Below are 57,671 nucleotides of genomic sequence, written 5' to 3'. Positions count from 1 at the left end.
TAAACAGTCTAGTGCTAGATATGTACCTCAGTCGAATGGAGAAGAGGTTGCTGGTGCAGATGTTGGACCTGTTTGCAGATGTAAGGCATCGATATCATCAGCATGGCATGGTTGAGGAAGCCCTCTATGAAGCGGCTGAAGTAGGTACAGGAGAAGCGGCTGAACAGGTCAGACTAATCTACGAAGCTCTAACTTCTCCAGATCCGAATGAAGCACTTGAGCGTTATTATGAAGTAGCTCCCAACCGTTTTCTCAAAGGATTCGCAGGCGTTTCCTATATGGTCATGGAGTTCGGAGATAAGGACAGGGCACAAGGTTCTATCTATCTTAAAGGACTGGGTAACCTGACTCAGGAGATTCATTTGGAGATTTTGCGGCGTGATAAATTAGATTATCTGCTCAAAGGACTCAACATCATCGCGCTCGCCCCTGTATTGTTCACCGCTCCAATCGAACGGTGGGCCAGAGTCAGTTTCCCGACAATGGATGAATTTTATCGCAGCAAAATGGGTTTTGTTACCAAAATATCGATCTATGTCATCATCATTCTTGCCTATTTGCTTCTGCAAAGGCTCCAGCAATACGATGAGACCCGTTACCGTTCAGGGCATAAGCATTCATGGTTGGATCAGTTTCTGTACAAGCAAACTTTCATACGGAAATTGGCGATGTTGTTTGCAGCGAAACCTGGTAGTGCACAGTACAGCCAAACGATACGCCTGATGAGGGAGAGTAGTTCGGAGTTAAAATATGAATGGCTCGCCATTCGTCGAGTGATGTTATTCGCAGGTTGTTTGGTCCTTACGATGGGCTGCATCTTGCTGTTGCACCAGGTTGAACGTAATCACATCTTGTATGATCCGATAAGGGATGACCGAATGTTTGGCGCAATGGCTGAAGCGGATCTCAGGAAGGCTGAGGAAAAAACAGCGTTGGATCAATCCGTGCTGGAAAGTGTAGAAATGAACCGCGGGGCTACATACGAAGACATCTCCAAAGCGTTACAGCAGTTATCTCCCGTTCAGTTGGATCACGATACACAGACTGAGACGATCACGCGGATTATGCAGAAGCTTGAGGTGTATAACAAGCAATATGTAAGCTGGTGGGAAATGATTATAGCGATTGTCATGGGTGTAGCAGGTTATTACATGCCCGTCTGGTTGATGTTATTCCAGCGGAAAATGCGGCGTATGGATATGCGACATGAAATCTATCAATTCCAGACGGTGATTTCCATTTTGCGTGAGATGGACCGGATGTCCGTCGAAGAGATATTGGAGTGGCTTAATCGATTTGCCGTCATTTTCAAGCGTCCGCTGCAAAAATGTTTGTTACATTATGAACATGGGCCAGAGCACGCACTTGAACAATTAAAGGAAGAGGCGGGCTTACCCGAGTTCCAGCGACTGGTTGATAAATTGCAGCTTGCCCTTGGCAAAATCTCAATCCGTGAAGCCTTTGATGATCTTGAGAGCATGATGGCCTTCTATTTTGAACAGCGCAAGCAGGAGTACAGCAAAATGATTGATGTCAAAGCATCATGGGGGAGAACCATCGGATTTACACCTATGTATGCCCTTATCTTCTTGTATCTGGTCATTCCATTGGTCGGTATGAGCTTCTTGCAAATGAACATCTATTATGAACAAATTCAGAAACTGTAACACAGTCCCTCTGTGTGGAGTCTGAAATATATTAATAACTTATAACTTGGGAGGATTTAACATGAACAATGCATCAAGCGCTTTAAAGGTGGCAGCAGGGATATTTTTGACGATCGCTTTGATCACAATTGTAGTTCTGTTGTTTATTTCGGCTCAGGAGGCAACCAAGACGGCCCAGAACAATTTTGCTGATATTCAAACCGAGTTGTCCCAGGCAGCATTTACGGTATATGACGGAACAACCATCAGTGGATCACAGGTAACCAATGCGCTGCGTAAATACGCGGACAAGGATCAGTTCGGTATTCAAGTTATTACGGGTAAAAATAAAGCAGGTCAATGGTATGGCAATCAATTGAACATTTCACAGGATCTCAATAATGCGGATTACGGTTCGGTTATTGCACCTGACGATAAAGTGGGGATTATTAACCAGACCATGAGTGAAAAAGATAATCAATATGTCAATCCAAGTGGTAAATTCAAAGCGATTATCGTGAAAGACCGATCTAATGTGGTAAGAGGGCTGATCTTCCAGCAATCCTGACAGGAGTTGGTTTAAGATGTCCCAAAATACCCAGCATCTCATGTTGTTTTGTACGGCGGTTGTCTTGTTTGTGACAGCCTGCCTGTACGGGCAACAGAATGTTACGATTTTATCAGTGGCCTTAAAGGATAGAGTACAGACAACAGCAGGTATGGAAGGTCGGCTTATTACAACACTGCGTACAACCAATCCAGATCAGTATAGTGGTGCGGAAGTGCTGCACACCGTGAGGCAGATGACGGGCACAGGCATCCCTGTGGAAGTAGAAGGAAATACGTATTTGATTGATCCGCTTGTCAATAAAGCAGCTACTATTCCTGTCCAACTCAATGCTACCTACAGACCTGAGTTTATACGAAGTGAAACTGGAGAACTGCTCAAAATTGTTTTTTGGAAGGAGGCGAGTATGAATTGATTAATGCCGCATCCAAGCTGCTTGCTGTGTTACTCGCAGTCCTTCTGCTCTATGTGTATCCAGCTGCTGAAACTGCTGATCGGCAGGATGATATAGCACGTATGACGGCTGTTCAGAATGTAACACGTCTTGTTGATGCTGTCCGAACGAAAGGGTACATTTCACCTCGAATGTTGGCTGAGTTTGAGGAGCAATTGGCTCAGACGGGCAATGTGTATGAGGTGTCGATGGAACATTTGCATAAAAAATATGTACCTCATTATACGGACCCTATGGACAATAACAGTTTTACCGGGACCTACGAGATTGTACAGGATGGATATTATTTCGCTCAGATTCGAGAGCGACTATTCCCGTCCTCAGTTGTGTTACCGGCTGATCATCCCGGCCGAAGATATACGTTGACGACAGGGGACTTTTTCACCGTGACGCTCCAAAATACAAATCGTACACCTTCCATGCTCATTCGTGAATGGCTAAGTGGTACAGCTCAGGCTTCGGCGATATTTGTCACATATGGAGGTATGGTCCTCAATGAAGATTACTGAGCTATCTATTGTATTCGTGCTGATCTTTTTTCCGCTCTTCTGGATCATCTCGCTCCATACCCAGGATGCTGAAGAGGCCCAATATCTAGGTCATCGATACAGAGCTGCACTTCAAACCGCAGTCATGGATGCAGGTGCAGTGATGCATCAGAATGAGAAGCAAAATGATGAAGCGGGTTATGATTCAACCAAGTTTGTTAAAGCGGACAAAGAGCTTGCCTTGTTAACATTTACTCAGACGTTGGCTTTAAATATGGGGATTCAGGATGATCCCGCAGCCATTCGAAGTATGTTTAATTACATTCCTGCGTTAGTTATCCTGGATTACGACGGCTATTATATGTTTTCCACAGAAATAGAGATGACAGGTAACCGCGAACATTCTTTTCGGCAAGTATGGAGTCCCAAGAAACCTTATACATATTCCGATTCAAACGGTAGTAGTATTAACTTTACATTGGACGATTACGTGTATGCTTACGATGCAAACGCAGGAAAATGGATAGAGGGATTTCAAAAAGAACTGGCTTCTAGCACTCAGATTCCTTTGCTTCAGGATGCCGACGTATTTGAGCAGGTTAGACGAACCAGAATTGTAACCACTGTGCAGGATGATCTGGCTGATGTGATTAACCGTCATAATGAGTTTGCCAGAAAGAACGGTATTTCCTATACGTTTACGATGCCCCTGATTTCACAGGAGGATTGGTATAACTCCATTAATGATACAGGAATTATGGCTTTTATCCAGGGAATAGCCGTGGGGGATCAGAAGATCAACAATTATGCGATTGGTGGAGGCAGACTTGTGAAGAAAACGGCCATCGTAGGTGGGGTAGATCCTTTAACGGCTATCAAGTATTACTACCCCTCCACATGTGGTAATGGTTACCGTGCCGAAGAGGTGTTCACAGATGCAAGACAAGCAGCTGCACAAGGCTATTTCGAATATAACTGCTCTAATCGTTAGAGGAGCCTGCATGACAAAATCATGGAAGAGGTTCCTGAACTGTTTACATTACTTTCAGAAAAGACAGGACCTGTGCTAGAATAGGGTTTCGGAACAATAAAAAAAGTAATGTCTAATAGATAGGAGCAACCTCATCTTATGAGTTTATTGTCAGTAGAGAACGTGAGTCACAATTTTGGAGATCGCACATTATTTAAAAATGTATCGTTTCGCTTACTCGCCGGAGAGCGCGTAGGACTTGTTGGTGCCAATGGTGTGGGTAAATCCACACTAATGAACATCCTTACAGGTAAATTGCTTAAAGACAGTGGAAAAGTGGAATGGACACCTAAGGTCCGTTATGGATATTTGGATCAGCACACGAAGCTTACGCCGGGCAAAACCATTCGTGACGTGCTTAAGGATGCATTCCTTCCGTTGCTTGAATTGGAAAAAGAAATGATGAATATTACAGACCAGATGGCGGATGCAGATCCAGATAAGCTGGAACAGTTGCTGGAAGAGATGGGCGATATTCAGGAACAACTGGAGCAGGGCGACTTCTATCTGATTGACGTAAAAGTGGAAGAGATGGCCAATGGTCTTGGTTTGTCCGCAATTGGTCTTGATCGTGATGTCGCAGCTCTAAGTGGGGGGCAACGTACCAAGGTGCTTCTTGCCAAGCTTCTGCTTGAGAAACCTACAGCTCTTTTGCTGGATGAGCCGACCAACTATCTGGATGTAGAGCACATTGAATGGCTGTCACGTTACCTGAAGGACTACCCGCATGCGTTTCTTCTAATCTCCCATGATACGGAATTCATGAATGAAGTCGTGAATGTCATTTATCATTTGGAATTTGCCAAATTAACGCGATATGCAGCGAACTATAACAAGTTCCTGGAGATGGCGGATATGAATAAAGCCCAGCATATTGATGCGTATGAGAAGCAGCAAGAGTACATCAAGAAGCAGGAAGATTTCATTCAGCGTAACAAAGCACGTGCTTCAACCTCAGGTCGAGCGAAGAGCCGGGAGAAGCAACTGGACAGGATTGAACGTATTGATCGTCCAGATGAGGCGGCCAAACCAACGTTCAAATTCAAGGATGCCCGCGCGAGTAGCAAAACGGTCTTTGAGGGTATTGATTTTGAAATTGGATACACGTATCCTTTGCTGCCTAAAATGACGATGACGATTGAACGTGGTGAAAAAATTGCCATTGTAGGCTGTAATGGTGTGGGTAAATCGACGCTGCTGAAAACCATCTTGGGCAAGATATCTCCACTCAGTGGAAAGACCTTTTTGGGAGATTATCTCGAAACGGCCTATTTTGAGCAGGAAGTTCGTGCTGGGAACATCACGCCGATTGAGGATGTCTGGAATGAGTTCTCACATTTGACACAGAATGAAGTCCGGGGGCATCTCGCTCGCTGTGGATTAAAAAATGAGCATATTACCCGTCCGCTTAACATGCTGAGTGGTGGAGAACAAGCCAAGGTTCGTTTGTGCAAGCTCTTGATGCGTGAGAGCAACTGGATTCTGTTCGATGAGCCAACGAACCATCTGGATGTCACAGCAAAAGCTGAGTTGCAGCGTGCCTTGCAAGAATTCAAGGGAACGGTGTTGTTGGTATCTCATGAACCTGATTTCTACGAGGGTTGGGTCACCAAAACATGGAATGTCGAAGAATGGTCTGAGAAAAACTAGACGATTCAGGGAACGTTTAATAGAATTGAACGGTGACAAAAAAAACCGTCTATGGTAACATAAGCTACAACTTCATATGAACACTAGGGGGGCCGCACGATGCGGCTGAGATGGAAGAATGCGATTCCGGACCCTTTGCACCTGATCTGGATCATACCAGCGTAGGGAAGTGGCGCGCGCGTTTCAGTAAATGACCTGAGCAAACGGAAATTCGAATGAATTTCAACTGTCGGCTTAGCGAGTTGAAACATGCAGTTCCTTGTATAAGTTATGGTTTGAGTTCCATAGCTGTTTTGTACGAAATGAACTGTATGCATCATTCAGTCATCTGCTCCAATTATTAATACGCAGCCACTCCCCTACGGGAGTGGCTTTTTTGTATTTTTATAGCATTCACGCATGGAAGGAGATGAACAGTACGGCAATTTCTCATGAACATGTACACGGATCATTTGAACTGCATGTTGTATCTACGGGGGGAGAAGATCAAGCCTCTTTTGTGAAATCAGCAAAGGACGTGTGGCCGTGGGTCGACTATATTCACATACGAGAGAAAGAACTCACATGGCAACAAAAGATCGGTTGGGCTGAAAGTTTGCGTGGCATTGGAGTTCCATCTTGCTGCATCGTTATCAATGGATCAGAACTGCCCTCACAGAATGAAACCTATGGCGGTGTGCACTGGGGGCAAGAGGCTATGCGTATGTACAACACTGCTGTCATAAGCAATGTGCAACGACTTCGTCTGGGTGTATCTGTTCATTCAATCGATGAGGCAAAAATCGCTGAAGAACGGGGAGCCGATTACCTTTTCTTCGGGCATGTCTATGCAACCAACAGTAAGCCTGATCTTGACCCAAGAGGATTGCACGCTCTTGCTGAAGTGTGCTCTGGTGTCTCCGTTCCTGTTATTGCGATTGGGGGCATTGAACCGGCGAACATTCGAGCAATCCGCTCAACGGGAGCACAAGGGGTTGCCGTGATCTCGTACATATGGGGTAACGATTCACCGGATCGAGCTGCTGCATCATTAAGACAGGCAATTGTTGATACAGAAAGTCTGAGCCGCTGAATCAAGGAGATGAGATGATGAAAGAGATCGTATCGGGTCAGAACAGAAATCATTTCAGTCATCAACTGAAATCTGAACCGGAATCAAGAAACAAAAGTGTTACGGATAGACCGGATAAGATTCATGCCGAAACTATTATTGTAGGTGGAGGCGTCGTTGGTTGTGCCATTGCATATGAGCTTGCCTCCCGTGGACAGGAGGTACTGCTGGTAGAGCGTTCAGCAATCGCGGGAGGAACTTCGTGCGCCGCGGCTGGAATGCTGGCGGCAGACAGTGAGGATTTTGCTCATCCTTTGATGGCTAAGCTTGCCAGGCAGAGCAGACAGTTACTTCATGAGCAACAGGTGCTAATGGCTATCCTTAGCGGGTTAGAGGTTGGTCTGCAACGCCAGGGATTCCTGACCCCTTTTCGTTCATACAGTGAATTAAGCAGCTATAAGAACAATCGAAATTCTGCTTTGTCTGCTGATGAGGTGTGGTGGGATCGTTACACTGTGCAACAGGAGGCATCATGGCTTAACAGAGATACGTATGGAGCCTACTACAGGCCTTACGAGAGTGAGATTCTTCCTGTCAATCTAACAAAGGCATACGCTGCATCCGCTCAAGCAATGGGAGCACGGGTAATGGAAGGGATACAGGATATACGCGTGCAAGCAAACGAACATGGTGTACAGGGGATCAGCACATCGATCGGTGAGATGACATGCAAACATGTCATTATAGCGGCTGGATTACAGAGTGAAGAATTAATGAGACATGTGAATCTGAGCTTGCCTGTGTGGTCGGTAAAAGGAGAAATAGCTGCTGTTCAGTTCTCAGCTGAACATGCAGGGTACAGACCTGATAGAACGGTGTATGCCGAAGATATCTATATTGTTCCGAAAGCCAATGGAGAAGTGTGGCTTGGGGCAACCAGTCTGCCCGGCAGAACGGATCTGAACGTTTCAGTCCAGAGTGTACAGAAGCTGCTAGCAGCAGCTACCTATTGGGTACCTGGAATGAAAGAAGCTCGATTTTTGAGAGCATGGGCAGGCGTAAGACCAGCCACTCCGGATGGACTGCCTTATATAGGTGCTTGCGAGAGTGTTCCCGGGTTGTTCGCCGCCTTTGGGCATTACCGCAATGGTATTTTGCTCAGTGCTATAACAGGCAGACTAATGGCTGAATTGCTTGAGGGCAGAAGCTCAGAAGAACTCGGGATCGAGGAGCTGAGTCCTGAGCGATTGAACAGAAAGGGAGTGGTGCAGTGAACATCATAGTAAACGGTCAACGGATGGAGATTGAAGACGGATTGAATCGTGTGGACAAACTGCTTAAATCTTTTGATCTGCAAGTCAAAACTGTAGTTGTTGAGCTGAACAGGCATATTTTAACACGTGAGTATCATGAAACGACGGCATTAAGAGAAGGCGATCGAATCGAGATTGTACATTTTGTAGGAGGCGGTTGATAATGTTGAATATTGGTAAATATACGTTTGAGTCCAGATTGTTGCTCGGAACAGGCAAGTTTTCTGATCTTGAAGTGCAAAGCCAGGCTGTGGAAGCATCTGAAACGGAGGTTCTAACCTTTGCTGTTCGTCGTCTGAATCTGGAGGAGCGTAACCAGAAACATTTCCTGGATACGTTGGATCTCGATAAATACACTCTTCTGCCAAATACAGCTGGAGCTGCCACTGCGGAAGAGGCGGTGCGCATTGCTGAGCTTGCACGGGCTTCTGGACTTTGTGATATGATAAAAGTCGAAGTTATCGGAGATGGAATGACGTTGCTCCCGGATCCGATTGAAACGTACAAGGCTTGCGAAATTTTGCTTGAAAAGGGCTTCACTGTACTGCCTTATATTTCGGATGATGTCATTCTGGCCAAAAGGCTGCAATTGCTTGGCGTACATGCTGTAATGCCAGGCGCTTCTCCCATCGGAGCTGGTAGAGGCATCATTAATCCCTATAACCTTGAGATCATCATTGAGCAGGCCGTTGTACCTGTAATTGTGGATGCAGGGTTGCGCTCCCCCAAAGATGCTGCTTATGCCATGGAACTTGGTGCCGATGGCGTATTATTGAATACAGCCGTATCTGGATCAGGAGATCCGGTGAGCATGGCTAAAGCGATGCGAATGGGGGTAGAGGCAGGTAGACTGGCATATGAGGCAGGCATGATTCCCGTGAAGCGTTATGCAGCAGCCAGCAGTCCGGTGGAAGGAATGGTTCATACATGACAGATCAATTAACATCTTCCGAGCAGGCGGATCGGTATTCCAGACAGGAACGTTATGCGCCGCTGGGCAAGGAAGGTCAGGCGAAATTAAAGGGCAGCAGAGTGTTAATCGTAGGCGCTGGTGCACTCGGAACAGGAATTGCTGAAACGTTAGTTCGTTCAGGAGTCGGGCACATAACCATCGTGGATCGTGATTATGTGGAGTGGAGTAACCTGCAGCGGCAGCAATTATATGTAGAACAGGACGCGATTGAACGGATGCCGAAGGCGATGGCAGCGAAAAAACGTCTATCTGCCATTAATTCCACCGTTCATGTGGAAGGCAAAGTGTTGGATGTCAGAGTAGATGAGTTGGAAGAACTCGTCCAACATGCAGACTTGATTATGGATGCAACGGATAATTTTGATACCAGACTACTTATGAATGATATGGCACAGAAATACCGTATTCCCTGGATATATGGTGGATGCGTGGGCAGTTACGGCATTACCTATACGTTTATGCCTGGAGATACGCCATGTTTGAACTGTATGCTGGGAGAAGTCCCTCTTGGGGGAGATACCTGTGATACGTCTGGCATTATTCCTCAAGCGGTACAGATGGTAACGGCGAATCAGACATCAGAGGCGATGAAGTTGCTTAGCGGCAATACGGGTGCACTGAGACGCAAGTTGTTGTCATTTGACGTGTGGAGGAACGAATACATATCCATTAATGTGGATGGTGCGAAAAAGCAAGACTGCCCTTCCTGCAGCGATACGGCTACGTATCCATATCTTTCTGCGTCCAATCTGGAGAAAACAGATGTGTTGTGTGGCAGGGATACCGTTCAGATCCGGCCTGCACGGCGCATGAATCTGGATCTTCAACATACGGCGGATCGCCTGGACAGACTTCAAGAAGGAAAAGTGGAATCCAATCCTTTTCTGGTTTCTTTTACAACAGGAGCTCATAGAATGGTCATTTTCCAGGATGGACGTGTTCTTGTTCACGGAACAAAAGATACAGCCGAAGCACGTACACTCGTTCACCGCTACTTTGGCTGAAGCAAAAATGAAGCAAAGTCTGTTCCCTTAAGGGAATGGGCTTTTTCATTTTACGGCATGATAACTGTAACAACCTTTGCTGCGAGCAGAAGGATAGAGACAGGCCGGGTGAAAACAGTGAAAACAGCCATATTGCTGATGGGAGCAGGAGAGCAGCTTGACCTTATTCAAGACGTATTATGTTCCGAAGGATATGAGGTGCAACGAAAGGAATGGTCTGAACTTAACCAAACCGTTGAGCCTTCATTGTTACATATCAATCTGATCATCCTGGTAGATAGTGAAAAGGGTCAGGGCTATCGGAAACAGAAGAAAGAAGAGCTGAAACAGTGGATGGATAAAGGTCAGGTTATACCTCTACTGGTTATCACTTCTAATGCATCTCCTCAGTTCATCGTGGAATGGCTGGATTTTGGAGCTAACGACGTGATGGAGGAACCTGTTCACTTAAACGTTATGCTGGCCCGAATACGGAATTTATTGCGAGTTTTTGCGAATGTAAAGCAAGAAGGTGAAGAAGTAATTGTAGTTCATGATCTTAAAGTGAATTTGCGCTCAAGAAGGGTAAATCGTGCCGGAGAGTACTTAACATTAACGCCAAAAGAGTATGAATTGCTCGAATTCTTGGCGTTGCATGTAAATGAAGCATGTACCCGAAGTGATATCTTGCGGGAAGTATGGGGTTATGAGTATGCAATGGATACTAACGTAGTGGATGTATACATCAAACATTTGAGAGTTAAAGTGGACAAGGGAAGGAGTGTGAAACTGATTCATACCGTGCGTGGGATTGGTTACATGCTTCACGACAAAAATTAGATTATACAGTGAATTCCATGAATCACCAGTTTAGATTGTGGCAAAAAGAGGGTAAAAATAAAAGACCGGATAGTAATCTCCGGTCCTTACTGATTAGCAATGATAAGTTCTAAAGTACACGACGAGCTTTAACATACGTTCTCTTCCAAGTACCAGAGTCCAGATCCGAGAGGGTTACGCCTGGAGATCCATACGTATGCAGAATTTTGCCATTTCCAGCATATACACCTACGTGAGTGACATTGGAACCAGTAGAACGGCTGCCACTGGAGAAGAACACCAGATCTCCGACACGCAGATTAGCTTTAGACACAGCCTTACCTTCTTTGGATTGTTTCACGGAAGTGCGCGGCAAATCTACACCATACTTTTTGAAAATATATTTCATAAAAGAAGAGCAGTCAAATACCTTGGTTGTTTTAGTTGAAGCACCAAATTTATATGGAGTTCCAGTAAATTTTTTGCCATAGTTAACAATTTGTTGACCTGTGGATACAGAAGCAGTTGCTGCTTGTGCAACAGGTGCATTAGTCATTAGTACAGCTCCAAAACCTAGTGTAGCGCACAACCCGACGGTTACGGCCTTTTGGACAAAGATGTTTGTTTTCATGTTAGTTAGTACCTCCAAAATTCGTTTTCGTTAAGTTGCTAGAGCGAGTATAACAGCTTTGTAACAGCCTAGAAATTGGATAGGGATGTGTAATCCCTTGTGCCACAGTGGTTTGGGTATGTTTATTAAAATACAATTAAAAATGTCAAAAAATTAATCATTGACGAATGATACATATTGATGAAATAGAAAAGACCCTTGAATATCAAGGGTCTTTATTACGTGTGGACCTATTATTTTCATTGAATCACTGGTTACAAAAACGTAATAAATAACGATGAAGCATGCTAATAGATTCAATCTTTGCTCTGAATAATCAGTAGTAAGCCACTATCGATGGTGACTGTACCTGAAGTACCTAATAGTTTGTTGCTAACACCTAAGGATTGTCCCATGCGAATGGTGGCTTGATCCAGTGGATACATAAAACCTTCCAGAGTTATTCCTGTAACTTCATGAGTCAAGGGGAGCAGAGAAACATATTTATAGTCACGGTGCTCAACCACAGCTTTGGATGTTGTCAATGTCATGTAGTTGTGTTTGTCCTGTATCACACAGGAGATGTGATGCTGCATCGCGCGAACCATAATATGTACATTGGCGAGTGTGTGATCCATACGTGTACCTGTAGCACCTAACATTAAGATGTTAGAAGGTTCGTGATCTAGCGCTGTCTCAAAAGCCATTTCTGTATCCGTAAGATCCTTATGAACAGGGTCGCATGTAATGAACTGAATGCTATTGTTGCTTACAATTATACGTTCCTCTTCGGTAATAGAGTCGAAGTCACCCACTGCAATGTGAGGCTGAATGCCGTGTTCAATCAAAAATAATGCACCGCGATCGGCCGCGATAATCATGTCATCTTCTCGTATTTCCTGAAGTAATTCCACAGATAAGTTACCGCCTGTAAAAATAACAATTCGTTTCATCGTCATTTCATTTCATCCTTCCTAATTCTTTCACCAAACCAGTATAATCCACAAAATGTGGTTGCACAATTTCAGTGCTCGCGGATACAATGGGTAGAGCGACACGGAGATGACTTGAAAAGTGAGGTTTGAACAGGTTGGACTTACACATTTTTGAAGTATTCAGTATTATAGGTACCATCGCATTTGCAATGTCTGGTGCTTTCGTGGCAATGGAAGAGGAATATGATATTTTGGGCGTACTGGTGCTCGGGCTTGTGACTGCATTCGGAGGCGGTATTATCCGGAATGTACTTATAGGTATACCTGTAACGACACTATGGAGTCAGGGATCACTTATTATGTTAGCCTTGGTATCTGTAGCAATTGCATTTATACTGCCTCTCAAGTGGATTGGTCACTGGAAGCGAACTGAGGCATTGTTTGATGCAATCGGACTCGCAGCATTTGCAATTCAAGGCGCATTGTACGCGGCGAACATGGGACACCCCATTAGTGCGGTTATTGTTGCAGCAGTAATGACTGGTATTGGTGGAGGCGTTATTCGAGATGTGCTCGCAGGACGTAAACCGCTTGTATTGCGTGATGAAATTTATGCTGTATGGGCAATGACAGCCGGTTTCGTTATAGGTATGGGCTGGTTAACAACGAATGTAGGGCTATTACTGTGTTTCGCAGCCGTTGTGTTCTTCCGGATGTGTTCTGTACATTATAAATGGAAGTTGCCGCGTCGTTCGTTGGTGCCATCGGGTACAGGGGACGTCAGCAGCCAGCCCGAGAGCGTTGTAACACAGCCAGCACCACCGGTACTTCATGGTACGCTAAGCAAGGGGGAATAAATAATATGATTAACGTTTTGTTTGTATGTCTAGGCAATATATGTCGCTCACCAATGGCTGAAGCCGTCCTGCGGCACAAAGTTCTGGAGAAGGGGCTTGAACACCAGATTCGTGTGGACTCAGCGGGTACAGGTGACTGGCACGTTGGTAAACCACCACACGAAGGGACTCGGAAATTGCTGGATACGTACCAGATTTCTTATGCCAACATGGCAGCGAGACAATTCGCCAGCGAAGACTTTACTCAGTTTGATTACATTGTGTGCATGGATAATTCCAATGCAGATAATGTGCGCAACGTTCCAGGCGGAGCTGAGGCGGAAATCATCAAGTTTATGGACATGCTTCCGGAGGAAAAGCTCAGAGAAGTACCTGATCCGTATCACACAGGCAATTTCGAAGAGGTGTACGAACTGGTTAATGCAGGCTGTGATGTTCTATTGAGAAAGATTGAAGAGGAACATTCATTAGATTAGCAAATAAACATGATCTCATATCTACTTGTAATCGGACAAAGAAGCAGGAGTAGGGTACTCAAGCAAGCAGGATATCCTGCTTCTTTTTCAGATCACAATTGTAAGCGGTAACATTATGGAAGAAAACAATAGCGGCCTTTCAGCCGCCTGTTGATTTGGTCCTTTTATCTTTCCTGGAGAAAATAAAGTAATGCTTCTGGCAATTCCTTCTGCCAAAAGCCCCATTGGTGTTTTCCGTCTTTCTCCTGATAGGAGACGAGGGCACCTCGTTTTTCCAGCAATTCTCGAGTATCCCGGTTTAATTGAACAAAATCATACGTACCCGTGTCTGCCTCGAAATCAGTCTCTTGCAAACCAACGATCATCCAGATCGAGAGCCAAGACAGATCTTCAGCCGCGGCATAGATTTCCTGTGAAGCAGAATAAAAGGCACCAGACATACTAATGACACGTGTGAACAGATCCGGATATAACAGAGCAAGATGAAGCGAAACACTGCCACCGAGCGAGTCTCCGGCAAGAATGCGTTCCTGCGGAGAAGGGCGTACAGGATATTTCTCTTCTATATAGGGAATAATCTCTTCAGCGAAGCAAGCGGTATATGCCTTGAACCGATCTCCAAATGGGGCATATTCCTGCGTTCTCACAGACACATCCACCTGAACCCCTACAATAATGAAAGGTTCGGCTCCTTCGTCCAGAATAATTTGGTTAGCTGTTGTAGCAATTCGTCCGAAATTAAAAAATTCTTCGCCATCCTGACAATAAACGACAGGGTAGCTAAGTAATTCGTTATAGCCCGGAGGAAGATAAATACGGAGCGTTCGCTTCTCTCCGAGATAACGACTTTCAATCTCTTCCTTGACAATCGTGCGTTTCAAATAGCGGGAATCCGTCATAAAACGTCACCTTTCTCGGTTAATTTTTTGCATTCGACCGCGCAATACGGTAAGATTACCCTTGTGCGGGGTTAGGTCAAACACGCAAACATGTATTATGCTGTTATACCAATATTAAACCCCTGTTATACATACAATCCGGCAGGAAACATAAAAAAATTACGGATTTCTTTGACGTATGGAGTGAAACAGGTGTATAATAATATTATAACAGCGGAACTTGATATTCAAATTTTTTGTTGAGGTGAAGAAAAAAATGAGCAAGGTTCCTTATGAAGTGTATACAGAGGATGTAGAAGCTCTGTCCGTGCTGTCTCCTGACGGCGAAATTGTTAACAAAGACATGATGCCTACACTTTCCGATGATCAATTAAAAGAAATTATGTATCGCATGGTATTTACCCGTACTTGGGATGACCGTGCAGTAAACCTGGGCCGTCAAGGTCGTCTTGGTTTCTATGCTCCAGTATCTGGTCAAGAAGCTACAATGGTTGGTAGTGAATTTGCAATTGAAAAAGAAGACTTTGTATGTCCTGGCTATCGTGACATTCCGCAACTCGTATGGCATGGACTTCCTCTTTATCAAGCATTCTTGTATTCCCGTGGACACCAACATGGTGGACAAATTCCAGATGGCGTTAATGTATTGATGCCACAAATCATCATTGGTGCACAAATTCTGCATGCAATGGGTATCGCTATGGGTTACAAATTGAAGAAACAAAAACAAGTTGTTATCACGTACACAGGTGATGGCGGTTCTTCTGAAGGTGACTTCTATGAAGGTCTGAACTACGCTGGCGTATACAAACTGCCTGTTATCTTCTTCGTGCAAAACAATGGTTATGCCATCACTACTCCTTTTGCTAAACAAACTGCAGCTCTTTCCATCGCTCACAAAGCGGTAGCAGCAGGTATCAAAGGTGTTAAAGTTGACGGTATGGACATCTTCGCTGTTATCAAAGCTGTTCAGGAAGCTGCTGAGCGTGGGCGTAACGGAGAAGGCGCAACATTGATCGAAGCGGTAACTTATCGTTTCCGTCCTCACTCCCTTTCGGATGATGCTTCCAAGTATCGTACAAAAGAAGAAGAGGCAGAATGGTCTGCTAAAGATCCTATCGCACGCTTTGCTAAATATCTGGAGAAAAAAGGTCTTTGGACTGAAGAAGATACTGCACGTGTGAAAGAAGAAGCAAAAGCTAAAGTAAATGAAGAGATCAAAAAAGCGGAAAAAACCGAGAAAATGACGATTTCAGGCTTGATCGACAGCATGTTCGAACAAACGCCTAAGCACTTGGAAGAGCAAAAAGCTGATTTCCAATAAGTTTTTTCCGATAAAGCATAAACATCCGCGACTTGAATGTCCCGGTATACATGTACGAATTCAAATGTGAACTGTCAATGTTTAAGGAGGAAATGAAGCAAATGGCACAAATGAACATGAAAGAAGCAATCCGTGATGCGCTTCGCGTGGAGTTGAAACGTGATCCTAACGTTCTGCTTTTCGGTGAAGACGTAGGTAATGTAGGCGGCGTTTTCCGTGTAACGGAAGGTCTGCAAAAAGAGTTTGGCGAAGAGCGTGTATTTGATACACCACTGGCTGAGTCCGCTATTGGTGGTCTGGCTGTAGGTCTGGGTGTACAAGGCTTCCGTCCGGTTGCTGAGATCCAATTCGTTGGTTTTATCTTCGAAGCCCTTGACCAAATGGTAGTGCAAGCTGCTCGTATGCGTTTCCGCTCCGGTGGAAAATACAATTCTCCAATCGTATTCCGTACACCATTCGGTGGCGGCGTAAAAGCGGCAGAATTGCATACAGATTCCCTGGAAGGTCTGCTTACGCAAACACCAGGTATCAAAGTAGTTATACCTTCCAACCCTTACGATGCAAAAGGTCTGATGATCGCTTCTATTCGCGATAATGACCCTGTATTCTTCATGGAGCACTTGAACCTGTACCATGCTTTCCGTGCAGAAGTGCCTGAAGAAGATTACGTTGTTGAGTTGGGTAAAGCGAACGTTGTTCGTGAAGGTTCCGATGTAACAATCATTACTTACGGTATGATGGTTCACACTTCTGTGAAAGCAGCAGATGAACTCGAAAAACAAGGAATCAAAGTTGAAGTTATCGACCTTCGTACGGTTAGTCCGATCGACATCGATACCATCGTTGCTTCTATTAAGAAAACAAACCGTGCGATTGTTGTACAGGAAGCTCAAAAGAGCGCAGGTGTTGCTGCTGAAGTCATTGCACAAATCAATGAAAAAGCAATCCTGCACTTGGAAGCACCGGTTCTGCGTGTAGCTGGTCCGGATACTGTATATCCTTTTGCACAAATCGAAGATTCTTGGCTGCCTAACCCGGCACGTATCGTTGCTGCGGTTAATAAAGTCGTAAATTTCTAATTTAATCATCTGACATGCCGCAAGGCGCAGTATGGTGATTCACACCGCAGCGCAAGCTGCACTGTAAACAGCCATTAGCCCCTTGAGTAACAGTTATTTGCATTAGCAGTAACAGTTGTTTCTTGGAGTTAAGGGTTGTTTTCAGGATTGAGCACATAATCAAGGAGGTTTTTCAGTTGGCTAAATTTGAATATAAATTCCCTGAATTGGGCGAAGGCCTACACGAAGGCGAAATCATCAAGATGCACATCAAAGTCGGTGACAAAGTAACTGACGACGACATCATCATGGAAGTACAGAACGACAAAGCGGTGGTTGAAGTACCTTGTCCGGTTAACGGAACAGTTACAGAAGTATTCGCTAAAGACGGTCAAATCTGCCACGTTGGCGAAGTTGTAGCCATCATTGATGCAGAAGGCGAACTTCCTGAGCAAGACGACGCTCCTGCTGGCGATCAAGGCGAGCAAGAGAAAGATGCAGCTCAAGGCGGAGCCGACACAAGCGGTTCTTCTGCAGCAGCTTCCAGCTCGGATGCAGCTAAAGAGGGCGGCAATAACAGCGTTCCGGCAGTACCTGCCAAAGACGTTCTGGCAACACCAAGCGTGCGCAAATTTGCTCGCGAACAAGGCGTAGACATCGCTCAGGTTAACGGCACTGGCAACAACGGTAAAGTAACCAAAGAAGATGTTGAATCCTTCAAAAACGGTGGCGGTTCTTCCGCAGCCGCATCTTCCGAAGCTCCGGCTCAAGAAGAGAAGAAATCCGCAGCACCAGCAGCAGTTGCAGCTAATCAACACGTTGAAGAAGAGCGCGTACCATTCAAAGGTATCCGTAAAGCGATCTCTAATGCAATGGTTAAATCGGCTTACACAGCACCTCACGTTACAATCATGGACGAAGTGGACGTAACTGAGTTGGTTGCTTTCCGTACTCGCATGAAACCAATTGCAGAGAAAAAAGGAACAAAAGTTACTTATCTGCCATTCATCGTTAAAGCACTGGTTGCGGCTTCCCGCCAATTCCCGGCTCTGAACGCTATGATTGATGAAGAAGCTAACGAAATTGTTTACAAAAAATACTACAACATCGGTATCGCTACAGATACAGACAACGGCTTGATCGTTCCTGTTATCAAAGATGCTGATCGTAAATCGATCTGGATGATCGCTGATTCTATCCGTGATCTGGCAGCTCGTGGCCGCGATGGCAAATTGAGCGCGAACGAAATGAGAGGAAGCACAATCTCCATCAGTAATATCGGTTCTGCTGGCGGTATGTTCTTCACACCAATCATCAACTTCCCTGAAGTTGCTATTCTCGGAACAGGACGCATCAGCGAAAAAGCAGTGATCAAAAATGGCGAAGTCGTTGCAGCACCTGTAATGGCACTTTCCCTGAGCTTTGACCACCGTATCATCGATGGCGCAACAGCACAAAACTTTATGAATTACATTAAACAGCTGCTCGCTAACCCTGAGCTGCTTGTTATGGAGGTGTAAGATATGGTAGTAGGCGACGCTTCTCTCAATATCGACACATTAGTAATTGGTGCGGGTCCTGGCGGCTATGTAGCTGCCATCCGCGCTGCTCAACTGGGCCAAAGCGTATTGATCGTAGACAAATCCGAACTGGGCGGCGTTTGTTTGAACCGTGGATGTATTCCATCCAAAGCCCTGATCTCTGCTGCACACCAATATGAGTCTGCACTTCACGGTGAAGCTTTTGGTATCTCTGCTGAGAACGTAAAAGTGGACTTCAGCAAAACTCAAGAATTCAAAAACGGCGTTGTTAAGAAAATGACTGGCGGCGTAGCTGGTTTGCTCAAAGGCAACAAAGTTGAAGTTTTCAACGGTGAGTGCATGTTCATTAACGAAAACGAAGCTCGTGTATTCAATGATCACGAGTCTCCGCGTTACAAATTTAAAAATGCAATTATTGCAACAGGTTCCCGTCCAATCGAACTGAAACCTTTCCCGTTTGGCGGACGCATTCTGTCTTCGACAGAAGCTTTGAACTTGCCTGAAGTACCAAAAAGCATGATCGTTATCGGTGGCGGATATATCGGTGCTGAGCTTGGTCAAATGTACTCCAAATTCGGTGCGAAAGTAACAATCATCGAAGGTCTGGATACAGTACTGCCAGGTTTCGATAAAGACATGACTAGCCTCGTAGCTAAAAACATGAAGAAAACAGGTATCGAAATCGTTACGGGTGCAAAAGCAGAAAGTGCTGAGCAAACGGACAAAGACGTAACTGTTAAATATTCCGTAAATGGTGAATCCAAAGAAGTTACTGCAGATTACTTGCTGGTAACTGTTGGACGTCGTCCAAACACGGATGGAGAACTTGGTCTCGACATGATTGGTGTTGACGTTGACGAGCGTGGATTTGTCAAAGTTGACCACCAAGGTCGTACCAGCATTCCTCACATCTTCGCTATCGGTGACATCGTATCTGGCTTGGCTCTGGCGCACAAAGCTTCTTATGAAGGTAAAGTGGCTGCTGAAGCAATCGCAGGACAACCATCTGTAGTTGACTACAAATGTATGCCGGCTGTTGTGTTCACAGATCCAGAGTGTTCCAGCGTAGGTTACACTGAAAAAGAAGCTAAAGAAAAAGGACACAAAGTTAAAGCAGGTAAATTCCCTTATGCGGGTAACGGCCGTGCTGTATCTTTGAACCATGCTGAAGGCTTCGTGAAAATCGTAGCTGACGAAGAAAGCGGCCTCGTATTGGGTTGCCAAATCGTAGGTCTGGAAGCTTCCAACCTGATTGCTGAGCTTGGTTTGGCAATTGAGATGGGCGCTACTTTGGAAGATCTGGCTCTCACTATTCACGCTCACCCAACTTTGGGCGAAATCGTGATGGAAGCTGCGGAATTGGTTATGGGTCACCCGATCCACATCATCTCCCGTTAAGATCAACTAAGCTTCGGATTCGTCCGGCATTATACGTAAATCAGAAGAGACGAATGACGCTAACGCGTTATTCGTCTTTTTTTTCTGAGCAAAAGCCGAGAAATTCAATATACTAGTGTATATGATATGATGAAAAGTTATCGTTCAAAAGTTTCAGTGAATTGATTTATCCAACTACTCAATTGTGGTACACTGTAGTAATGATCAGTCATGATGTGGCTCCAAGCCAATCACGGTCTATGTATTTAGTATTTAGGACAACAGCGATCGGAAGGTTGTTCTGTCATCGGAGTGGCAAGTGTAAATATTCTTTAGTTTAGTATGAAAAAAGAGTGCGAGGGGATATCAACATGAAAAACTATCTCGATTTATTACAGGATATTCTGAACAACGGCGTGCATAAGGGAGACCGTACCGGAACCGGAACACAATCCGTGTTCGGCAGACAGCTCCGTTATGACCTCTCGGAAGGATTTCCGCTGGTAACAACCAAACGAATTCATCTCAAATCGGTTATTCATGAACTGTTGTGGTTTTTGAGTGGCGATACCAATATATCTTATTTGAAAGAAAACGGTGTGAAGATCTGGGACGATTGGGCGGACGAAAATGGGGATCTCGGACCGGTATACGGCTCGCAGTGGCGTACATGGGAAGCACCAAACGGAGAAAAAATTGATCAGATCTCTGCAGTAATTGATTCGATTAAAAATAATCCGGATTCACGTCGTCATCTTGTCAGCGCATGGAATGTGGCAGAAATCAATCATATGAAACTCCCGCCTTGTCATTTCGCGTTTCAGTTTTACGTTGCAGAGGGTAAATTATCATGTATGCTTACGATGCGTTCCGTGGATACGTTCCTCGGGTTGCCGTTTAACATCGCGAGTTATGCGCTCTTGACTCATATGATTGCTCAGCAATGTGATCTGGAGGTGGGCGATTTCATCTGGTCTGGAGGGGATGTTCACATCTACTCTAACCATGTGGACCAGGTTAAAACGCAGCTGGAGCGTGAACCTTATGCTTTACCTAAGCTGATAATCAAACGTAAGCCAGATTCTATTTTCGATTATAAGTTCGAGGACTTCGAGTTTGAGAACTACCAGCATCATCCGGGCATTAAAGCTCCAATTGCAGTCTAATTACGTGTTCAATCTCGATAAGAGACTTGGATTGAAGGAGTGTATTACCCTTGAGTATTGAATTGGTATGGGCAATGGGGGAGAACGGTGTGATCGGATTGAACAATTCGATTCCATGGCGTTTACCCAAAGATATGGCCTTTTTCAAACAACGTACGCTGAACAAAACGATTATTATGGGGCGTAACACGTGGGAATCTTTTGGCGGTAAGCCGCTTCCTCAACGCCGTAATATCGTAGTGACAAGAGATCTGAACTATAAGGTTGAACAAGCTGAAATTGTGCATACGATTGAAGAAGGACTGACCGTAACTAAAGGGGAGGAACTGTGCGTAATAGGAGGTTCCCAAGTGTATCGTGAGTTCTTACCACTGGCTGATCGTCTTGTGGTGACCAAAATTCATGAGAATTTTGAGGGAGATACGTTTTTCCCTGAAGTGGATTGGTCCGAATGGGAACTGATCGAACAGATTGAAGGCGAACAGGATGAAAACAATGTTCACGCGTATACATTCGAATTTTACGAACGTAAACGGTAAATCCTTCATAATAAAATATGGGCTGAGTTTTTACTGGTATAGGAGTGGCGCTGATTGCGAATTATTCGTGAACAGCGTCTTTTCTTTATGAAAAAATGAGTCACTTATTTGGGAATGTAGCACATATTACATTAATATGACATGTTGGATTGACATGTATATATATTATGCAGACGAACTAGCTTGGAATAGTAAAAAAGTGTAAAAGATTTGGGGTTTTAACGTTGTGAAGTCCTAAAACGGGTCTAATATTCGGAATTTAGAGCGGTTTGTAGCAAAATATGTTGGGGATGATGACAAATTATCTGACATTTATATTACGTTTCGACCTTTTATTCCTTTAACTCATGCCAGATTTCGCAATACAAAAAGCACATTTGAGACCAAAATAAGGGTATTGACCATAGGTAGACTTGAACGATATGATGTATAAAATACAAATAATTATGCGGATAATCCATTTAATATTCAGCACAGTAAATGCTACTATAATTGAAATATCTTCGAGAAGATTTTGTGATACAATAGACAAAAACTCAGGTAATGAGTAATCCATTTCATATAGAACCATGCACATGAAGGGATTAAGACAAGAACGGATGGGGGAAAACGTAAGATGTCTACACCTACTGGATTTATGGAATACAAACGTCAACTGCCAGCGGATCGAGAGCCAGCGGAGCGGATTAAGGATTGGGAAGAGTTTCATAAACATATGGCAGAAGAAGAGCTCAGAACACAAGGTGCACGATGCATGGATTGTGGTACCCCGTATTGCCATACAGGTATAGATATGATTGGCGGCACGTCAGGTTGCCCCGTGCATAACCTGATTCCGGAATGGAATAATCTTGTATATCGCGGACTGTGGAGAGAAGCTCTTGAGCGCCTTCACAAAACGAATAATTTCCCAGAGTTTACAGGTCGCATCTGTCCTGCTCCTTGCGAAGGATCATGTACAGTTGGCTTAATCGGTGAACCTGTAACCATTAAAACCATTGAAGAAGCTATTATTGAAAAAGGTTTCGAAGAAGGATGGGTCGTTCCCCAACCTCCTGAAAAACGTACGGGTAAACGTGTTGCTGTGGTAGGCTCAGGTCCAGCGGGATTGGCTACTGCGGCTCAGTTGAATAAAGCAGGACACTCGGTTACAGTATATGAGCGTTCGGACCGTGTCGGTGGATTGCTGATGTACGGTATCCCGACGATGAAATTGGATAAGAAGGTAGTTCAACGTCGTGTTGATCTGCTTGAAGCAGAAGGTATCCAATTCATTACGAACACCGAGATTGGAAAAGATATTGCAGCACAACAATTGGTAGATGATTATGATGCTGTTGTACTATGCGGTGGTGCAACCAAGCCGCGTGAATTCAATATTGAAGGCAGCGACTTGAAAGGCGTTCATTACGCCATGGATTTCCTGAATGGCAGCATTAAGAGCTATCTGGACTCCAATCTGGAAGATGGTCAATATCTGTCCGCTAAGGATAAAGATATTATCGTGATTGGTGGCGGTGATACAGGATCTGACTGTGTAGCTACATCGCTGCGTCATGGTTGTCGTACTATTACTCAATTCGGTACGCATACACAAGCGCCTATCGAGCGTGACCGTATTAATAACCCTTGGCCGCAATTCCCGAACGTGTACACACTTGATTATGCACAAGAGGAAGCCAAAGCCTTGTTTGGTCAAGATCCGCGTGAATTCTCGATCATGACAACCAAGTTTGTCGGAGATGATGAGGGGAACCTCAAAGAATTGCATACAGTACAGATCGAGCGTATTGTGGATGAAACTGGTCGCAAGATTTATCAGCCAATTCCAGGTACAGAGCGTGTATTCCCAGCTCAGATGGCCATGATTGCGATTGGTTTTGATGGACCTGAACAAACGCTGGTAGAGCAACTGGGACTTGCAACAGATCGTCGTACGAACGTTAAGGCACGTTACGGCAAATACAATACCAATGTGGATAAAGTATTTGCAGCAGGTGACATGCGTCGTGGTCAAAGCTTGGTTGTATGGGCGATTAATGAAGGCCGTGAAGCGGCTCGTGAAGTAGACAAATACTTGATGGGTGCTTCGGTTCTTGTGTAACGAGTTAAAAAAGAACGAATGAATATGAATACTAAACATGTATTATTGTAAATAAGGATATGTATGACAACCCTCGCGTTCAGCGGGGGTTGTTTGTTGTCTTTTGAACAGATAGGACTATATATTTCATGTAAGTGTGAGCAATAGCATTGCTTTTTAAGTGATAAAGATTTATTATTATATTATAATGATTATAAATAAGGATTCACTGAAACCAAGAATGAGTACGATAAAAGTAAAATTTAATGAATAAACCGGAGGTGCGACCTGCTATGGCAAGTAACCGGGAGAAGTCCATTTCAGAACAGATATTTTACATTAAAAACCAATTGGTTGAAAAAGGATATAAGTTAACACAACAACGGGAAGTTACGGTACGTGTATTGCTTGAACATGAGAAGGATCATTTTAGCGCAGAGGAAGTATTTCTCCTGGTTAAAGAGCAGTTCCCTGAGATCGGTTTGGCTACCGTATACCGAACGCTCGAACTGCTGAGTGATCTTCAGGTTGTTGAAAAGATTAACTTTGGAGACGGTGCTGCGCGCTTCGATCTACGGAGTACGGACGGGTCTCATCACCACCATCACTTGATCTGTACAGAATGTGGGAAAGTAGAAGAGATCATGGAAGATGGCCTGCTACGTTTGGAACAACAAATCGAGCGTCAGTATGGCTTTGCTGTCACAGATCATCGTCTGGATTTCCAAGGTGTATGCAAAGAGTGCAGACAAAAGCATGTACTTAAAGAACAGGCAGCAGGTTAATTCATTCTGGGGGCGTGCTCCCGAATACATAATCTGATATAATAGGTTTCAGAAGCAAGGGGCTTCCGTCGGCGGAAGGCCCCTTTTTGCCGTCACGCGGACGGTGAAGGAGGAGAGATGGACGGATGAAGACACTGGTTATAGCGGAAAAACCCGACATGGGTCGAACCATTGCCGCCGTCATAGAACCAAAGGCCAAGAACAATCGTACGTATCTGGAGGGTGAACATTACATCATCACTTGGGCGATTGGGCATTTGCTTGGACTGGCTGAACCGGATGCCTATGATACGAAGTACAAGCGCTGGAATATAGCGGACCTGCCAATCATACCCGATCAGTTCAAGATTGTACCCAATCCGAGAACGAAAGATCAGCTTAAAATGATTGGAGAACTGGCGAAACGGGCTTCAGCGATCGTCAATGCTTGCGATGCAGGGAGAGAAGGGCAGTATATCTTCGCCCTCATTCAACAGCAGTTGAAGCTGCGTCAGCCTGTAAAGCGTCTATGGATATCTGATTTGACGGCAGAGAGTATCAGACGTGGTTTTGATGGTCTGAAGGATGCCTCTGAATTTGAAAATTTGACCCAAGCAGCTCGTGCCAGAAGTGAAGCCGATTGGCTGATCGGCATGAATGCCTCACGCGCGTTTACAACTCGCCATAATGCTTTGTTGTCTGTAGGCCGTGTGCAGACGCCAGTACTGGCGCTGATCTACGATCGGGAAATAGAGATTGAAGCATTCCAGTCGCAGACCTTTTATGAAGTGGCCGCCTGGTTTAGGCAGGAAGGTGTCGAGTACCGGGGGCTGCGTCAAGGTGATAAACTGACCGATGCCGAGGCAGCAGAAGCCATTGCAGCCAGTGTGAAAGGCAAGACAGGGCGGATTGCCAAATACGAAGCGAAGCAGACGAAGGAGTATCCGTACCGTTTGTACGACCTTACCCTTTTACAGCGTGAAGCCAATGCCAAGTTCGGGTATGGTGCCAAAAAAACACTGGATATCGCGCAGGCCTTGTATGAAAAACACAAGGTAATTTCGTATCCACGGACGAACTCCAACTATGTTACAGAACAGAATATTGAAGGTATGCACAAAACGCTGAATCTGCTCAAGAATGGAACGTATAGTGAGCTTGCACAAGGGGCCAAGCCGGAACTTGTTCATAAGAACAATAAAGGGGTATGTAATCCGAGCAGAGTTGAGGATCACCATGCAATCTTGCCTACATTGAAGCGACCGGGTACGTTATCCAAGGATGAACAGAACATTTATGATTTGATTGTAAGACGCTTCTTGTCTCACTTCTATCCTCCAGCGGAGTATAAGCAACATACGGTGCTCACCGAAGTGGAGAAGCATCAGTTTAAGACATCTGTCAAAGAGCTGCTGTCCCTCGGATGGAAAGTGGTCCTCGGTTCTGGAGATCAGGAACAGGGTGGCGCAGGCAAGAAGAAGACTAAGAAGAACAGCAATGAAGAAGAGGAAGCCGAAGAGTGGACGGACAAGGCTTTTGCCGTACAGCCTGACTTACCTGTTCAATGTACGAAGAGTGAGTTTAAGGAAAAGGCGACCCAGCCCCCCAAGAGTTATACGGAGGGAACGCTTCTGAAAGCCATGGAAAGTGCAGGCAAGCAGATCGAGAATGAAGAGCTGCGAGATGCGATGAAGGACAGTGGTCTGGGGACCCCGGCTACACGAGCGGCTACGATCGAACGCCTCAAAAACGTAGGTTATATTACGCTGCAGGGGAAGAAAATGCAGTTAACCCTCAAAGGCAGAACAGCAATTGAATTGATTCGCCGAGCAGGCGTGGATCTGTTAACTTCACCTGAGATGACAGGCCAATGGGAAAGAAGATTATATCAGATTTCCAAAGGTGAGGCGGGTCAGGACAAGTTCATGGAGAATGTCAAGAAATTTACCTTGTCCATCATTGAGAAAGTACGTGTGCAAGCTCCAGCGCCAGCAGATGCTTTTGGAGAAGATTCGCGTGCAGGCAGGGGGAAAGGCAAAGGAGCCAAAAGCCAGGCCGGCAATACGAGGACATCTGCCAAAACAACTAGTGGCGGTTCAGCTGTAAAAACGTCACGTCAGTCTTCGTCTTCGTCAAGATCTAGCAGTAGGACAAGTACGACTACCAAGGCGCCATCTTCAACTGCGAACCAATCAGGAGTGAGAGAGTTACTGGCACCCTGTCCTTCGCCCGGCTGTACAGGCCAGATCATAGAAGGCAAGAAGGGTTATGGATGTTCACGTTTCAAGGAAGGCTGCTCGTTTGTAGTCTGGAAAGAGTATGCGGGCAAAAAAATCACCAGTACGATGTTAAAATCGCTGATTGAGAAGGGGAGTACGCAAGTACTGTCTTTCAAACGAAAAGACGGAAGTACGGTGAAAGCACGTATTATTTTGCAGGACGTGGTAACAGGCAAGTTATCTGGTGAGAAGCAGGATGCGGGATCTTAGTTAACATGTTAACATAAAGCAAAAGGACCCTTAACCAAGGGTCCTTTTCTGTTGCTGCTGTTGTATATTTTCGTGTATGACCTTCGGTACCTCTTCCAGTGCAGTGATGGTGTACATCGATGTTTCCGGATTAGGCTGAAGTTCTACGATGTTGTATTGCCATTCGTTCGGCTGTTTGATGTATATGCTGTGAATTCCGGCTTTTACTGCGGGCATAATATCTGTCCGAAGAGAGTTGCCAATCATCCATGTTGTACGACGATCAAATGGACCGTTAGACAGAATGCCTTCCAAAGCCTCGATGTTTTTGTGTTGTCGAATGTAGATCCGATCATCAAAATAAGCCGAGAGCTTCATCTGATCAATCTTGCGCTGTTGAATCACGGTTTCGCCACCTGTATATAAGTAGAGAGAATGTCCAGCTACTTTGAGGTTCTCAAGCGTTTCAACCATATGAGGGTATGGTTCAACCTCCTGATCGTACACACTCATGCCCAACTTGCTCAGATAAGTTTCTTCTCCGGGAGAAGTTGATCTGGCGAACTTCCCGGAAAAGTAACGATAGGTATCAATCAGAGATTGCGGGAAGTGATGACTAGCGAAGCCGAGCTTGTTCACGCCGGTTACATCAATCTCCAGCTGTTTTTCGCGGATCTCTTGCGTCGTCAGAGAATGTCCGTCAAACCACTCCTGCATATTCTCAAAGAATTCTCCCAAAACCAGGTTGAAATACTTGTTGCAATATACGAGTGTATCATCAAGGTCAAACAAAATATGTTGTTTCATTATTTTCATGATCTAACTCACTCCTTGTTGCCAGTAACCCCATAATGGTTCAACTAAATTATATGCGAATATAGGATTCCAGGAACATATTCAATTCAGATACGCCATCCGGACGAATACTGTATTTCTCTTTACGATTACTTCCCAGCAGATGGGTTCGCAGCAGACCTGCGATGCGTAGCGCCATAACCTGATCTTTGACAGTGTCTTCGTCTTTACCCAATTCTTCACACATCTCAGCGAGGGATTTGGGTTCATCCGATACGTAACGAAGCAGGCGAAGTCTTTCAGGATCAGCCAATGCATGGGTGAAACGTAAAAGGCATGTTGGTGGCTGGTCTTCGTTCTCTTCAGGTACATCTACGGGATACTGCATGATCATCATACCCTCATAGAAGCAGTACATATTAATAGGGCGGTTATGCACCGTTGGAAACAGGATAACTTCATTCAGTCCAGGCATGGGTTCAACAAGAACTCCTGCAGTGGCATATTCAATGAGCAGTTCAGATCCCATTTTATCAAGCAAAACGCGTTTTTCTTCAGCATCTTCTTCCAGCCATACGCGCTGATCTTCACTCATATTCTGACAGTAGTGTTGATCCCATAGTCGCAATAATGGGACATAGCTGTTCCGAATACGCGTAGATTCTTCTATAGTAAGAGCGGGCAGAAGAGGAGATACACGTGCATACAGGTCATCCGCTGTCATTCCGGCAAGCATGTCCAGAAACTCACGATTCTCCTTCGTAACATTTTGATACGCTGCCCATGCAAACAGGACATCAAAATCATCAAAAGGCCAAGTGGCAGCAGGTGCGAGCGCAGCTCGTACATTGGAACTTAGTTTGCCTTCCACTTCCAGAATCCATTCAGGACCAATATCCAGATGCTGAATCCATTTTTTCGTAACATAAACCAGAAAGCTATTGAGCATTTCATATATCGGTGAAACATCAATTTTAACATGATAAGCCATATTGTTGCAGAATCCTCCCGTCACATCTAAGTGTACGCAGCGACTTAAGTACTATTATGGCTTGTTTTGCACGGCGTTGTCCACTATAATGTTCAAGTCCGGGGCAAAGCCCCGATCCATCAATAGCAGTTCAAAACCATATGTATACCATACGAAAGTCGTCAGCGATGACGATTTTTCTTTGTGTGCTCGCAGGAGGAATGAATTCGTGTCATCGATTACTCGCCCCAAACTATCCCACTCGACAGCCAACTATTTGATTTTGATTACAGTTATTGTGGTAGCTGGAATTAGTCAGGGGCTTTTGCTGCCTGTGCTTTCGATTTTTTTGGAGCAAAAAGGGGTTTCACCAGGTTTAAACGGATTAAACGCTGCTGCATTGTACATTGGCTCTTTTGCCATGACTCTAGTTGCGGAACGATTATTGGGAGCACTCGGGTTCAAAAAGCTGATTGTGGGTGGCCTGATATTGGTCATGGTCCCTTTAATACTATTTCCGTATTTACCAGATATTAAAATATGGTTCATTTTGCGTTTGATCGTTGGAATAGGAGACAGCGCACTGCACTACGCGGCTCAGCTCTGGGTGTTGCTTGTTACGGCACCTGAAAAGCGAGGACGCTACATATCGCTGTATGGCATGTCCTACGGACTGGGATTCAGCATTGGTCCGCTGGGAATCAAGCTTCTCGGATTCGGTGATGCTGTCCCTTTCTGGGTATTGTTCGTATGTATGGCAGCAGTACTTATTCTGGTATTAATGAAGCTTCCGAATACGAAGCCGGAAAAAGCAGAGCATGGCCAGCTGCCTGAACGGCGCTTCCGTCGTAGTCTGGCATGGGCTTGGTACGCACTGTTACCTGCCCTTTTATACGGTTATATGGAGGCCGGTATGAATAGTAACTTCCCCGTGTATGGCCTGCGTATTGGGTTCGACACCGATCAGATTTCGTCGTTGCTTCCATTTATCGGTATTGGAGGTTTGTTCCTTCAATTGCCTCTGGGGATGTTGAGTGACCGATATGGGCGTAAAAAGATATTGATGTTTGCAGGCATCAGCGGGGGAATCATCTTCATGCTGGTTCCAGTCGCAGGTACGCATTTCTGGTGGACGCTTGTATTATTAACGATCGCTGGTGGTCTGGTCGGCTCCTTTTTCTCATTGGGGCTTGCCTATGCAGCAGATATTTTGCCTAAAATGTTGCTGCCTGCAGCGAACGTTGTGGCTTCCTTTCATTTCACGATTGGAAGCATTATCGGACCGAATCTGGGCGGCCAGATGATTAACTGGATTTCGCCCGGAAGCATGTTTACCTTGCTGGGAATCATGTATCTTCTTTTCGGCGCGGCAGGTATATTATTTCGTCGTAAACCTGAGTTTGAATCTGTGTTAAAATAGAAGCTGGTGTTCGCATGGAAATTGATGTCCATTTCCGAGTACACTAGTGGTAGGGAAAAACATGGACAAGAGGAGACATCGCGATGATCAGAGTAGAGAACTTGAGTAAATCCGTTGGCGTGGACCGCGTTCCTGTTCTACGGGATATTCGTTTTGATATGCAGCAAGGTGAGATGATAGCTGTAGTTGGCTCAAGCGGTAGCGGAAAAAGCATGCTGCTCAAATGTCTGGCTATGATGGAAAAATGGGATTCAGGTCGATTTACGGTGGATGGCGCCGAGATTTTGAAAGAAGGCTGGTCCGGAAAACGGAAAATTAAACGGGAATGGGCATACTTGGAGCAGAATCCAGAATTATTCCCTAGACGTACGGCTCTTAAAAATGTATTAATCGGACGTTCGGGTCAGACACCCGTATGGAGAATGGTAACGGGCATGGTTCGTTCCGATGATTATATGGGTGCTATGGACTATCTCGAAGGGTTGGGATTACTTGATAAGGCACATCAAATAGCAGAGAAGCTGAGTGGTGGAGAGAAGCAGCGGGTTGCCATTGCAAGAGCGCTTGCTCATGGTGCCAAAGTGGTTCTGGCCGATGAACCTGTAATTGGTCTCGATCCTCACACAGCAGATTCGGTGCTGGAAACCCTGCGTAAATTATGTGAAGAAGAACGTGCTACAGTCATTGCAGTATTGCCTATTGAACTTGCTGAGAAACATGCCACGCGAATCTGGGGATTGGCAGACGGCAAGATTGCTTTTGATATTCGTGGACGGAGACTGACACAGCAAGAAAAAAACCAGATTTAAACTATTGAAAAGAGTGATGAGATTGTTTAATTCACGGTGGGGACGCTTTGTAGCAGCAGGAACAATGGCGATCATGCTTGGTTCTGTTCTAAGCGGATGCACAGTCATAAGTGACCCCAAGGGTTTGATGAGAAAACCAATGATGTCCACAGATAAGGAGAAACTGTACAACGTGGTTCAGGTTAAACTGCCGCCAGAGAGCACGTTGATTCGTCCCAAGGATATGAATAACACCAGTATGATTCGAGTGGAAGACCTGAATGGGGATGGAACTCGGGAAGCGATTGTGTTTTATGAGACGCCGAATGAGAATGTGCGAATCCATGGCATGATTTTGGAAGAGCAGGGAGGCACATGGGTTAAAAAGCTTACATTTGATGTGCCGGGAAATGAGCTGCAATCCTTTAAAGTATTGGATATTACAAATGACGGAAATCCGGATATTATTCTTGGTGTAAGTCTACAGGAGCAGAAGGCCCTGACTGCATATTCCTACAAGGGCGGGGCACTGGAGCAGGTCTTGGGTGGAGTTCCGTATAATCAATATATCATTGATGATGCGCAGGGTAACACGCTGGATTTGAGCGGAGACGGTAAGAGTGATTTTGTTATCATTTCGCTGAACAACAGCGGTTTTGCAACGATTGCGTTATACCAGTACGAAGATGGCAGCTTCAAGGAAGTTGATCGGGTGCAGACCGATTATACCGTTAAAGAAGTTTATAATGCTCTGGGCGGAGAGATCGCCGAAGGGCACATGGGCATTGTACTGGATGCAGAGCTTGATGATCGAAGCTCCTTCTCGCAAATTATCTATGTTAAGGATAATAAGTTAGTGAATGCTTTCAAATCACCGGATCAAACGTATAGAGATGACAAAATTTTAAGCGGTGATGTTGATAATGATGGTATTATTGAGTTTGGACTCAAAGAGACTCCAAAAGGTTGGGAGCATTACGTATTTGACTCTCGGTTGTGGTTTTACACCTATTATCAGTGGGATGGAAAAGACGGTAAGAAATTTGTCTCATTCCAATTCCGGGATGATGCTGATTTATTTCATCTTAACCTTAAGCCAGAGTGGTACGGTAAGATCACTATTGATACCAAATCGGAAAAGGAAAAATATATTCGATTTAAAATGATTGAAACTGACGAAACCGTGGCAGAGATTAAATATTTCACCCTTTCCCAGTGGGAACAGGAGAAGGGTAAAAGCTGGAAGGAAATTACACGAACCAAAGATCGGGTTATTGCTTCAAGGGTAGCACAATCAGAGGCGGGTAAAGATGCGCTAGGAAATACTTCTCAGCTGAATAGAAAGGGAGAACTTAATGAGTAAAGTACTTATTCTTGAGGATGAAGAATCCATCCGCAGTTTTATAGTGATCAATTTAAAGAGAAACGGATTCGAAGTGCTTGAAGCGGGTGATGGCCATGAAGCGCTACGCATACTGCAAACGGTACCGGATATTGATCTGGCTCTGCTAGATGTCATGGTACCTGGTATTGATGGATTCGAGGTGTGTAGACGGATCCGTGAGACCAATGAACGCTTGGGTATCATCTTCTTGACCGCGAAAGTTCAGGAACAGGATAAAGTGTATGCACTTTCCGTTGGTGCAGATGATCACGTAAGCAAGCCTTTCAGCCCTACAGAGCTGATTGCTCGTATTCAGTCTTTATTGCGTCGAGTGAATGTGCACCGGGAAACCGCGGCAAAGGTTACGTTCCAGTCGGGACCATTTTCACTGGATCTGATCTCGAAGCAATTCAAAAAACAGAATGAAGCTATAGAATTAACTCCAACGGAATTTTCCCTGATTCAGTTTTTCCTGGAAAAAGAAAATACACCGCTCAGCCGCGATGTCTTGTTAGATCACGTATGGGGAAAAGAGTACATGGGTGATCCAAAAATTGTGGATGTAAACATTCGTCGTCTGCGTCAGAAAATTGAGAACAATCCTTCCGAGCCCGAATACCTGCAAACTGTATGGGGTCACGGGTACAAATGGAAGGGCCGGGAGCAATGATTAAAAAAGGCATTACTCGGCAGATCGTACTACATTATTTCTTTGTAGTTTTTCTCGCTCTGCTGTTGGTCGAATTCGTATTTATGTTGGCAGTACAAAGGTATTATTATGAAAGTATCTACAATACGATTAGTACCCACATTTCTAATTCAAAGGACTTTTTCGAGCCGATTGCCCGTGAAAATACCACGGAGGATGGCAATAATCTGTCGAGACTCATTGTGAACTTGGCATTGTCCAATACTGAACTTGAAATTTTGGATCTGAACGGGCGCGTATTGGCGAGTTCGACTGCTTTTGAATCTGACCGTGCTGTGCTGCAAACCAGTGATATTATGCAGGCTTTGAACGGGGATATGGGACGCTGGATTGGAAGACAACCAGGTACTGGAGAATCCGTCATGGCCGTTTCACACAAGTTTGATCTAGGCGGCGAAAATACTTATGTTATTCGATATCTGACATCACTTGAAGATGTGAATTCAAAGCTGTTAAATATGGGACTACTTGCCGCTGCGGTCGGTGTTGCCGTGCTTGCGATTGTTCTGATTATCAGTATCGGTATGGCGAATTCCATCGTGCGTCCAATCAACAACATCACTGCAGTATCTGCTCAGATGGCCAGAGGACGGCTGGATGTCAGGGTTAAAGGAAACTATAAGCACGAACTGGGCGAATTGGCATCGACGCTTAACTTCATGGCACATGAAATCGTGCGTAGTAATCAGATCAAGGATGATTTTATCTCTTCGATCTCACATGAATTAAGAACACCTCTCACCAGTATCAAGGGTTGGAGTGAGACACTGGATTCAGGCGGTTATGATCCGGAAGAAACCCGCATCGGAATGGGCATTATCTCCAAGGAAACGGAACGACTGATTGGACTTGTTGAGGAGATGCTGGATTTCTCCAAATTACAGCAGAATCAGATGAAGCTGGTCAAAGGAACCGTCAACATACGTGAAATTGTGCAGGAAACGATGTTGAATGTCTGGGCCAAAGCGGAACAAAAACAGGTTCATCTCAAGTTGGAAACGGATGAGACTCGTGCATATAATGTCCATGGAGACGGGAACAGACTGAAACAAGTCTTCTTGAACGTTGTGGATAATGCAATCAAATTTTCCCATGAGAATTCATGGATCTTCTTGTCCGTCAAAGAGGAGAATGGTCAGATCATTGCAGCTGTTCAGGACACCGGTATCGGAATAAGTGAGGAACATCTAATCAAAGTACGGGACCGCTTCTTCCAGGTGAATCATCAAAATGGGGGAACTGGACTGGGGCTTGCGATTACGCAGGAACTGGTAGAACTTCATGAGGGAACCATTACAATGCAGAGTGAACTCGGCTCTGGTACAACAGTTACGGTCACGTTACCGGCTGTGGCTGAGGAGATGGGTACAGAGGAATCTGTAACGCAGCCTGGTGATACTGAAGTAAAAGAAGAGAGAGCAGCAACCGATGTAAAATTGGATCCAGAAAAGTCTTAAGTTTGTATAAGACCCAAAAAGGCGAGCCACTAAGGTTCGCCTTTTTTTGCACATTATTATGAAGAAAGTTCACCAGCGCGCAAGCGCCCACTTTTCTCATATACTTCTTTCAACATACGAACAGGTTGTGAACGGACAGCCGGCTTGGCAGAGACAATCTCGTTAGGACCAACAACAACAATTTCATCTGCCGTACCTTTAACGATTGCACCGTCTTTAATTATCGCACCTTCACCAATGATGGCGCGTTCGATGTGAACACCACGACCTACGCGTGCGTTCGGCATAACAACACTGTCTTTTACCTCTGAACCCTTACCTACTTCAGCACCGCAGAAGATCACAGAACGTTCGGCGCGACCTTCAATGGCACAAGAGTCGTGAATCATGGAAGCCACATGTTCAATCTTCGTATGTCTAGCTTTGTAAGCATTTGGCTTTGACCGCCAGTCGCGGGTAAACATAGGCCAGTTTTCTTTTTGAAGACTCCAGTCTTCATCGTTGTGCAACAGATCCATATGTGCATCCCAAAGGCTTTTAACCGTACCTACGTCTTTCCAATAACCATTAAAGTTATAGACGTAGAGGGGATTGTTCTCGTTTAACATTTGAGGAATAACGTCTTTACCGAAGTCATGGCTGGATTCAGGGTTTGCTGCATCTTCCAAGAGATGGCGCTTCAAATACTCCCATTTGAACATGTAGATACCCATTGAAGCCAGATTGCTTTTTGGTTCAGTCGGTTTCTCGGCAAACTCGGTTACACGCAAATTAGCATCAGCAGCCATAATTCCGAAGCGATGTGCTTCATCCCATGGAACTTCCATCACCGAAATGGTTGCTGCGGCATTGTTGGCCTGATGAGCCTCCAACATTTCGCGATAATTCATATGATAAATATGATCACCCGACAAAATTAGAACATTTTCGGGGTTTTGCTGATCAATATAGTCAATATTTTTATAAATAGCATCCGCCGTTCCCAAGTATTCGTCATTTCCTGTATGATAAGATGGAAGTAAGGAAATTCCTGGCTGACTTGAGTTACCATGTCCCCATGGTTCTCCTTGACCAATGTGATCATGCAAAGATTCCGCTTGGTACTGCGTTAATACTCCTACAGTATCGATCCCTGAGTTTACGCAGTTACTGAGAGGAAAATCGATGATCCGGTAATGCCCGCCAAACGGTACAGCGGGTTTTGCGACACTTGAGGTTAAAGGGGCTAATCGCTTCCCTTCTCCTCCCGCCAACAGCATAGCGATGCAATCTTTATTAAACATAATCGTTTCCCTCCCAAAATATTGTGCATTGTAGTACATCATTAACGCAAAGTAGAGCAGATGAAACGATTGTTACTGTAAAAATTCAGAAAAAATACAACATTTTCTAACGCACCGCATTTTTCTTTTCAACTTGGCTAGAATGGGGTAATGGTTACTGTTATATCTATTTTCTTGAGAAGAAGGTGATCTCTTGGCCATTCAACCGTTGGCACACCCGGACATATCGCCGGAGCATATTTATTTATTTCATGAAGGCAACCTTCATCACAGTTATCGAATTTTGGGCGCACAGCCTGAGATCTGCGATGGCCGTCAGGGGTATCGCTTTACCGTGTGGGCACCAAATGCCGCAGAAGTAGGATTGGCTCTGGACCGTAATGGATGGAAAGGCGAAAAAGAACCTTTATATAAGATACCCGAATCAGGATTTTGGAGTCGTTTTTTTCCGGAAATTAGTGAAGGAACTTTATACAAGTTCCGTATATTAACGGAAGATGGAACAGAATTGCTCAAAGCGGACCCTTATGCGTTTCATGCGGAGGTTCGACCTCAGACAGCCTCTGTCACCAGTTCAATCGAAGGTTACAAATGGAATGATGGAGCCTGGAGACGCAAACAGCGTGGGCTGTATAACAAACCTCTACATATTTATGAAATGCATATGGGGACCTGGAAGCGCAAAGAAGATGGCAGCCTTTATAGTTACCGCGAGATGGCTGACTTGCTCGTTCCTTACTTATTAGAAATGAAATATACCCATGTTGAGATGATGCCTCTAAGTGAGCATCCCTATGACCTTTCGTGGGGATACCAAAACACTGGATTTTATGCACCAACAAGCCGTTACGGACAGCCTAAAGATCTGATGTATCTGGTGGATACACTACATCAGGCTGGAATTGGTGTTCTGCTGGATTGGGTGCCAGCGCATTTTGCCAAAGACGCTCATGGGTTGCGTATGTTTGATGGTACGCCTTTGTATGAGTATGCAGACCCGATGTTAGCAGAGAAGCCAGGCTGGGGTACACTTAGCTTTGACTACTCGAAACCTGAGATTCGTTCATTTCTGATATCCAACGCATTGTATTGGATGGAGATGTATCATTTTGACGGACTCCGTGTTGATGCGGTTACGAGTATGCTTCGGCTTGATTTTGAGAAACAGCCAGGACAATACCGAACCAATGATGAAGGAGGTCTTGAGAACAAGGAAGCTGTAGCCTTTTTACAGCAACTGAATGAGACGGTGTTCAAGTATTTCCCTTATGCATTGATGATGGCTGAAGAATCCAGTGCATGGCCAATGGTAACGTTACCTGTAGATGAAGGCGGTCTGGGTTTCAATTACAAATGGAACATGGGCTGGATGAACGATACGCTTGATTACATGGAATCTGATTTTCATGAGCGTCCTTCCAAACATCATTTGCTGACTTTCCCGGTCGTATACTCCTTTTCTGAAAATTATGTGCTACCTCTGTCTCATGACGAGGTTGTTCATGGCAAAAAGTCACTCCTTGACAAGATGCCAGGAACCTATGAACAGAAATTTGCCGGCATGCGTGCTTTTCTGGGCTATTTTATGACTTTCCCAGGGAAAAAACTGTTGTTTATGGGTGGAGACTTTGGCCAGTTCATCGAATGGAAGGATGAGGATCAACTGGATTGGTTCTTGCTGGACTATGACAGTCACCGCAATTTGCATAAGTTTGAGCGTGAACTGTCGAACCTGTACTTGAGCGAAAAAGCTTTGTGGGAGCTTGATCATTCCTTGGACGGTTATGAATGGATCACTCCGGATGATCAGGACCAGAGTGTCATTTCATATGTACGCAAAGGAAAAAAACCTGCGGATACACTCCTTGTGCTCATTAACTTTCAGCCGGTCAAGCGGGAGCGTTACCGAATTGGTGTCATGCGTCCCGGTATGTATACCGAAGTTCTGAACAGTGACCATTCCGTTTACGGCGGTTCAGGCATTACTAATGATATGCAGCTACCTACCGAAAAGATTCCTTTTCATGGGCATCCGCATAGTCTCGAATTGGTTTTGCCTCCGCTGAGCATCGTGATTCTAAAAAAGAACACGCGTCGGAAAACGGATGAATCGCCTGCGAGTATAACTTCCGTCAGTTCAAAAAAGAAGAATAAGAATGAAAGTAATACGCTCAAACCGAAGAGGAGGACAAAGGCATGAATATTCTATTTGCTGCTGCTGAAGTACATCCATTTATCAAAACAGGAGGCCTTGCTGACGTAATCGGTGCTCTCCCGCTTGCATTGAAGAAGAGCGGGGCAGACGTGCGGGTGATTATGCCTAAATACAAGGGGATTCCCGATGAGTATAAAGACGCGTTACAGCCCGTCGTTACAACGGATGTGCCTCTGGGCTGGCGTAGACCCTATTGTGGAATAGAAATGCTGATTTATGATGGAATACCAGTATATTTTGTGGATAATGAGTATTATTTTGGGCGTGACGGGGTGTACGGATATATGGATGATGGTGAGCGGTTCGCCTTCTTCAACCGTGCGGTTCTCGAAGTGCTGCCACAGATTGAGTTCAAGCCGGACGTGCTGCACAGTCATGACTGGCATGCAGGGATGATTCCTTTGCTGCTCGAAGCACACTACAGACACGATTCATTCTACAGTGATATGCGAACGGTATTCACCATACATAACTTGTTGTATCAAGGGGTATTCCCGCATCAGTTATTTAGTGAAATCCTGGAGCTGGACGATCGATATTTCACCGTGGATGGAGCCGAGTATTACGGTAATGTCAATTTCCTCAAAGCTGGAATTGTGTACGCTGACCATGTGACAACCGTTAGTCCAACTTACGCACAGGAAGTGAAAACATCTTATTATGGATATGGCCTTGATGGACTGCTCAGTTCACTTGGAGATCGATTTAGCGGGATTGTAAATGGCATTGATACCAAGAGCTACAACCCGGCTACAGACACCAAGATCCCCGTGAAATACAGAACGAGTCTGTCCAAGAAAACGGAAAACAAAATCGAGTTGCAAAAGGAACTTGGATTGCCTGTTCGACCAGATGCACCTCTTATGGTTATGGTCACAAGGCTAGTTGATTCCAAAGGACTTGATCTGGTCTGCCGCATCCTGGATGAATTGTTGTATTATGATGACATACAGTTCGCCGTACTTGGAACTGGTGAGCAGGCCTATGAACACTGGTTCCGTGAAGCGGCAAATCGTTATCCACTCAAAATGTCTGCTCAGATCAAGTTCAACGACGGGTTATCCCGTCGGTTCTATGCAGGCAGTGATATCTTCCTGATGCCATCCAGGTTCGAGCCATGTGGCATTAGTCAGTTGCTGGCCCTGCGGTACGGCAGTGTGCCTCTCGTAAGAGAAACAGGTGGTCTGAACGATACTGTGCAGGCATATAACGAGTTTACCGGAGAAGGGAATGGCTTCTCATTCACATGCTTTAACGCGCATGACATGATGAATACCATTCGACGTGCGGAGGAGATCTACAAACAGCCAGAACACTGGAAGAAGATTGTGAAAAATGCAATGAGCGGAGAATACAGCTGGAATGTCTCTGCTGAGGAATATATGGATATTTATCGTCGAATCACACTCGAACCTGTAAATTGATGCAGTTATCAATGAGCCACAGCATATGATGCTGTGGCTTTTTTACGCAATAAAAAAACACTCCGAAACTTCAGAATAATCGTACTGCATTCATCTGAGGCGGTAGAAGTGTTTTCTTTTGTTATGAGCATGTTATGAGCATGTTTTGACTTAGACTTTAAAATGAATGTTCGCCGGATCAAGCTGCCTGTACAAAATGCGGTACCCGTAAGGATCAAGCTTAACATTCATCATGCCATCGGTTGGATACACTGACTCTTCAGTTAAAGCATCCTTCCAGTCTTTTGTTTCCATGGGGTGAGAGAGCGTACGATCTTGAGATGTATTATTCATCCATACCGTAAAGTGGAGGTTGTCATCTACACGTTCGTACACGATACAGGGATCGTTATGATCAGCTTTGAGGAAACGGAAGCGTCCTTTGCGCAGGGCTTCATTGCTTTTGCGTAAATCGATCATCAGACGATAGAAATCGTAGAGTTCTCTGTCTTGTTTAGCAGGGTCCCATTCCATGCATTTTCGGCAATCCGGGTCAGCACCACCACTAATTCCAACCTCATCTCCATAGAAGATACAAGGTGTGCCGATATAGGTGAAGAGAAATACAACCGACAACTTTAGTCGGCGTTTGTCTTCTCCTAACCGGGTGAGCAGGCGAGGGGTATCGTGGCTGCAGAGCATATTGAAGATTACTTCGTTGGTTTGTTGCGGATAGCGCATAATCAATGAACCCATCTCATTGGCAAAATTATAACCATCCATCGACCCGCAGAAGAACTGAAGTACTTTGTCGGCAAATGGATAATTCATGACGGAATCGAATTGATCTCCCATAAGCCAGGTCAAGGAATCGCTCCATACTTCACCCACAATATAAGCTTCGGGATTCGCTGCCTTAACAACCTTGCGGAAATCACGCCAGAAATGGTTGTCCACTTCATTCGCTACATCCAGTCGCCATCCATCCAGCTTGATTTCCTTGATCCAGTACTCAGCCACATCGAGTAGATATGCCTTAACCTCTGGGTTGGCTGTATTGAATTTGGGCATGTTGCCATAGAACCCAAACGTATCGTAGGTAGGTATACCGTCCTTAATTTGAACCGGATATTCATTGATGTGGAACCAATCCGCATACTTTGAGTTTTTTCCATGTTGGAGTACGTGCTGAAAAGGGGGAAAGTCTTCGCTGCAATGGTTAAATACGGCGTCCAGCATAACACGAATACCAAGGCGATGGCATTCTTCTGTCACTTTTCGTAGCATGGCGTTATCACCGAAATGGGGGTCGACTTTTTTATAGTCAATGGTGTCATATTTATGGTAGGAATTGGCCTGGAATAACGGGGTAAAGTAAATGGCGTTTACGCCAAGTTCAGTCAAGTCATACAGATGATCCAGTACACCCTGCAGATCTCCACCAAAATAATTGTCCAACTCAGGTTTGCCACCCCAGTCATGGGTTTCTTGTGGATTTAGCGTGGGATCTCCATTAGCAAACCGTTCAGTCATGATCTGATAAAAGACAGCTTCTTTGGCCCACTCGGGCACCTTAAACACGTCAATTTCGTGTATGTAAGAGAACTCATAGTATCCTCCGGTGGGATAGGGGGGCTCATAATGAATTCCGTTATCCGCAAGAAACACATCCTCTGAACCGGCAGTTATCCGAAATATATAGGTGAGACGTTTGAATTGTGGCTTGACGGCAGCCTCCCAATAATCAAACATGCGATCGGAAGCAGCCTTCTCCAGTTGAATTTCCTTGTAGGTTCCGTTCCAATTGTACTTATCTCCGGTCAGTGCAGTCACATATTGCACATCATTGCGCTTGGTTCGTACGCGCAGATGTATGGTAGACGAGTTGTAGGCATAAGCCCACTTGTCACGAGGGACATGATACATAGCTTCGAGCAGCATGACAGCACCTCCTGAATATGGATAAATTATAACAATATATAACCAAGTTAGCCAGCAAATGAACCATATTTACTGTAATAAAATGTATTATTTTCAATGTTTTCAAGGCTTTCTTTCAAAGCATATCCAGCTTCTAACTGGATATACTTACAGATTGTTACGAAAAGGGGTACCCGGAACAAGCTTGAAAATTAAGCCTGTCTGGGTACCCCTGTGCAATATGCTGAAGCGGATGTTAACGAATAACTTGTTCAAACTCTGTACGTATGGATTGAAGCAGTTCAGGTTGGCTCAGAACGTCATAGGCTGTTGTAGCGAGTGCCTTGGCTCCCAGAATCATCCCGTCCAGAGCGCGCTCTTGGAGTGCAAGATCACGGAAGGCTATGGAGTGTAGTGTGTGCACCTCGTCTACAACACGAATATAAGGATGGATTGCAGGACATTTCAGGGAAACGTTACCGATGTCCATGGAGCCATGATCGTTGCCACTGACAATCTCTTCTTGCGGGATGCCGAGTTCCATCAGATTTTGACTAAACGCAGCTGAGAATGCTTCATTGGTGACCATCTCATCATAGGACGTCTCATAGTTGGACGTTACCAGCTTGCAGCCTGTCTGGAGAGCAGAGCCTTCAGCGATCTGAATCACACGTTCCGTGAGGATATTCAGCTCTTTTCTGGTTGCGGCACGTACATAAAATTGCGCGGAAGCATAGTCAGGAATGATGTTTGCCGCTTGACCCCCGTTGTTGATCACACCATGGATACGAACGGTGCTTTTCACTTGTTGCCGGAATGCATTGATTCCATTGAACGTTTGAATGACGGCATCCAGTGCATTAATGCCTTCATGCGGACTTGCAGCAGCATGTGAGGATTTGCCATGGAATTCAAATTGGACAGCATCAATAGCCAGCGAGCTGCCTGACTTTTCATAGGCATAATATGGATGCGCCATCAGAGCGACATCGCAGTCATCGAACAAGCCTGCTTCAGCCATAGGAACTTTGGCACCACGGGTCTCCTCAGCGGGTGTACCAAACACTTTAATGGTTCCGCCTACTTCATCCAGAATGGATTTTAGCCCAACAGCAGCCCCAAGACTCATCATACAGATCAGATGGTGACCACAAGCATGACCGATCTCCGGCAACGCGTCATACTCACACAGTAATGCGATGGTAGGACCGGGTTTGGCGGCTGAATAGGTTCCAATAAAGGCTGTGTCCAGTCCAAGGATTGGAGCCTCTACAGTGAAGCCGTGATAGACCAGTTCTTCTTTTAGACGGGCAGAAGCAAGATACTCTTCATTCCCCAGTTCGGGATTGGCACCGATATATGATGAAATGGCTTTAAAACGGGAAGCATATTGATCAATAACCGTCAGGATCTGTGATTTGTTAGATGTCATTAGTAAACTCCTTATGCAAAAATGAAAATAATTCATTGATTATATCATGTTTGCTTCATTTTTTCAGAAACAAGTCAAGATTTGTAATGTCAAAATACATTGCATAATCATGCATTGTACTTTATAATGACTCAGTCATCAACATGAGAAGCATACAAAGTATTGTAAGGGGAGAGAACAAGGTTGAAATTGATAAGTCGTTACACTATGATGCTGTTGACCTTTGTCGTTCTGCTGACGACTGCCGTTCCTGTGGCACTTGCAAGTGGGACTACAGACAATTCAAGCAGTAAAAAGCTGGTGCTCGGTACAAGTGCCGATTTTGCACCCTATGAATTCCATAAAGTGATCGATGGCAAAGATCAAATCGTTGGTTTTGATATTGCCATTGCCAAAGAAATTGCCAAAGACCTTGGCGCTGAGCTTGTCATTGAAGATATGGGCTTCGACGGACTCCTGCCTGCATTGCAGAGCGGTCGTGTGGATCTGGTCATCTCGGGAATGACACCAACCGATGAACGGAAGCAAAGTATTGATTTTTCCGACACCTATTACAAGTCCAAACAAGTAATCATGGTTCGCAGTGCGGATAAAGACAAATATCCGACGATGGCAGAACTGGAGAATGAAAAAATAGGGGTGCAGAAGGGTTCCATTCAAGAGACGATTGGACAGAATATCCCAGGAGCGAAGCTTACTGCGCTCGATAAAATTTCTGATATTGTGTTGCAGTTGCAAACGAATCGTATAAATGCAGCAATCGTTGAAGATACCGTTGCTGCGGGATATCTGGATGATGTGATTGCACTTGCTCCTGCTGTTCCTGATGAAGAACAGGTAGAAGCAGCAATTGGAATCCGTAAAGGGAATACAGAGTTGCTAAGTGCGGTCAATGGAACGCTCGAGCGATTGAAAAGTGAAAATAAGATCGAACAAATGGTCACAGACGCCAGTCTCCTGATGGCTGATAAAGTGAACAAATCACAAAATATATTTGAAGTGTTCTGGCAATACAAGAGCTTCTATGCAACAGGTGTAGGATACACGCTCCTGTTATCTGCACTTGGTGTAATATTTGGGGTGATCATCGGACTGATCATCTGTTTGTTCCGTCTACATGATGTAGCCATTCTACGTTGGATTGGAACAGCGTATGTCGAAGTTATTCGGGGTACTCCGATGCTAGTGCAATTGATGATTATCTACTATGGATTGGCCCTGACATTTGGTATTAATTTTAGTCCCCTTCAAGCGGGGATTATCACACTTTCCATCAATAGTGGTGCCTATCTTGCGGAAATTTTCCGTGCAGGTATTCAAGGGGTGGATCGTGGCCAGTTGGAAGCAGCTCGCTCCCTCGGAATGGGCAGAGGTGCAGCCATGCGTTACATCATATTGCCACAGGCTTTCAAGGCCGTATTGCCGGCAATTGGTAATGAATTCATAACGATCATCAAGGAATCCTCCATTATCTCTGTTATCGGTATGGTGGACATTATGTATCAGGCAAGTGTGGTCAAAAACATTACGTATCAAGGATTGAGTCCGTTTCTCATTGCGGCAGCCATTTACTTTGTATTGACGTTCATTTTGTCCAAGCTGCTGGGACGACTGGAAAGGAAGTTGAGTGCAAGTGATAGACGTTAGACAATTACACAAATCTTATGGAAATAACGATGTGCTTAAGGGCATTAACGTGACGATTGGCAAAGGCGAGGTTGTCGTGGTTATCGGTCCTTCCGGTTCGGGTAAAAGTACATTCTTGCGTTGTCTGAACCTGCTGGAACAGCCTACCTCGGGAGAGATAGATTTTGAAGGCGTGTCAATCACCGATCCGAAGCACAACATCAATGCGACTCGTGAAAAAATGGGGATGGTGTTCCAGCATTTCAACCTGTTCCCACACAAAACGGTACAGCAAAACATTACGATTGCTCCAATTAAAGTGAAGAAGCAATCCACGCAGGAAGCGGAGAAAATTGCTGCTGATCTGCTTAACACTGTGGGCTTGTACGATAAAAAAGATACATTCCCGAATCAGCTGTCCGGTGGACAGAAGCAGCGGATCGCCATTGCAAGAGCATTGGCCATGCAGCCGCATGTAATGCTGTTTGACGAGCCAACTTCGGCTCTCGACCCCGAGATGGTCGGTGAAGTACTCGATGTCATGAAACGTCTTGCAGAAGGCGGGATGACCATGGTCATCGTGACGCATGAGATGGGTTTTGCACGTGAAGTGGGAGACCGGATCTTGTTCATGGATGGCGGGGTTATTGTGGAAGAAGGAACACCAGATGAGGTGTTCGGAGCACCCAAAAATCCACGGACACGTGATTTTCTTGCTAAGGTACTCTAAATTCACAGATCAAATAGCGTTGCTGACTTTATGTCGGTAACGCTATTTTTTATGCGTAATAAACATTAATAGAGTCGAAAAGTAACTTTTCTGTAACTTAATCTTAAGGAATCGATGCATCTGCCATTTCGTGATTATCCAGTATTCTTACAGATGATGATGCGCTGAAAATCATTTGGTAAGAATTACTACAAGTTCAGGTTACAAAATTGTGATATATTGAACTCTGCCGAAACTTCCGGACAGGGAGTGCGGGGGATGTAACGATGCAGATTGTGCAGGGGAAGATCGATAGCACACTGCTTGGGGTGAATTAGGGGTACATAATGTTTCCAGATGTAACGAAGAACCTATAGGGTGGGCTCCTCATCCGAATCCGACAACTAACTTCGCAGGCACAATGAGGGAGGAAGACCATGATTAACAAGAAACGTATAGCCAAAACAGCAGTAGCATTATTGACAACAGCAATGCTTATCCAAGCCGTTCCGGCTCACGCAGATTCAGTTCATGTGGCCAAAGAGGGAGATACCTTCTACACCTTATCGAAACAATATGGAGTAGCACTTAACACGTTGGTTAAAGCAAATAACGACATTTCACCTTACAACATTTATGGTGGTTTGAAAATTACAATCCCCGGCAAAGCAAACAAAGTTGCTGCTGCCGCTACGGAAAGCAAGGCTCAAGCGAAGACGGTTACCACAGCAAGCTTGGACGTTAACGCAGATAACAAAGTGGTTCAAGCCTGGGGCAAAACGTTTGATTACAGTAAAGCAGTCAATGTGAAAGCAACGGCATACTCTGCAGATCCGTCCGAAAATGGAGGATGGGGTGCTGTGGATTACTTCGGTAATGATCTTGAACTGGGTACGATTGCAGTTGATCCAAGTGTGATTCCACTCGGAACCAAAGTATTGGTCACAGGTCACAGCCATCCGGGATTGCCCAAACAGGCTTTTGTAGCCACAGCACGTGATGTTGGCGGTGCAATCAAGGGTCACCGGATTGATATCTTCATTCCTGGTAGCAAGCAGTCCGTAAGCAAATTTGGTTTTCAGGATATCGAGCTCTACATTCTGAAGTAGACATCAAACTACATCTAATGAATTCAAACAGGGTGTCTGTCAGTCGCTAACTTGCGATTGAACAGGCACCCTTTTAACATTCGCAATCATTTCCTTTTACGGATCATGGACACCCTAATCTTTGGCCTTAGGCAATCCCAACATTTCGTCCAATGTGACGAGTTCATATCCGCGGTTACGCAGTTCCTCAATGACTTCGGGCAAAGCCTCAATCGTGCCGTTCAGGTTAGAGCCCACACCGCCTCCTGCATGCTGCAGAACGATGGAACCAGGTTTCACGGCAGACAGGATATTTTCTTTCACCTTTTCTTTGGAGAGGCCTTTCCAGTCCAGGGAGTCAACATTCCAGTTCACAATGCTATAATGCTGTCTGGCAGCCCATTTCAGCTGTTCCTCATTAATGTCTCCGTAAGGTGGCCGTATCATTTTAGGGGTATATCCCGTGAGGTGGTGAATAATATCCCCGGTATGTAAAATTTGTTTGCGAAAGGCATTCATCGACAGCTTACTGAATTCCGGATGATTATAGCTGTGATTGCCAACGATATGTCCTTCCTTAACCATGCGTTTCACCAAATCCGGATGTTTCTCAGCACGACTACCCACGATGAAGAATGTAGCTCTGACTTTGTATTTTTTCAATACATCCAGCACTTGCGGAGTAAATCGTGGATCGGGCACATCATCAAAAGTCAGGGCAACCTGCTTGGTTGAAGGACCATTGGTTTTGAACGTATCGGCATATTTTTGACGTAATTGTCCCAATGTCAGTTGCTCTTCTTCCGCGGAATCTGAACCTGATACCGACTCACTTGGCGGGCTTGAAGCATCCCGAGATGAAACTGGAGCATGATATCCTCCGAGAAAAATAACGAGAACCATCAGCATAATGAGGCGTACGCGCATAATAACGGCCTCCTTTTCCAAAATGACGTTCTCCTTGGTATGCCCGGGGTATCCATAAGTTATGCGTAGTGTGAGAATTTTCATTGCCGATTCATCTCATGAAAGCCATAATTCCTCCATATATAACATATAGAGAAGGATAGGTGGATGACTATGAGTACATATGATTTGAAATCGATACGTTTACAGGTGATTGAAGCAGGAGAGGATAAGGTTTTTCTCGTTACCGGAGGAAAGGCGCATATTGGCGCTGTAGCCACGTTCTATGTGGATCATGAGCGGGTTAGTGGGACTACGGTACATATTCCGGGTCATAAGGAACAAGAGCTCTGTGAGCGGCTTGCCCGAAAGGCTGCCCTGCAGCTGAAAGTAACCGTTACGGTAATGATGGGTATCCATTTTGATTCCATTACACGGATGCAGATCGACGAAATCGTGCAAACTGCAGAGAGGTTGATGGAGGATCATCTGAACAAAGATAAAGAGTCTTCCTGACATAAGGGCAATCGCATGTTTTGATTTTATTTAATAAAATTGAAACGAGTTGTAGATTGTTACGTATGTATAATTATATACGATGTAATATCGACTAGGAGGAGTACCATAATGTCCATTTTCAAACGATTGCGTGATTTAACAATGTCTAACGTTAACGCCATTATTGACAAGGCAGAAGATCCAATCAAGATGACGGACCAATATATCCGTGACATGCAAGAGGATCTCGAGGATGCGGAGAAAGCAGTAGCCGCACAGATCGCCATTGAGAAGAAATTCAAGCAGTTGTTCGAAGAGCAGGAAGCTCTTGTGAAGAAACGTGAAGAACAGGCGCACACGGCGGCACGTGCTCAGAACCTGGATCTGGCTCGCCGGGCTCTGGAAGAGAAAAAGGTTGCCGAAGAGAAGATGGCTGAGTACAAAACCAGCTATGATCAGAACAAGGCTTCTGCAGATAACCTGCGTGGCAAGCTCGACGAGATGCGTAAGCAGTTGACTCAAATGAAGAACAAACGCGAAACATTGGTAGCCCGCTACAATGCAGCAAAAGCCCAAACGGAAATCAATAAAGCGTTGAATGGATTTGGCTCGGATACGGCAAGTGCCGGCCTGAAGCGTATGGAAGAGAAAATGATGCAAATGGAAGCTCAAGCTGAAGCAAGCAACGAGATGTCATCCAAAGGCAAGTCGCTTGATGAAGAGTTCGAGAAGTTGGGTAAAGACCAGGCTGTTGAAGACGAACTGGCAGCATTGATGAAACAGTACGATAATAAGAACTAACACCTTGGTTGTCAGCAGGGTTAACCAGCGGAGGAGAAGAGCGTTTCTCCTTCGCTTTTAAATGCGGTTCATGTTGATATGTGGGGGCTGTGTAAATGGATTTGAACATTTTGGCGATGCTTGTCTGGACCGGTTCTGGTTCGATTTTGCTGTTTGTTTTGATGTATGTTGATTCACTGTTCACGAAATATAAGGATTTTGCTGAAGTTAAGGCTGGCAATATGGCAGTTACTACACGTATGGTGATGAAATTATTTGCGCAAGGGTATGTACTCGCTACGTCCATTTCTACGGCTGGTCATCTAGGAGAAGCACTGTTGGTCTCCGTTGTATCCTTTATCATTTTGTTGATTCTGGAGAGTGTCGTACACTTTATGATTCGCAAATGGGCCACTTTGGATCTGGATACCGGAATTCAGCAAGGAAAGACAGGATACGGGTTGTTCTCTGGCGCTTTACATATCGTAGGCGCACTGATTATTGCAGCTTGTTTATAAGATAAGGAACAGGAGTAATTCTCATGAGTGTATGGAAACGTATTAAAGGAATACTAACGAAACCTGAACCGCCGCAGGCAGAGAAAACCATGCTACAGCTTGCACCTGGTGATATCTGTGAGGTTTCTCTGGTCACTTATGAAGTCGTTGGTCGGGTACAAAATCGGGCTCGAAATGCAGTTGTGCTTACGCTGCAGGATGGTACCGCCTTTCGATATTTGCATATTGAAGAGCGGGAGATCACGCGATATGCCTTATATACACCTATTGATGGCAGGCTTGATGCGCCTGATGAGGTGCCTACATTACTCGATCTGGATGGCCGTGCATATCATCTGGAGGAAGAATATGGGGGCATGGTATCCACGGCAGGCAGAACTCCCTATGGCCAGGCTGGAGAACAATTGGTATGGCAGTATCAGTCTGATGATAATATGCTTCTTCGTGTGGAGTGGCAAGACAGAAGATTTACACTGTATGAGGGTGAGTCCATTCTTCCTGCGGATATCAAAGTGATTCGTTCGAGCTAGGAGAGGTTCCAATGAAAAAACGCTTGGCACATGGATTAAAATTAATGCTGGTCCTCAGCCTTGTGATGTCTCTGTTGTCCGCGTGCGGAGCGCCTTCTGTTCAGGACACATATCCGCTTGAATCGGTTAGTGGCAGTGGTAACTCAACGTCCTATGTGTACCGGGCTTCGGACCGTACGGTTCCGGAAGTGGCTCAGGAATTGTCTGAGCAAAGGCAACCGGATCAGATCTCGGCAGAGAACACGGAGCGTATGTTCCTGGTGTATCAGGACGATTATTATCACCTGCAACAAGATCCGAACAAGCCGGAGGATACCTTGGTTGAGGTGGACTCAAAGGAATATGTTCGACAGAACTACGATTCATCTTTTTTACAAGGTTACCTGACCGCCACATTAATTGGTAATCTATTCGATTCATTTGGCGGGCGGGGGTATGGCAAATATCGGGGTTATACCAATAAAGATACGTATAAACCGAGTGCAGGATCTTACCGCACACCAACGAGTAATGACAAAAAGGTTGCTCCACCCATTACTGTGGATCGGAAAGGTACGATTACAAGGCGCGGAAGTGATAAAGATTCTAGCGTGGGATCTGGCGGCGGATTATTCAACCGGAACAAAGATCAGAGCAAGGGAACCATTGATCGCAACAAGAGCAGTGGTGGGTTGTTTGATTCACCTAAGAAATCCTACAAAAAACCAAAAACCAGAGTGGGCGGCGGCCGAATTAAGAGGCGAAGATAATAAGCATTCACTCATAAGCATGGCTACCAATCGCATCATTCATTTAAGAACAGTGAAAAGGGAAGGCGGATTCACCTCTGCCGGCACATTACCTTGGAGCTGTTCTTTTTGGTTTACGATTTGCGAACATAGCGAATGAATCTGTTTGTGACAGGGGATGCACAGGCTGGCTGTTGGCAGGAATGTTCCGCCCATTTCTTTGGGTGTCAGATGATGGATGGTCGTGTTTACAGGTTTTCTTCCACATAATTCACATTGGTCACTCACGGTTCACGCCTCCTTGTATCATTTATATTATAAGCACATATACTGGCTTTCATTTTGGATGTAGGCTTTGGAATGTTAGCTCCGTAAGAAAACAAGATCTTGTGACAGGAGTCAGTGAGCGATGTACTTGTCATCGGGCTGCTTTCGGGCTACACTTTCTTAAACGATAAGATGTCCTTAGGAGGTAAGAACACTTTTGAAACTGAACTCACATTCACATGATATGACAACTGCCAAGTTCAATCGTACAGCTGTACAGGTACCGGATGCCCAAGCCAAAATAGCTGCACGCGTGACTTCGGGTCCCATAGAGAAAGTTCGCCTTGAATCTGCCCATGGACGTACACTTGCGCAGACTATTCACGCACCTCACCCGTATCCGTTCTTCCGGAGATCGGGTATGGATGGCTTTGCAATTATAAGTACAGATACTACAGATGCATCAAGTGAGCAACAAATCTGGTTTCGTGTAATTGATGAAATCCCCTGTGGATATACCTCCGACCACACCATTGTATCAGGTACGACAGCTCGCATCATGACGGGTGCACAGGTTCCAGAAGGTGCGGACGCTGTCGTCATGATGGAGATGACCGAGAGCAAGGAAGAGAACGGAGAACAGTGGATTGCATTGAAACGCCAGATACTGTCTGGTGCTAACATCACACCCATTGGACTGGAAGTTCAGGAGGGTCAGCAATTGCTTGACGCAGGAACGATCATTAGAGCAGGAGAGCAGTCAGTGTTGGCTACTTTTGGCATTGCAGAAGTTCCCGTATTTCAACGTCCTAAGGTGGCGATATTCGCAACAGGCACGGAATTGCTTGATGTAGACGAGCAACTGCAACCGGGCCGGATACGGAACAGCAACAGTTACATGCTGCGCTCATTGGTCGTAGAAGCGGGAGGAGAGCCGGTGATGTACGGTTCCATTGCAGACGATGTGAATACAGCCAGGACCAAACTGGAAGAAGCCATTCAAGATAATGATATCGTAGTGACCACAGGCGGTGTATCCGTCGGCGATTATGATATTATGGGAGAACTTGTGCTGGAGGAACATGTGGAGATGTTGTTTAACAAAGTGACGATGCGACCAGGCAGTGTAACCACAGCGGCTGTGTACAAAGACAAACTGCTTTTTGCACTTTCGGGTAATCCGGGGGCTTGTTTTGTGGGTTTTGGTCTATTTGTTCGTCCTACCATTCGTTCCATGCAAGCGGATGCTCATCCTTATTTGGAAGAATGGACTGCGATCTTGGAAGAAGGCTACACCAAAGTAAACAATTTTACACGATTCGTACGTGGACGCACTGAAATCCGCAACGGCATGGTGTACGCGAGGCCCGCTGCTGCCCGTGTAGATGAATCCAGCGTGATGATTACCATTAAGGACAGTGATTGTCTGATTGTTATTCCACCTGAGAAAAAAGGTATTCCTGCAGGTGAACAAGTGCGCATCCTCAAACTGCCCTCAGGTCAAGTGAGGTAGCTGATAGATGACTAATATGAGTGGGGAAAAACCATATATCATACAGATTGTGGGTTACAAGAACACAGGCAAAACGACCATGACTGCCGCGATAATCGGGTACTTTTCCTCTATGGGACTTAAGGTAGCAGCGATTAAGCATGATGGACACGACCATTTCGAGATGGATCAGGAAGGAACGGATTCGTATCTTTTTGGGGAGGCAGGGGCCTCGGCGGTCGTTGTCATGTCGGAGAAACGAACATCAATTATGGAACGACAGGCAACCAAGCTGGAGGATATGCTGAGCCATCTGTCCGGGTATGATTGGATTGTTATTGAAGGATTCAAAGAGGCTTCTTATCCCAAATTCGTGATGGTTCGAGAAGAGAAAGACCTGATCCTAATTGACCGACTTGAAGGGGTAATGGGGGTGATCTCATGGCTACCTCCAGATCAAGTTATGGAGCGGGGGATCGTAAATAGGGCTAAAGCGTGGTACTCGGTTCATGAACCGGAAGACATAGCTCAATCATTGTTTGAAATGGTCAAGAGTGAATAAGTACTTAATATGGATAATAGACTTAGCGCGAAAACGTAATATATATTATGTAAACTTAAAAGTATATACTATTGCTTTGGCGACAGATATCGTACCATCTCCTAAAGAATCCATTAAAAAAGCAGCAGACCTTTCTCGGATCGAAATCCTTGATGCGGCTTGCTGCTTTTCGTTCGTTCGGAGTGTTACATCCCGTCTTCTGTACGACGTTCGATGGCTTCGGACATCGTTTTGTCGGTAAGGTGAGCGTAGATCTCGGTCGTTTCCGTAGAAGCGTGTCCAAGCTGCTCCTTCGTTTTATAGATATCATTTTGCAGATAATAGTCAGTTGCGAATGAATGGCGTAATTTGTGCACGGTCAGATAAGGTTTGCCAAAGCGTTTGGCGTATTTCATAATCATGGCCTGGATCGCTCTTTTGGTCATACGGCTGCCTTCTGAATCTCCGTTTCGCAATGCAATGAACAGACCCTTCTCCCGCTTGGGCGTACGGTAACGTGATTGCCTCAGATTCATATAGGTCGCGAGTTCGTCCTTGGCCTGTTCCCTGAAATAAACAGGTGTTTTGTACGTTTCATCATTGTTACCTTTGCGATAGACATATAAGAGCTTATTATTCAGATCGAGGTCATCGACGTTTAGATTCACGACTTCCGACACCCGTAAACCTGAATTGAGAATCAGGCTGGCAATACAGGCGTCACGTTCTTTGTTGAGTTCATGGGAATACAGCGCCTGCTTGTTCTTCTCCATATCTACAGCATAACCTTCAAGAATGTATCCAATAAATTCGAGAAGTTCCTCTTCCTCGAGAATTTTACCTTTGAGTTTGGCAGCGGTGTCCTTGGGTTTATGGGTACGCTTGATCTCAATTTTGGCCATAATATTCCGTTTCAGCAGAGGGTAGAAGTCTTCATCTTCCGCAATCTGGCTCAGGTAATGAAAAAGGGAGCGGAGGGAAGAGAGCTTGCGAGAGACGGTAATTCTCGAATTGGCTCCTTCTCGCTTGGTTGTGAGAAATAACCGATAGGCAGTAACTGAATCCATGCGAAGGACTTCCAGTTCAGACAACGTAACTTCTTTATTAGAGCTTGCCTCGGACAGCCCTTCTGCTCGCAACCAACCGAAGAAAGCTTCGTAATCTCTTACATATTCGAGTAGGGTAGAGGGGGACAGATCAGGCAGCTTGTAGTCCATAAATTGCTGAACGAACCAAGGCATAGAAGGTAGTTTGTCATCCAGCTTGCGTCGATCGATCTCTTTTTGCACGTTGGTCAAGTTCGGCACCTCCATGTGAAAAACATATGAAATTATTATTCAATGTGCTAGTATTCTATGCTCTAGTGTACCATAATTTACATGCTCACAGCTTGTTCACTGAAGTATGAAAAAGGTAGCGGGGGGCTTCCTTGCCCTTCAGCGCGTAAACCTTTAAAGTAATTAGTATACGTAGAGCAGAGGAGGTGAACCGGATGAATATGCAAATAGAACTGGTTCCCCGGGAACGAAGTCAGGTGATTCGGCATTTAATGCAATTTTATCTATATGATTTTACCAAGTATCTGAATATTGATGTAGATAGTAACGGTATTTTCCCGGAATATCCCGGTCTGGAAGCCTTCTGGACAGAGGAGAACCGTAAGTTTCCTTTTTTGATTACAAGTGATGGAGCACCTGCAGGATTTGCTCTGGTGGAGAAGCTGGAGCCTGGAAGTAGGGATAATGATTATTATTTGACTGAATTTTTTGTGATGCAAAAATATCGGCGCAGTGGAGTGGGCACTCGGGCAGCATATGAATTGTTTGAACGTTTTCCTGGGAGATGGAAAGTGACTCAGGTTCGTAACAATGTCATTGCCCAGGCGTTCTGGCGAAAAATTATAGGAGACTATACGGGAGGACGCTTTCGAGAGAAGTTCCATCCGGAGTTGGGCAATCCAAGCCAGTATTTTGTAACCTGATTCCCATTGGGGCTTCACTTACATATAAAGCATTCTACATGAATGCTGAAATAAAGAATCTGATGAAGGAGTGAGTAACATGAATGTACCTACATTCCATCTCGATGGACAAACAGCACTGGTGACAGGTGCGGGGAGAGGGATCGGAAAAGCAATTGCGATCGGACTGGCCCAGTCAGGCAGTGACGTTGTACTTGTATCCCGAACGATGAAAGAAATTGAGGAAACAGCTGCCTACATCTATGAACAGACAGGACGCAAAGCGCTCGCTCTGACTGCGGATGTGACATCAAGAGAACAACTGGAAAGGACGTTTCGAGAGGCGATCTCCGAGATGGGCAGTCTGGATATCCTGGTGAATAACGCAGGGATGAACATCCGGACACCAGCACTTGAAGTTACGGACGAGCAGTGGGAGACCATCATGCAGACGAATCTGAAGTCGGCATTCGTCGCTTCCCAGTTGGCGGGTCAGCATATGAAAGAAAGAGGGACTGGGAAGATCATCAACATTTCATCCGTAGGCGGTCATACGGCTTTGCGGACAGGGGTTGTATATGGTGCGACCAAAGCTGCGTTAATTCATATGACCAAAGTGCTCGCACTGGAATGGGGCAAGTATGGAATCCGCGTCAATTCAGTAGGGCCATGGTATTTCCGAACACCTCTGACCGAAAAGCTGCTGGATGATCCCCAGTATCTGCAGGAGATTGTAAGTCGTACACCGCTTCAGCGAGTGGGAGAACTGGAAGAAGTGGTAGGGCCGGTCGTATTTCTTGCATCAGATGCAGCAGGGTATATAACGGGTCAGACGTTATTGGTTGACGGTGGAATGTCCATCTATGGTTTTTAAATGACCCAATTCACTGAACTTGGAGGAAGATAACCATGGAAACGCGCACTTACGGAAAAACGGGCATGAACGTAAGTACACTTGGATTTGGCGGAGCGGAAATAGGCAAAAATGTATCCAAAGCGGATGTAGAGACATTGCTGAATAGTGCTTTGGATGCGGGATTAAACGTGATTGACACGGCAGAATGTTACGGTGACAGCGAGGAGTTAATTGGTGAGGTGCTGTCACATCGGCGTGATGATTACTATTTGTTCACCAAATGTGGACATGCTGCCGGGATAGAAGGTCCGGATTGGGATGCCAAAGTACTGGAGAAGACGATTGACCGTAGCCTGAAACGGTTGAAAACGGACTATGTGGATGTTATCCATTTGCATAGTTGTTCAGAAGAAGTACTTCGACAAGGAGCGGTTATTGAAGTGCTCCAGCGTGCCAAGGAAGCAGGGAAAACCAGATTTATCGGATACAGCGGGGATACAACGGATGCGCTATATGCAATTCAGACCGGAGTATTTGACAGCCTGGAGACGTCACTAAATATCGCAGATCAGGAAGCGATTGAACTGACTTTGCCTGAGGCGAGAAAGAGAAACATGGGTGTAATCGCCAAAAGACCTATTGCCAATGCGGCCTGGACGTATGAAACACTTTCGGAAGAGGCTTACCCCTTCATTTACTGGAAACGCTTAAGTGAACTTAACTATGGTTTCCTGGGTGAAGATGCTCAGGCAGCGGTGGAAACAGCACTGCGTTTTACGCTAAGTACCGAAGGCGTAGACACGGCTATTGTAGGAACAGCCAAGCCAAATCGCTGGCAGCAAAATGCTGACCTTATTGCTAAAGGCGCACTTCCACAGGAATTGTATGATGAAATTAGAGCACGATGGAAAGAAATCGCAGGAGCAGACTGGACTGGCCGGACATGATTCTTTGCATTTGCCAAATGGATTTTAATTTTGCGAAGCTGCCTATAGGCAGCTTTTTTATTAGCATAGACCTTATATTTTCAACATATGAAAAATTCATAACAGTAAGCATTCTAACCATTTCGTAAAATGTTCAAATTCATCTTAAGCATACTACTTTAATTTTGAGAGAACGACAACTGTATTGGTACTAAAAACTGATTCGTCATATATATAATATTTCAACATATGAAAAATTCACAATAGAAAAGAATGCCCACCGCTGTTACTGCCAATCTTTTAGATACGATTCAGCACGCCCTTCGACTAAATGAACTGCCATCCTTCGCTGTGAAAGTCAAATTACTTCTCATTAACAGAAAATTAGATATCCCAGGAAGGTACCTGCAGTGTATAAAAAGGAATCAAACCAGCATCAACTGCCATGCCTCCCAGTCCTACCGCCCAGCCATGGATAAACCCATTTCTCAATCCCTGTTTCCCTTCCATCGTAATGAATAGGGCTTGTCCGGTTGCTTGAGCAAATGGCTCTCCTCCTATAAACGGGTGGTATAGAGTTTTTATTCGGAGGAGAGTATTTTTAGAATCGACTTATGCTATTCCTTTATTTTGTCCTGCTGAAGAGATTGAAGAAACGGGCATTTGGAAGGAACGGTATCGTCATCGCGCAAAAAATATTGTTTATACTCCAGATTGTCTTGTGATCCATATTGCTTTAATTCAGGATGTGCCGGTATGATATCGTAGGCAGCCAAGCGTGCGCGGATTCTCGGAGCAATCGCTGCAGCTCTCTGGGGTTGTGCGTTCCATATATCGAGCACCCAGCGCGGTGTTAGAGCTAACATGAAATAAGGAAAGTTGCGACTTTGTCGTGATATATGGGCTGGCGTCCCGCAATAGACAAAATATCGTTCGTTATTGTAACAAAACTCCCACATGGGATGCTCTGGATCTTCTGGGATATCTTTTGGCCAAGGCTTGTTGTCCAAGCGTCTGATCTGGATTAATAGATCCCAGAAGGCTTTTTCATAGGCCAATACATCCCGGATCTCTTTTTCCTTTTCAAAAAATAAAATCAATGAAGAATATTCTCCGAATGAACGAGCGGAATCTCCATATTCTTTGAGCATGTCTGATACATAGCGTTCTGCAGACTCGTCCCCGAAATTAGAAACAAAGCCGTATCGGAGGTGATCCAGGGCAAAAGCCTGTGTAGCCGGAATACAGGGAAATCGAGCCTCCCGGTCACTCATTTTGGAAGAGAATAAATGGTAAGCATCTCTCTTCCAGGCTTCGAGAGGGCACTCCTCATTCTCAATCTCAGAAGATGACAACAATAACGACATGAACAGTCCTCCTTTATCTATAGGATATAAC

Annotated in this window: 55 protein-coding genes and 2 riboswitches (1 of these 57 cut by a window edge); of the genes, 43 read left to right on the top strand and 12 right to left on the bottom strand. The window is 45.1% G+C overall.

The genetic code is table 11. The features are described 5' to 3' along the window. The 12 genes from M1D71_RS16785 to M1D71_RS16730 all read left to right on the top strand — a co-directional run. Positions 1-1,667 carry the 3' portion of a hypothetical protein gene (locus M1D71_RS16785; protein ID WP_458122893.1) on the top strand. Its footprint begins 400 nt before the window's first position, so only the last 1,667 of its 2,067 coding nucleotides appear in the window; the start codon falls outside the window, past its left edge; the stop codon is at positions 1,665-1,667. A gap of 61 nt (positions 1,668-1,728) precedes the next feature. Further along, positions 1,729-2,214, top strand: coding sequence for a hypothetical protein (locus M1D71_RS16780; RefSeq protein WP_062834890.1), 486 nt, complete (start codon positions 1,729-1,731; stop codon positions 2,212-2,214). Positions 2,215-2,230: 16 nt separating this feature from the next. Next, positions 2,231-2,629: a hypothetical protein gene (locus tag M1D71_RS16775; RefSeq protein WP_458122892.1), complete on the top strand. Its 399-nt coding sequence runs from the start codon at positions 2,231-2,233 to the stop codon at positions 2,627-2,629. Then, positions 2,626-3,177, top strand: a complete 552-nt coding sequence (locus M1D71_RS16770; RefSeq protein ID WP_458122891.1) for a hypothetical protein — start codon at positions 2,626-2,628, stop codon at positions 3,175-3,177. The genes M1D71_RS16775 and M1D71_RS16770 overlap by 4 nt, the downstream gene beginning before the upstream one ends. Beyond that, the gene (locus M1D71_RS16765; protein ID WP_458122890.1) at positions 3,164-4,147 is read left to right on the top strand and encodes a hypothetical protein; all 984 of its coding nucleotides are present in this window, start codon (positions 3,164-3,166) and stop codon (positions 4,145-4,147) included. The genes M1D71_RS16770 and M1D71_RS16765 overlap by 14 nt, the downstream gene beginning before the upstream one ends. Before the next feature lie 138 nt (positions 4,148-4,285). Further along, a complete protein-coding gene (locus M1D71_RS16760) occupies positions 4,286-5,836 on the top strand; it encodes an ABC-F family ATP-binding cassette domain-containing protein (RefSeq protein WP_036613631.1) in 1,551 nt (516 codons plus the stop codon). A 75-nt stretch (positions 5,837-5,911) separates the two neighbouring features. Continuing rightward, a riboswitch (TPP riboswitch) is annotated at positions 5,912-6,021 on the top strand. A 191-nt stretch (positions 6,022-6,212) separates the two neighbouring features. Beyond that, positions 6,213-6,908: a thiamine phosphate synthase gene (locus tag M1D71_RS16755; RefSeq protein ID WP_458122889.1), complete on the top strand. Its 696-nt coding sequence runs from the start codon at positions 6,213-6,215 to the stop codon at positions 6,906-6,908. 14 nt (positions 6,909-6,922) lie between these two features. After that, positions 6,923-8,161 carry a glycine oxidase ThiO gene (thiO, locus tag M1D71_RS16750; RefSeq protein WP_458122888.1) on the top strand — a complete coding sequence of 413 codons (1,239 nt, stop codon included), beginning with the start codon at positions 6,923-6,925 and terminating at the stop codon, positions 8,159-8,161. Next, positions 8,158-8,361 carry a sulfur carrier protein ThiS gene (gene thiS / locus M1D71_RS16745; protein ID WP_145322079.1) on the top strand — a complete coding sequence of 68 codons (204 nt, stop codon included), beginning with the start codon at positions 8,158-8,160 and terminating at the stop codon, positions 8,359-8,361. Before thiO ends, thiS begins: the two co-directional genes overlap by 4 nt. Before the next feature lie 2 nt (positions 8,362-8,363). Then, positions 8,364-9,131, top strand: a complete 768-nt coding sequence (locus M1D71_RS16740; RefSeq protein ID WP_458122887.1) for a thiazole synthase — start codon at positions 8,364-8,366, stop codon at positions 9,129-9,131. After that, positions 9,128-10,177: a ThiF family adenylyltransferase gene (locus tag M1D71_RS16735; RefSeq protein WP_458122886.1), complete on the top strand. Its 1,050-nt coding sequence runs from the start codon at positions 9,128-9,130 to the stop codon at positions 10,175-10,177. The genes M1D71_RS16740 and M1D71_RS16735 overlap by 4 nt, the downstream gene beginning before the upstream one ends. Positions 10,178-10,285: 108 nt before the next feature. Continuing rightward, positions 10,286-10,996: a winged helix-turn-helix domain-containing protein gene (locus tag M1D71_RS16730; protein WP_458122885.1), complete on the top strand. Its 711-nt coding sequence runs from the start codon at positions 10,286-10,288 to the stop codon at positions 10,994-10,996. A 109-nt stretch (positions 10,997-11,105) separates the two neighbouring features. Here M1D71_RS16730 and M1D71_RS16725 read toward each other — a convergent pair whose 3' ends face one another. Next, entirely contained in the window at positions 11,106-11,606 is a 501-nt protein-coding gene (locus tag M1D71_RS16725; protein WP_458122884.1) for a C40 family peptidase, read from the bottom strand. Positions 11,607-11,902: 296 nt separating this feature from the next. Next, positions 11,903-12,544, bottom strand: coding sequence for a thiamine diphosphokinase (locus tag M1D71_RS16720; RefSeq protein ID WP_458122883.1), 642 nt, complete (start codon positions 12,542-12,544; stop codon positions 11,903-11,905). Positions 12,545-12,675: 131 nt separating this feature from the next. On the opposite strand from M1D71_RS16720, the gene M1D71_RS16715 reads away from it, so the two are divergent. Both M1D71_RS16715 and M1D71_RS16710 read left to right on the top strand, forming a co-directional pair. Continuing rightward, positions 12,676-13,377 carry a trimeric intracellular cation channel family protein gene (locus M1D71_RS16715; RefSeq protein ID WP_458122882.1) on the top strand — a complete coding sequence of 234 codons (702 nt, stop codon included), beginning with the start codon at positions 12,676-12,678 and terminating at the stop codon, positions 13,375-13,377. A 5-nt stretch (positions 13,378-13,382) separates the two neighbouring features. Continuing rightward, positions 13,383-13,853 (top strand): low molecular weight protein-tyrosine-phosphatase, encoded by a 471-nt coding sequence (locus M1D71_RS16710; RefSeq protein ID WP_458122881.1) that lies wholly within the window; start codon positions 13,383-13,385, stop codon positions 13,851-13,853. Positions 13,854-14,017: 164 nt separating this feature from the next. Here M1D71_RS16710 and M1D71_RS16705 read toward each other — a convergent pair whose 3' ends face one another. Then, positions 14,018-14,752: an alpha/beta hydrolase gene (locus M1D71_RS16705; protein ID WP_074095466.1), complete on the bottom strand. Its 735-nt coding sequence runs from the start codon at positions 14,750-14,752 to the stop codon at positions 14,018-14,020. A gap of 256 nt (positions 14,753-15,008) precedes the next feature. Here M1D71_RS16705 and pdhA point away from each other — a divergent pair, with 256 nt between their 5' ends. The 9 genes from pdhA (at position 15,009) to M1D71_RS16660 (ending at position 27,093) form a co-directional block, all read left to right on the top strand. Beyond that, a complete protein-coding gene (gene pdhA, locus M1D71_RS16700; protein WP_017688072.1) occupies positions 15,009-16,076 on the top strand; it encodes a pyruvate dehydrogenase (acetyl-transferring) E1 component subunit alpha in 1,068 nt (355 codons plus the stop codon). A 101-nt stretch (positions 16,077-16,177) separates the two neighbouring features. Continuing rightward, positions 16,178-17,155, top strand: a complete 978-nt coding sequence (locus M1D71_RS16695; RefSeq protein ID WP_458122880.1) for an alpha-ketoacid dehydrogenase subunit beta — start codon at positions 16,178-16,180, stop codon at positions 17,153-17,155. A 176-nt stretch (positions 17,156-17,331) separates the two neighbouring features. Further along, positions 17,332-18,654 (top strand): dihydrolipoamide acetyltransferase family protein, encoded by a 1,323-nt coding sequence (locus M1D71_RS16690; protein WP_458122879.1) that lies wholly within the window; start codon positions 17,332-17,334, stop codon positions 18,652-18,654. A gap of 3 nt (positions 18,655-18,657) precedes the next feature. Beyond that, the gene (gene lpdA / locus M1D71_RS16685) at positions 18,658-20,073 is read left to right on the top strand and encodes a dihydrolipoyl dehydrogenase (protein WP_124115257.1); all 1,416 of its coding nucleotides are present in this window, start codon (positions 18,658-18,660) and stop codon (positions 20,071-20,073) included. 350 nt (positions 20,074-20,423) lie between these two features. After that, a complete protein-coding gene (gene thyA / locus M1D71_RS16680; RefSeq protein WP_458122878.1) occupies positions 20,424-21,218 on the top strand; it encodes a thymidylate synthase in 795 nt (264 codons plus the stop codon). A gap of 50 nt (positions 21,219-21,268) precedes the next feature. Continuing rightward, complete coding sequence (locus tag M1D71_RS16675) at positions 21,269-21,757, top strand: dihydrofolate reductase (RefSeq protein ID WP_458122877.1); 489 nt, start codon at positions 21,269-21,271, stop codon at positions 21,755-21,757. Positions 21,758-22,373: 616 nt separating this feature from the next. Beyond that, on the top strand, positions 22,374-23,861 hold the full coding sequence (locus M1D71_RS16670; RefSeq protein ID WP_458122876.1) for a glutamate synthase subunit beta: 1,488 nt from the start codon (positions 22,374-22,376) through the stop codon (positions 23,859-23,861). 272 nt (positions 23,862-24,133) lie between these two features. Next, on the top strand, positions 24,134-24,625 hold the full coding sequence (gene fur / locus M1D71_RS16665; protein ID WP_458122875.1) for a ferric iron uptake transcriptional regulator: 492 nt from the start codon (positions 24,134-24,136) through the stop codon (positions 24,623-24,625). A 125-nt stretch (positions 24,626-24,750) separates the two neighbouring features. Then, on the top strand, positions 24,751-27,093 hold the full coding sequence (locus M1D71_RS16660) for a DNA topoisomerase 3 (RefSeq protein ID WP_458122874.1): 2,343 nt from the start codon (positions 24,751-24,753) through the stop codon (positions 27,091-27,093). A gap of 30 nt (positions 27,094-27,123) precedes the next feature. Here M1D71_RS16660 and M1D71_RS16655 read toward each other — a convergent pair whose 3' ends face one another. Beyond that, positions 27,124-27,888: an HAD family hydrolase gene (locus tag M1D71_RS16655; RefSeq protein WP_458122873.1), complete on the bottom strand. Its 765-nt coding sequence runs from the start codon at positions 27,886-27,888 to the stop codon at positions 27,124-27,126. A gap of 49 nt (positions 27,889-27,937) precedes the next feature. Beyond that, positions 27,938-28,858, bottom strand: coding sequence for an ArsR/SmtB family transcription factor (locus M1D71_RS16650; RefSeq protein ID WP_458122872.1), 921 nt, complete (start codon positions 28,856-28,858; stop codon positions 27,938-27,940). A 208-nt stretch (positions 28,859-29,066) separates the two neighbouring features. Here M1D71_RS16650 and M1D71_RS16645 point away from each other — a divergent pair, with 208 nt between their 5' ends. The 5 genes from M1D71_RS16645 to M1D71_RS16625 all read left to right on the top strand — a co-directional run bounded on the left by M1D71_RS16645 (position 29,067) and on the right by M1D71_RS16625 (position 34,595). Further along, on the top strand, positions 29,067-30,257 hold the full coding sequence (locus M1D71_RS16645) for an MFS transporter (RefSeq protein ID WP_458122871.1): 1,191 nt from the start codon (positions 29,067-29,069) through the stop codon (positions 30,255-30,257). Positions 30,258-30,340: 83 nt separating this feature from the next. Beyond that, positions 30,341-31,066, top strand: a complete 726-nt coding sequence (locus M1D71_RS16640) for a phosphonate ABC transporter ATP-binding protein (RefSeq protein WP_091020744.1) — start codon at positions 30,341-30,343, stop codon at positions 31,064-31,066. A 22-nt stretch (positions 31,067-31,088) separates the two neighbouring features. Further along, positions 31,089-32,408: a hypothetical protein gene (locus M1D71_RS16635; RefSeq protein WP_458122870.1), complete on the top strand. Its 1,320-nt coding sequence runs from the start codon at positions 31,089-31,091 to the stop codon at positions 32,406-32,408. Then, on the top strand, positions 32,401-33,099 hold the full coding sequence (locus M1D71_RS16630; protein ID WP_017688086.1) for a response regulator transcription factor: 699 nt from the start codon (positions 32,401-32,403) through the stop codon (positions 33,097-33,099). The genes M1D71_RS16635 and M1D71_RS16630 overlap by 8 nt, the downstream gene beginning before the upstream one ends. Then, positions 33,096-34,595 carry an ATP-binding protein gene (locus tag M1D71_RS16625; protein WP_458122869.1) on the top strand — a complete coding sequence of 500 codons (1,500 nt, stop codon included), beginning with the start codon at positions 33,096-33,098 and terminating at the stop codon, positions 34,593-34,595. Before M1D71_RS16630 ends, M1D71_RS16625 begins: the two co-directional genes overlap by 4 nt. A gap of 56 nt (positions 34,596-34,651) precedes the next feature. Here the strand turns inward: M1D71_RS16625 and M1D71_RS16620 are convergent, their stop codons facing one another. Next, on the bottom strand, positions 34,652-35,878 hold the full coding sequence (locus tag M1D71_RS16620) for a glucose-1-phosphate adenylyltransferase (RefSeq protein WP_458122868.1): 1,227 nt from the start codon (positions 35,876-35,878) through the stop codon (positions 34,652-34,654). A 193-nt stretch (positions 35,879-36,071) separates the two neighbouring features. Here M1D71_RS16620 and glgB point away from each other — a divergent pair, with 193 nt between their 5' ends. Next, positions 36,072-38,078 carry a 1,4-alpha-glucan branching protein GlgB gene (gene glgB, locus M1D71_RS16615; protein WP_458122867.1) on the top strand — a complete coding sequence of 669 codons (2,007 nt, stop codon included), beginning with the start codon at positions 36,072-36,074 and terminating at the stop codon, positions 38,076-38,078. Then, complete coding sequence (glgA, locus tag M1D71_RS16610; RefSeq protein WP_458122866.1) at positions 38,075-39,517, top strand: glycogen synthase GlgA; 1,443 nt, start codon at positions 38,075-38,077, stop codon at positions 39,515-39,517. Before glgB ends, glgA begins: the two co-directional genes overlap by 4 nt. A 150-nt stretch (positions 39,518-39,667) precedes the next feature. Here glgA and M1D71_RS16605 read toward each other — a convergent pair whose 3' ends face one another. Together M1D71_RS16605 and M1D71_RS16600 are read right to left on the bottom strand one after the other, a co-directional pair. Beyond that, entirely contained in the window at positions 39,668-41,437 is a 1,770-nt protein-coding gene (locus tag M1D71_RS16605; RefSeq protein ID WP_458122865.1) for an alpha-glycosidase, read from the bottom strand. Positions 41,438-41,672: 235 nt separating this feature from the next. Continuing rightward, positions 41,673-42,848 (bottom strand): M20 family metallopeptidase, encoded by a 1,176-nt coding sequence (locus M1D71_RS16600; RefSeq protein WP_458122864.1) that lies wholly within the window; start codon positions 42,846-42,848, stop codon positions 41,673-41,675. 210 nt (positions 42,849-43,058) lie between these two features. Here M1D71_RS16600 and M1D71_RS16595 point away from each other — a divergent pair, with 210 nt between their 5' ends. The 3 genes from M1D71_RS16595 to M1D71_RS16585 all read left to right on the top strand — a co-directional run bounded on the left by M1D71_RS16595 (position 43,059) and on the right by M1D71_RS16585 (position 46,292). After that, positions 43,059-44,495: an ABC transporter substrate-binding protein/permease gene (locus M1D71_RS16595; protein WP_458127276.1), complete on the top strand. Its 1,437-nt coding sequence runs from the start codon at positions 43,059-43,061 to the stop codon at positions 44,493-44,495. Continuing rightward, positions 44,482-45,204 carry an amino acid ABC transporter ATP-binding protein gene (locus M1D71_RS16590; RefSeq protein WP_336758607.1) on the top strand — a complete coding sequence of 241 codons (723 nt, stop codon included), beginning with the start codon at positions 44,482-44,484 and terminating at the stop codon, positions 45,202-45,204. The genes M1D71_RS16595 and M1D71_RS16590 overlap by 14 nt, the downstream gene beginning before the upstream one ends. 217 nt (positions 45,205-45,421) lie before the next feature. Continuing rightward, a riboswitch (cyclic di-AMP (ydaO/yuaA leader) is annotated at positions 45,422-45,618 on the top strand. Positions 45,619-45,620: 2 nt separating this feature from the next. Beyond that, complete coding sequence (locus M1D71_RS16585) at positions 45,621-46,292, top strand: 3D domain-containing protein (RefSeq protein ID WP_458122863.1); 672 nt, start codon at positions 45,621-45,623, stop codon at positions 46,290-46,292. Between the two features lie 114 nt (positions 46,293-46,406). Here the strand turns inward: M1D71_RS16585 and M1D71_RS16580 are convergent, their stop codons facing one another. Then, on the bottom strand, positions 46,407-47,198 hold the full coding sequence (locus M1D71_RS16580; RefSeq protein ID WP_458122862.1) for a polysaccharide deacetylase family protein: 792 nt from the start codon (positions 47,196-47,198) through the stop codon (positions 46,407-46,409). Between the two features lie 153 nt (positions 47,199-47,351). On the opposite strand from M1D71_RS16580, the gene lpdD reads away from it, so the two are divergent. The 5 genes from lpdD (at position 47,352) to M1D71_RS16555 (ending at position 50,252) form a co-directional block, all read left to right on the top strand. After that, complete coding sequence (gene lpdD / locus M1D71_RS16575; protein WP_458122861.1) at positions 47,352-47,693, top strand: prenylated flavin chaperone LpdD; 342 nt, start codon at positions 47,352-47,354, stop codon at positions 47,691-47,693. A gap of 111 nt (positions 47,694-47,804) precedes the next feature. Further along, positions 47,805-48,476, top strand: a complete 672-nt coding sequence (locus M1D71_RS16570; RefSeq protein WP_458122860.1) for a PspA/IM30 family protein — start codon at positions 47,805-47,807, stop codon at positions 48,474-48,476. Positions 48,477-48,571: 95 nt separating this feature from the next. Then, complete coding sequence (locus tag M1D71_RS16565; protein ID WP_458122859.1) at positions 48,572-48,973, top strand: DUF350 domain-containing protein; 402 nt, start codon at positions 48,572-48,574, stop codon at positions 48,971-48,973. Between the two features lie 23 nt (positions 48,974-48,996). Further along, a complete protein-coding gene (locus tag M1D71_RS16560) occupies positions 48,997-49,503 on the top strand; it encodes a DUF4178 domain-containing protein (RefSeq protein ID WP_145322017.1) in 507 nt (168 codons plus the stop codon). A gap of 11 nt (positions 49,504-49,514) precedes the next feature. After that, positions 49,515-50,252, top strand: a complete 738-nt coding sequence (locus tag M1D71_RS16555; RefSeq protein ID WP_145322015.1) for a DUF4247 domain-containing protein — start codon at positions 49,515-49,517, stop codon at positions 50,250-50,252. A gap of 39 nt (positions 50,253-50,291) precedes the next feature. Here the strand turns inward: M1D71_RS16555 and M1D71_RS16550 are convergent, their stop codons facing one another. Continuing rightward, positions 50,292-50,519: an HNH endonuclease gene (locus tag M1D71_RS16550; protein WP_458122858.1), complete on the bottom strand. Its 228-nt coding sequence runs from the start codon at positions 50,517-50,519 to the stop codon at positions 50,292-50,294. Positions 50,520-50,742: 223 nt separating this feature from the next. On the opposite strand from M1D71_RS16550, the gene M1D71_RS16545 reads away from it, so the two are divergent. Next, positions 50,743-52,011 (top strand): molybdopterin molybdotransferase MoeA, encoded by a 1,269-nt coding sequence (locus M1D71_RS16545; RefSeq protein WP_458127275.1) that lies wholly within the window; start codon positions 50,743-50,745, stop codon positions 52,009-52,011. Between the two features lie 7 nt (positions 52,012-52,018). Further along, the gene (mobB, locus tag M1D71_RS16540; RefSeq protein ID WP_458122857.1) at positions 52,019-52,552 is read left to right on the top strand and encodes a molybdopterin-guanine dinucleotide biosynthesis protein B; all 534 of its coding nucleotides are present in this window, start codon (positions 52,019-52,021) and stop codon (positions 52,550-52,552) included. A gap of 185 nt (positions 52,553-52,737) precedes the next feature. Here mobB and xerS read toward each other — a convergent pair whose 3' ends face one another. Further along, a complete protein-coding gene (gene xerS, locus M1D71_RS16535) occupies positions 52,738-53,844 on the bottom strand; it encodes a tyrosine recombinase XerS (protein ID WP_458122856.1) in 1,107 nt (368 codons plus the stop codon). A 179-nt stretch (positions 53,845-54,023) separates the two neighbouring features. Between xerS and M1D71_RS16530 the strand changes: the two genes are divergently transcribed. The 3 genes from M1D71_RS16530 to M1D71_RS16520 all read left to right on the top strand — a co-directional run bounded on the left by M1D71_RS16530 (position 54,024) and on the right by M1D71_RS16520 (position 56,294). Further along, the gene (locus M1D71_RS16530) at positions 54,024-54,512 is read left to right on the top strand and encodes a GNAT family N-acetyltransferase (protein WP_458122855.1); all 489 of its coding nucleotides are present in this window, start codon (positions 54,024-54,026) and stop codon (positions 54,510-54,512) included. Between the two features lie 79 nt (positions 54,513-54,591). Further along, positions 54,592-55,365: an SDR family NAD(P)-dependent oxidoreductase gene (locus tag M1D71_RS16525; RefSeq protein WP_458122854.1), complete on the top strand. Its 774-nt coding sequence runs from the start codon at positions 54,592-54,594 to the stop codon at positions 55,363-55,365. A 35-nt stretch (positions 55,366-55,400) separates the two neighbouring features. Continuing rightward, positions 55,401-56,294 (top strand): aldo/keto reductase, encoded by an 894-nt coding sequence (locus M1D71_RS16520; protein WP_458122853.1) that lies wholly within the window; start codon positions 55,401-55,403, stop codon positions 56,292-56,294. Positions 56,295-56,890: 596 nt separating this feature from the next. Here M1D71_RS16520 and M1D71_RS16515 read toward each other — a convergent pair. After that, on the bottom strand, positions 56,891-57,640 hold the full coding sequence (locus tag M1D71_RS16515; RefSeq protein WP_458122852.1) for a YqcI/YcgG family protein: 750 nt from the start codon (positions 57,638-57,640) through the stop codon (positions 56,891-56,893). Positions 57,641-57,671: the final 31 nt, after the last annotated feature.

This window comes from Paenibacillus sp. Z3-2 (assembly GCF_054161325.1).
Note: the sequence above shows the minus strand (reverse complement) of the source record. Positions and strands in the feature narration are given on the sequence as shown.

Excerpts from the sequence above, each read along its gene's own strand:
- M1D71_RS16760 (WP_036613631.1), top strand. The coding sequence starts at position 4,286 with ATGAGTTTATTGTCAGTAGAGAACGTGAGTCACAATTTTGGAGATCGC.
- M1D71_RS16525 (WP_458122854.1), top strand. The coding sequence starts at position 54,592 with ATGAATGTACCTACATTCCATCTCGATGGACAAACAGCACTGGTGACA.
- M1D71_RS16605 (WP_458122865.1), bottom strand. The coding sequence starts at position 41,437 with ATGCTGCTCGAAGCTATGTATCATGTCCCTCGTGACAAGTGGGCTTAT.
- M1D71_RS16670 (WP_458122876.1), top strand. The coding sequence starts at position 22,374 with ATGTCTACACCTACTGGATTTATGGAATACAAACGTCAACTGCCAGCG.
- M1D71_RS16555 (WP_145322015.1), top strand. The coding sequence starts at position 49,515 with ATGAAAAAACGCTTGGCACATGGATTAAAATTAATGCTGGTCCTCAGC.
- fur (WP_458122875.1), top strand. The coding sequence starts at position 24,134 with ATGGCAAGTAACCGGGAGAAGTCCATTTCAGAACAGATATTTTACATT.
- M1D71_RS16725 (WP_458122884.1), bottom strand. The coding sequence starts at position 11,606 with ATGAAAACAAACATCTTTGTCCAAAAGGCCGTAACCGTCGGGTTGTGC.
- M1D71_RS16640 (WP_091020744.1), top strand. The coding sequence starts at position 30,341 with ATGATCAGAGTAGAGAACTTGAGTAAATCCGTTGGCGTGGACCGCGTT.
- M1D71_RS16530 (WP_458122855.1), top strand. The coding sequence starts at position 54,024 with ATGAATATGCAAATAGAACTGGTTCCCCGGGAACGAAGTCAGGTGATT.
- M1D71_RS16695 (WP_458122880.1), top strand. The coding sequence starts at position 16,178 with ATGGCACAAATGAACATGAAAGAAGCAATCCGTGATGCGCTTCGCGTG.
- xerS (WP_458122856.1), bottom strand. The coding sequence starts at position 53,844 with ATGGAGGTGCCGAACTTGACCAACGTGCAAAAAGAGATCGATCGACGC.
- M1D71_RS16630 (WP_017688086.1), top strand. The coding sequence starts at position 32,401 with ATGAGTAAAGTACTTATTCTTGAGGATGAAGAATCCATCCGCAGTTTT.
- M1D71_RS16570 (WP_458122860.1), top strand. The coding sequence starts at position 47,805 with ATGTCCATTTTCAAACGATTGCGTGATTTAACAATGTCTAACGTTAAC.
- lpdD (WP_458122861.1), top strand. The coding sequence starts at position 47,352 with ATGAGTACATATGATTTGAAATCGATACGTTTACAGGTGATTGAAGCA.
- M1D71_RS16565 (WP_458122859.1), top strand. The coding sequence starts at position 48,572 with ATGGATTTGAACATTTTGGCGATGCTTGTCTGGACCGGTTCTGGTTCG.
- M1D71_RS16660 (WP_458122874.1), top strand. The coding sequence starts at position 24,751 with ATGAAGACACTGGTTATAGCGGAAAAACCCGACATGGGTCGAACCATT.
- mobB (WP_458122857.1), top strand. The coding sequence starts at position 52,019 with ATGACTAATATGAGTGGGGAAAAACCATATATCATACAGATTGTGGGT.
- M1D71_RS16545 (WP_458127275.1), top strand. The coding sequence starts at position 50,743 with ATGACAACTGCCAAGTTCAATCGTACAGCTGTACAGGTACCGGATGCC.
- M1D71_RS16650 (WP_458122872.1), bottom strand. The coding sequence starts at position 28,858 with ATGGCTTATCATGTTAAAATTGATGTTTCACCGATATATGAAATGCTC.
- M1D71_RS16775 (WP_458122892.1), top strand. The coding sequence starts at position 2,231 with ATGTCCCAAAATACCCAGCATCTCATGTTGTTTTGTACGGCGGTTGTC.
- glgA (WP_458122866.1), top strand. The coding sequence starts at position 38,075 with ATGAATATTCTATTTGCTGCTGCTGAAGTACATCCATTTATCAAAACA.
- M1D71_RS16740 (WP_458122887.1), top strand. The coding sequence starts at position 8,364 with ATGTTGAATATTGGTAAATATACGTTTGAGTCCAGATTGTTGCTCGGA.
- M1D71_RS16625 (WP_458122869.1), top strand. The coding sequence starts at position 33,096 with ATGATTAAAAAAGGCATTACTCGGCAGATCGTACTACATTATTTCTTT.
- M1D71_RS16595 (WP_458127276.1), top strand. The coding sequence starts at position 43,059 with ATGCTGTTGACCTTTGTCGTTCTGCTGACGACTGCCGTTCCTGTGGCA.
- M1D71_RS16655 (WP_458122873.1), bottom strand. The coding sequence starts at position 27,888 with ATGAAAATAATGAAACAACATATTTTGTTTGACCTTGATGATACACTC.
- M1D71_RS16520 (WP_458122853.1), top strand. The coding sequence starts at position 55,401 with ATGGAAACGCGCACTTACGGAAAAACGGGCATGAACGTAAGTACACTT.
- M1D71_RS16765 (WP_458122890.1), top strand. The coding sequence starts at position 3,164 with ATGAAGATTACTGAGCTATCTATTGTATTCGTGCTGATCTTTTTTCCG.
- M1D71_RS16515 (WP_458122852.1), bottom strand. The coding sequence starts at position 57,640 with ATGTCGTTATTGTTGTCATCTTCTGAGATTGAGAATGAGGAGTGCCCT.
- M1D71_RS16710 (WP_458122881.1), top strand. The coding sequence starts at position 13,383 with ATGATTAACGTTTTGTTTGTATGTCTAGGCAATATATGTCGCTCACCA.
- M1D71_RS16780 (WP_062834890.1), top strand. The coding sequence starts at position 1,729 with ATGAACAATGCATCAAGCGCTTTAAAGGTGGCAGCAGGGATATTTTTG.
- M1D71_RS16620 (WP_458122868.1), bottom strand. The coding sequence starts at position 35,878 with ATGTTTAATAAAGATTGCATCGCTATGCTGTTGGCGGGAGGAGAAGGG.
- M1D71_RS16600 (WP_458122864.1), bottom strand. The coding sequence starts at position 42,848 with ATGACATCTAACAAATCACAGATCCTGACGGTTATTGATCAATATGCT.
- lpdA (WP_124115257.1), top strand. The coding sequence starts at position 18,658 with ATGGTAGTAGGCGACGCTTCTCTCAATATCGACACATTAGTAATTGGT.
- M1D71_RS16705 (WP_074095466.1), bottom strand. The coding sequence starts at position 14,752 with ATGACGGATTCCCGCTATTTGAAACGCACGATTGTCAAGGAAGAGATT.
- M1D71_RS16735 (WP_458122886.1), top strand. The coding sequence starts at position 9,128 with ATGACAGATCAATTAACATCTTCCGAGCAGGCGGATCGGTATTCCAGA.
- M1D71_RS16585 (WP_458122863.1), top strand. The coding sequence starts at position 45,621 with ATGATTAACAAGAAACGTATAGCCAAAACAGCAGTAGCATTATTGACA.
- M1D71_RS16560 (WP_145322017.1), top strand. The coding sequence starts at position 48,997 with ATGAGTGTATGGAAACGTATTAAAGGAATACTAACGAAACCTGAACCG.
- pdhA (WP_017688072.1), top strand. The coding sequence starts at position 15,009 with ATGAGCAAGGTTCCTTATGAAGTGTATACAGAGGATGTAGAAGCTCTG.
- M1D71_RS16580 (WP_458122862.1), bottom strand. The coding sequence starts at position 47,198 with ATGCGCGTACGCCTCATTATGCTGATGGTTCTCGTTATTTTTCTCGGA.
- thyA (WP_458122878.1), top strand. The coding sequence starts at position 20,424 with ATGAAAAACTATCTCGATTTATTACAGGATATTCTGAACAACGGCGTG.
- M1D71_RS16720 (WP_458122883.1), bottom strand. The coding sequence starts at position 12,544 with ATGACGATGAAACGAATTGTTATTTTTACAGGCGGTAACTTATCTGTG.
- thiO (WP_458122888.1), top strand. The coding sequence starts at position 6,923 with ATGATGAAAGAGATCGTATCGGGTCAGAACAGAAATCATTTCAGTCAT.